This is a genomic window from Anaerobium acetethylicum, assembly GCF_900096945.1.
GTDB lineage: Bacteria > Bacillota > Clostridia > Lachnospirales > Lachnospiraceae > Anaerobium > Anaerobium acetethylicum.
In genome coordinates, this window is sequence record NZ_FMKA01000019.1 from 1 (window position 1) to 57,250 (window position 57,250).

General features: G+C 45.0%; 63 protein-coding genes (1 of these 63 cut by a window edge). 5 read left to right on the forward strand and 58 right to left on the reverse strand.

Annotated features, from left to right (window positions below; genetic code table 11):
- Positions 1–106: 106 nt before the first annotated feature.
- The 22 genes from BJR36_RS13355 to BJR36_RS13455 all read right to left on the reverse strand — a co-directional run bounded on the left by BJR36_RS13355 (position 107) and on the right by BJR36_RS13455 (position 20,998).
- Positions 107–1,606 carry a polysaccharide deacetylase family protein gene (locus tag BJR36_RS13355; protein ID WP_091235217.1) on the reverse strand — a complete coding sequence of 500 codons (1,500 nt, stop codon included), beginning with the start codon at positions 1,604–1,606 and terminating at the stop codon, positions 107–109.
- 250 nt (positions 1,607–1,856) lie between these two features.
- Positions 1,857–3,284, reverse strand: a complete 1,428-nt coding sequence (gene gatB, locus BJR36_RS13360; protein ID WP_091235219.1) for an Asp-tRNA(Asn)/Glu-tRNA(Gln) amidotransferase subunit GatB — start codon at positions 3,282–3,284, stop codon at positions 1,857–1,859.
- Positions 3,285–3,286: 2 nt separating this feature from the next.
- Positions 3,287–4,759 carry an Asp-tRNA(Asn)/Glu-tRNA(Gln) amidotransferase subunit GatA gene (gene gatA, locus BJR36_RS13365; protein ID WP_091235221.1) on the reverse strand — a complete coding sequence of 491 codons (1,473 nt, stop codon included), beginning with the start codon at positions 4,757–4,759 and terminating at the stop codon, positions 3,287–3,289.
- Between the two features lie 12 nt (positions 4,760–4,771).
- A complete protein-coding gene (gene gatC / locus BJR36_RS13370; RefSeq protein ID WP_091235223.1) occupies positions 4,772–5,059 on the reverse strand; it encodes an Asp-tRNA(Asn)/Glu-tRNA(Gln) amidotransferase subunit GatC in 288 nt (95 codons plus the stop codon).
- Positions 5,060–5,194: 135 nt separating this feature from the next.
- Positions 5,195–6,526, reverse strand: coding sequence for an aspartate--tRNA(Asn) ligase (aspS, locus tag BJR36_RS13375; protein WP_091235225.1), 1,332 nt, complete (start codon positions 6,524–6,526; stop codon positions 5,195–5,197).
- A gap of 283 nt (positions 6,527–6,809) precedes the next feature.
- Complete coding sequence (locus BJR36_RS20910; RefSeq protein WP_278276590.1) at positions 6,810–6,944, reverse strand: hypothetical protein; 135 nt, start codon at positions 6,942–6,944, stop codon at positions 6,810–6,812.
- Positions 6,945–7,106: 162 nt separating this feature from the next.
- Positions 7,107–8,321 carry an LL-diaminopimelate aminotransferase gene (locus BJR36_RS13380; RefSeq protein ID WP_091235227.1) on the reverse strand — a complete coding sequence of 405 codons (1,215 nt, stop codon included), beginning with the start codon at positions 8,319–8,321 and terminating at the stop codon, positions 7,107–7,109.
- Between the two features lie 128 nt (positions 8,322–8,449).
- Positions 8,450–9,301, reverse strand: coding sequence for a diaminopimelate epimerase (gene dapF, locus BJR36_RS13385; protein ID WP_091235229.1), 852 nt, complete (start codon positions 9,299–9,301; stop codon positions 8,450–8,452).
- Positions 9,302–9,400: 99 nt separating this feature from the next.
- Positions 9,401–9,940, reverse strand: coding sequence for an ANTAR domain-containing response regulator (locus tag BJR36_RS13390; RefSeq protein WP_330387934.1), 540 nt, complete (start codon positions 9,938–9,940; stop codon positions 9,401–9,403).
- A 66-nt stretch (positions 9,941–10,006) separates the two neighbouring features.
- A complete protein-coding gene (glnA, locus tag BJR36_RS13395) occupies positions 10,007–11,338 on the reverse strand; it encodes a type I glutamate--ammonia ligase (protein WP_091235332.1) in 1,332 nt (443 codons plus the stop codon).
- 259 nt (positions 11,339–11,597) lie between these two features.
- On the reverse strand, positions 11,598–12,251 hold the full coding sequence (locus tag BJR36_RS13400) for a SanA/YdcF family protein (RefSeq protein WP_091235233.1): 654 nt from the start codon (positions 12,249–12,251) through the stop codon (positions 11,598–11,600).
- Between the two features lie 38 nt (positions 12,252–12,289).
- Positions 12,290–12,466: a hypothetical protein gene (locus BJR36_RS20350; protein WP_169823700.1), complete on the reverse strand. Its 177-nt coding sequence runs from the start codon at positions 12,464–12,466 to the stop codon at positions 12,290–12,292.
- A gap of 197 nt (positions 12,467–12,663) precedes the next feature.
- Complete coding sequence (locus BJR36_RS13405) at positions 12,664–13,161, reverse strand: hypothetical protein (RefSeq protein WP_169823701.1); 498 nt, start codon at positions 13,159–13,161, stop codon at positions 12,664–12,666.
- Positions 13,162–14,050: 889 nt separating this feature from the next.
- The gene (locus tag BJR36_RS13415) at positions 14,051–14,377 is read right to left on the reverse strand and encodes a hypothetical protein (protein WP_169823702.1); all 327 of its coding nucleotides are present in this window, start codon (positions 14,375–14,377) and stop codon (positions 14,051–14,053) included.
- Positions 14,378–14,444: 67 nt separating this feature from the next.
- The gene (locus BJR36_RS13420; protein WP_091235241.1) at positions 14,445–14,972 is read right to left on the reverse strand and encodes a transglutaminase-like domain-containing protein; all 528 of its coding nucleotides are present in this window, start codon (positions 14,970–14,972) and stop codon (positions 14,445–14,447) included.
- Positions 14,972–15,316 carry a hypothetical protein gene (locus tag BJR36_RS13425; protein ID WP_139133556.1) on the reverse strand — a complete coding sequence of 115 codons (345 nt, stop codon included), beginning with the start codon at positions 15,314–15,316 and terminating at the stop codon, positions 14,972–14,974. The genes BJR36_RS13420 and BJR36_RS13425 overlap by 1 nt, the downstream gene beginning before the upstream one ends.
- A 180-nt stretch (positions 15,317–15,496) precedes the next feature.
- Positions 15,497–15,703, reverse strand: a complete 207-nt coding sequence (locus BJR36_RS13430) for a hypothetical protein (protein WP_091235245.1) — start codon at positions 15,701–15,703, stop codon at positions 15,497–15,499.
- Positions 15,704–16,289: 586 nt separating this feature from the next.
- Positions 16,290–16,595: a hypothetical protein gene (locus tag BJR36_RS13435; RefSeq protein ID WP_207648872.1), complete on the reverse strand. Its 306-nt coding sequence runs from the start codon at positions 16,593–16,595 to the stop codon at positions 16,290–16,292.
- A gap of 103 nt (positions 16,596–16,698) precedes the next feature.
- Positions 16,699–17,103: a hypothetical protein gene (locus tag BJR36_RS13440; RefSeq protein ID WP_139133557.1), complete on the reverse strand. Its 405-nt coding sequence runs from the start codon at positions 17,101–17,103 to the stop codon at positions 16,699–16,701.
- A gap of 204 nt (positions 17,104–17,307) precedes the next feature.
- A complete protein-coding gene (locus BJR36_RS13445; RefSeq protein WP_091235251.1) occupies positions 17,308–19,218 on the reverse strand; it encodes an NAD(+) synthase in 1,911 nt (636 codons plus the stop codon).
- A gap of 81 nt (positions 19,219–19,299) precedes the next feature.
- On the reverse strand, positions 19,300–20,181 hold the full coding sequence (gene hslO, locus BJR36_RS13450; protein ID WP_091235252.1) for an Hsp33 family molecular chaperone HslO: 882 nt from the start codon (positions 20,179–20,181) through the stop codon (positions 19,300–19,302).
- Between the two features lie 67 nt (positions 20,182–20,248).
- Positions 20,249–20,998 (reverse strand): class I SAM-dependent DNA methyltransferase, encoded by a 750-nt coding sequence (locus tag BJR36_RS13455; protein WP_091235255.1) that lies wholly within the window; start codon positions 20,996–20,998, stop codon positions 20,249–20,251.
- A 203-nt stretch (positions 20,999–21,201) separates the two neighbouring features.
- On the opposite strand from BJR36_RS13455, the gene BJR36_RS13465 reads away from it, so the two are divergent.
- Positions 21,202–22,203: a hypothetical protein gene (locus BJR36_RS13465; RefSeq protein WP_091235261.1), complete on the forward strand. Its 1,002-nt coding sequence runs from the start codon at positions 21,202–21,204 to the stop codon at positions 22,201–22,203.
- A 75-nt stretch (positions 22,204–22,278) separates the two neighbouring features.
- Here the strand turns inward: BJR36_RS13465 and BJR36_RS13470 are convergent, their stop codons facing one another.
- From BJR36_RS13470 to BJR36_RS13490, 5 genes are all read right to left on the reverse strand, one after another.
- Positions 22,279–23,085, reverse strand: a complete 807-nt coding sequence (locus BJR36_RS13470; protein ID WP_091235335.1) for a DUF368 domain-containing protein — start codon at positions 23,083–23,085, stop codon at positions 22,279–22,281.
- A gap of 83 nt (positions 23,086–23,168) precedes the next feature.
- Positions 23,169–24,224, reverse strand: coding sequence for a histidinol-phosphate transaminase (gene hisC, locus BJR36_RS13475; protein WP_091235263.1), 1,056 nt, complete (start codon positions 24,222–24,224; stop codon positions 23,169–23,171).
- A gap of 4 nt (positions 24,225–24,228) precedes the next feature.
- Complete coding sequence (locus tag BJR36_RS13480; protein WP_091235266.1) at positions 24,229–25,419, reverse strand: pyridoxal phosphate-dependent aminotransferase; 1,191 nt, start codon at positions 25,417–25,419, stop codon at positions 24,229–24,231.
- Between the two features lie 69 nt (positions 25,420–25,488).
- Positions 25,489–26,394: a DUF2156 domain-containing protein gene (locus BJR36_RS13485; protein WP_091235269.1), complete on the reverse strand. Its 906-nt coding sequence runs from the start codon at positions 26,392–26,394 to the stop codon at positions 25,489–25,491.
- 57 nt (positions 26,395–26,451) lie between these two features.
- Positions 26,452–26,874 (reverse strand): hypothetical protein, encoded by a 423-nt coding sequence (locus BJR36_RS13490; RefSeq protein ID WP_091235271.1) that lies wholly within the window; start codon positions 26,872–26,874, stop codon positions 26,452–26,454.
- Positions 26,875–27,107: 233 nt separating this feature from the next.
- Between BJR36_RS13490 and BJR36_RS13495 the strand changes: the two genes are divergently transcribed.
- The gene (locus tag BJR36_RS13495) at positions 27,108–28,472 is read left to right on the forward strand and encodes an MATE family efflux transporter (RefSeq protein ID WP_091235338.1); all 1,365 of its coding nucleotides are present in this window, start codon (positions 27,108–27,110) and stop codon (positions 28,470–28,472) included.
- 94 nt (positions 28,473–28,566) lie between these two features.
- Here the strand turns inward: BJR36_RS13495 and BJR36_RS13500 are convergent, their stop codons facing one another.
- Together BJR36_RS13500 and clpB are read right to left on the reverse strand one after the other, a co-directional pair.
- Complete coding sequence (locus BJR36_RS13500; protein WP_330387931.1) at positions 28,567–28,743, reverse strand: DUF4250 domain-containing protein; 177 nt, start codon at positions 28,741–28,743, stop codon at positions 28,567–28,569.
- A 78-nt stretch (positions 28,744–28,821) separates the two neighbouring features.
- On the reverse strand, positions 28,822–31,419 hold the full coding sequence (gene clpB, locus BJR36_RS13505; RefSeq protein WP_091235273.1) for an ATP-dependent chaperone ClpB: 2,598 nt from the start codon (positions 31,417–31,419) through the stop codon (positions 28,822–28,824).
- A 332-nt stretch (positions 31,420–31,751) separates the two neighbouring features.
- Here clpB and rpiB point away from each other — a divergent pair, with 332 nt between their 5' ends.
- Complete coding sequence (gene rpiB, locus BJR36_RS13510; protein WP_091235275.1) at positions 31,752–32,222, forward strand: ribose 5-phosphate isomerase B; 471 nt, start codon at positions 31,752–31,754, stop codon at positions 32,220–32,222.
- Positions 32,223–32,316: 94 nt separating this feature from the next.
- Here rpiB and BJR36_RS13515 read toward each other — a convergent pair whose 3' ends face one another.
- The 17 genes from BJR36_RS13515 to BJR36_RS13595 all read right to left on the reverse strand — a co-directional run bounded on the left by BJR36_RS13515 (position 32,317) and on the right by BJR36_RS13595 (position 45,656).
- The gene (locus BJR36_RS13515; RefSeq protein ID WP_207648873.1) at positions 32,317–34,239 is read right to left on the reverse strand and encodes a heavy metal translocating P-type ATPase; all 1,923 of its coding nucleotides are present in this window, start codon (positions 34,237–34,239) and stop codon (positions 32,317–32,319) included.
- Positions 34,240–34,242: 3 nt separating this feature from the next.
- Entirely contained in the window at positions 34,243–34,470 is a 228-nt protein-coding gene (locus BJR36_RS13520) for a cation transporter (protein WP_091235277.1), read from the reverse strand.
- A gap of 83 nt (positions 34,471–34,553) precedes the next feature.
- A complete protein-coding gene (locus BJR36_RS13525) occupies positions 34,554–34,919 on the reverse strand; it encodes an ArsR/SmtB family transcription factor (RefSeq protein ID WP_091235343.1) in 366 nt (121 codons plus the stop codon).
- Positions 34,920–35,371: 452 nt separating this feature from the next.
- The gene (gene arsB / locus BJR36_RS13530; RefSeq protein ID WP_091235281.1) at positions 35,372–36,445 is read right to left on the reverse strand and encodes an ACR3 family arsenite efflux transporter; all 1,074 of its coding nucleotides are present in this window, start codon (positions 36,443–36,445) and stop codon (positions 35,372–35,374) included.
- 61 nt (positions 36,446–36,506) lie between these two features.
- Positions 36,507–38,144, reverse strand: coding sequence for an FAD-dependent oxidoreductase (locus BJR36_RS13535; RefSeq protein WP_091235283.1), 1,638 nt, complete (start codon positions 38,142–38,144; stop codon positions 36,507–36,509).
- Entirely contained in the window at positions 38,135–38,458 is a 324-nt protein-coding gene (locus tag BJR36_RS13540; RefSeq protein WP_091235284.1) for an ArsR/SmtB family transcription factor, read from the reverse strand. The genes BJR36_RS13535 and BJR36_RS13540 overlap by 10 nt, the downstream gene beginning before the upstream one ends.
- 231 nt (positions 38,459–38,689) lie before the next feature.
- Positions 38,690–38,998: a ferritin family protein gene (locus BJR36_RS13545; protein WP_091235286.1), complete on the reverse strand. Its 309-nt coding sequence runs from the start codon at positions 38,996–38,998 to the stop codon at positions 38,690–38,692.
- Positions 38,999–39,108: 110 nt separating this feature from the next.
- A complete protein-coding gene (locus BJR36_RS20755; protein WP_242875577.1) occupies positions 39,109–40,113 on the reverse strand; it encodes a ferritin family protein in 1,005 nt (334 codons plus the stop codon).
- A 5-nt stretch (positions 40,114–40,118) separates the two neighbouring features.
- Positions 40,119–40,787 (reverse strand): rubredoxin, encoded by a 669-nt coding sequence (locus BJR36_RS13560; RefSeq protein ID WP_091235288.1) that lies wholly within the window; start codon positions 40,785–40,787, stop codon positions 40,119–40,121.
- Positions 40,788–40,801: 14 nt separating this feature from the next.
- Complete coding sequence (locus tag BJR36_RS13565) at positions 40,802–41,248, reverse strand: YbaN family protein (RefSeq protein ID WP_091235290.1); 447 nt, start codon at positions 41,246–41,248, stop codon at positions 40,802–40,804.
- 173 nt (positions 41,249–41,421) lie between these two features.
- Entirely contained in the window at positions 41,422–42,258 is an 837-nt protein-coding gene (locus BJR36_RS13570) for a ZIP family metal transporter (protein WP_207648874.1), read from the reverse strand.
- A complete protein-coding gene (locus tag BJR36_RS13575; RefSeq protein ID WP_242875578.1) occupies positions 42,228–42,656 on the reverse strand; it encodes a Fur family transcriptional regulator in 429 nt (142 codons plus the stop codon). The genes BJR36_RS13570 and BJR36_RS13575 overlap by 31 nt, the downstream gene beginning before the upstream one ends.
- A gap of 316 nt (positions 42,657–42,972) precedes the next feature.
- Positions 42,973–43,836, reverse strand: a complete 864-nt coding sequence (locus tag BJR36_RS13580) for an Mrp/NBP35 family ATP-binding protein (protein WP_091235294.1) — start codon at positions 43,834–43,836, stop codon at positions 42,973–42,975.
- Between the two features lie 95 nt (positions 43,837–43,931).
- Positions 43,932–44,324, reverse strand: a complete 393-nt coding sequence (locus tag BJR36_RS13585) for an iron-sulfur cluster assembly scaffold protein (RefSeq protein WP_091235296.1) — start codon at positions 44,322–44,324, stop codon at positions 43,932–43,934.
- Positions 44,325–44,448: 124 nt separating this feature from the next.
- Positions 44,449–45,282 (reverse strand): MBL fold metallo-hydrolase, encoded by an 834-nt coding sequence (locus BJR36_RS13590; protein ID WP_091235298.1) that lies wholly within the window; start codon positions 45,280–45,282, stop codon positions 44,449–44,451.
- Between the two features lie 85 nt (positions 45,283–45,367).
- Positions 45,368–45,466 (reverse strand): peptide deformylase, encoded by a 99-nt coding sequence (locus BJR36_RS21170; protein WP_408605722.1) that lies wholly within the window; start codon positions 45,464–45,466, stop codon positions 45,368–45,370.
- Positions 45,441–45,656: a peptide deformylase gene (locus BJR36_RS13595; protein ID WP_330387932.1), complete on the reverse strand. Its 216-nt coding sequence runs from the start codon at positions 45,654–45,656 to the stop codon at positions 45,441–45,443. The genes BJR36_RS21170 and BJR36_RS13595 overlap by 26 nt, the downstream gene beginning before the upstream one ends.
- Before the next feature lie 259 nt (positions 45,657–45,915).
- Here BJR36_RS13595 and BJR36_RS13600 point away from each other — a divergent pair, with 259 nt between their 5' ends.
- Positions 45,916–47,028 (forward strand): YibE/F family protein, encoded by a 1,113-nt coding sequence (locus BJR36_RS13600; RefSeq protein WP_091235300.1) that lies wholly within the window; start codon positions 45,916–45,918, stop codon positions 47,026–47,028.
- Positions 47,013–47,786, forward strand: coding sequence for a YibE/F family protein (locus tag BJR36_RS13605; protein WP_091235302.1), 774 nt, complete (start codon positions 47,013–47,015; stop codon positions 47,784–47,786). Before BJR36_RS13600 ends, BJR36_RS13605 begins: the two co-directional genes overlap by 16 nt.
- 121 nt (positions 47,787–47,907) lie before the next feature.
- On the opposite strand, the gene BJR36_RS13610 is transcribed toward BJR36_RS13605, so the two are convergent.
- The 12 genes from BJR36_RS13610 to BJR36_RS13665 form a co-directional block, all read right to left on the reverse strand.
- A complete protein-coding gene (locus tag BJR36_RS13610) occupies positions 47,908–48,423 on the reverse strand; it encodes a C-GCAxxG-C-C family protein (protein WP_091235304.1) in 516 nt (171 codons plus the stop codon).
- Between the two features lie 33 nt (positions 48,424–48,456).
- Positions 48,457–49,677, reverse strand: a complete 1,221-nt coding sequence (locus tag BJR36_RS13615; protein ID WP_091235306.1) for a cation diffusion facilitator family transporter — start codon at positions 49,675–49,677, stop codon at positions 48,457–48,459.
- A gap of 40 nt (positions 49,678–49,717) precedes the next feature.
- The gene (locus BJR36_RS13620) at positions 49,718–50,644 is read right to left on the reverse strand and encodes a radical SAM protein (RefSeq protein ID WP_091235308.1); all 927 of its coding nucleotides are present in this window, start codon (positions 50,642–50,644) and stop codon (positions 49,718–49,720) included.
- A gap of 160 nt (positions 50,645–50,804) precedes the next feature.
- Positions 50,805–50,975, reverse strand: a complete 171-nt coding sequence (locus tag BJR36_RS20915) for a 4Fe-4S binding protein (RefSeq protein WP_091235310.1) — start codon at positions 50,973–50,975, stop codon at positions 50,805–50,807.
- Between the two features lie 21 nt (positions 50,976–50,996).
- Positions 50,997–51,353: a NifB/NifX family molybdenum-iron cluster-binding protein gene (locus BJR36_RS13630; RefSeq protein ID WP_091235312.1), complete on the reverse strand. Its 357-nt coding sequence runs from the start codon at positions 51,351–51,353 to the stop codon at positions 50,997–50,999.
- Positions 51,354–51,494: 141 nt separating this feature from the next.
- Entirely contained in the window at positions 51,495–52,370 is an 876-nt protein-coding gene (locus BJR36_RS13635) for an ATP-binding protein (RefSeq protein WP_091235314.1), read from the reverse strand.
- Positions 52,348–53,208, reverse strand: a complete 861-nt coding sequence (locus BJR36_RS13640; protein WP_091235316.1) for a nucleotide-binding protein — start codon at positions 53,206–53,208, stop codon at positions 52,348–52,350. Before BJR36_RS13640 ends, BJR36_RS13635 begins: the two co-directional genes overlap by 23 nt.
- Before the next feature lies 1 nt (position 53,209).
- Complete coding sequence (locus BJR36_RS13645; RefSeq protein WP_091235318.1) at positions 53,210–53,578, reverse strand: NifB/NifX family molybdenum-iron cluster-binding protein; 369 nt, start codon at positions 53,576–53,578, stop codon at positions 53,210–53,212.
- Between the two features lie 129 nt (positions 53,579–53,707).
- Positions 53,708–54,286, reverse strand: coding sequence for a zinc transporter ZupT (gene zupT, locus BJR36_RS13650; RefSeq protein ID WP_091235320.1), 579 nt, complete (start codon positions 54,284–54,286; stop codon positions 53,708–53,710).
- 108 nt (positions 54,287–54,394) lie between these two features.
- The gene (locus BJR36_RS13655) at positions 54,395–56,065 is read right to left on the reverse strand and encodes a recombinase family protein (RefSeq protein ID WP_091235322.1); all 1,671 of its coding nucleotides are present in this window, start codon (positions 56,063–56,065) and stop codon (positions 54,395–54,397) included.
- Between the two features lie 76 nt (positions 56,066–56,141).
- Positions 56,142–56,303, reverse strand: coding sequence for a transposon-encoded TnpW family protein (locus tag BJR36_RS13660; RefSeq protein ID WP_021655359.1), 162 nt, complete (start codon positions 56,301–56,303; stop codon positions 56,142–56,144).
- A 275-nt stretch (positions 56,304–56,578) separates the two neighbouring features.
- Positions 56,579–57,250: the 3' portion of a phage major capsid protein gene (locus tag BJR36_RS13665; protein ID WP_091235324.1), read on the reverse strand. It continues 279 nt past the right edge of the window; only the last 672 of its 951 coding nucleotides appear in the window; the start codon falls outside the window, past its right edge; its stop codon occupies positions 56,579–56,581.

A 57,250-nucleotide genomic window follows, 5' to 3' on the forward strand; every position in this document is an offset into this window, starting at 1 on the left:
TGGTACTTAGGCCGCGTACTTTGCGGCCTTACGTACCACTACGTCTTCATCTAAGCGAGAGCGCGCTGCGAATGAACATGTTTTGCATCACGTCCCGATTGTCAAATCAGTCCGGCCTTTTGGGATCGATTACATCCTTCAGGCTGAAGAATTCCGCCAGTCTGGAATTTTTCGCTGTCAGACCGGTTCCGTTCAACAGGATTCTGGTCTGCCTGATATAGTCGGTTCCGATGCTCAGTATATTCTTTTCATCCGTTCCGCAGAAGATGCTGTAACCCTCGCTTTTCAGATAGTCCAGCTTTTCCCCCGGATACTCTACTTCCTTCCCATCGGGATATACATAGATCTCCGTTGTTCCGACAAGACTTCCGACTTCCGCTTCCCATCTCGCATTATCAAGTTCAAGGGTTTCCATGGAGATATCTGCGGTATTCTGGTGCCAGTAGCCATGGGATGCGAACCTCCATCCCGTTTTCAGAAGGCGCGCGGCTATGTTGCTGACCGTGGCTGCATCCTGGGAATATATTCCTGAATCAGTCTTATTGGTGGCATACCCGAATACTCCCTCAAACCCTGTGAGTGCAATTATCCCTTTAGCCCCTCTGTAGGAGAAATCAGGATGCTCTGCCACGAAGGCATCCAGGATTGGAATCACATCATAATCGCCCACAGTTTCTGTTCCGCCATTGTTATAAATGCACTTTACGCTGCCGCCGGCATCCAGTACAAGCCTGTCCGCAAATCCATCCTGCTCTGTATATGCATAATAGTTCACGTCATCTACAGAAAGGATAAAAGGAATCTTTCCTTCCGGAACCATTGGCTTTTCAGGCGAATAGACGACATCCCCGCTGCTGTCCTCCGACATGGACATCAGATCATGAATATCGATCAGGATATATCCCTTTGCATACATCTCCTCAAGTATATTCCTGAACTCTGTGACCGTCACCGCTGTTTTCTCATAAGCATCGGCCATCTCATCCCCATCAAATGCCTTGTCCGGATCGACGATCAGAGACTGCATGGATATATGGGCTACGACCCCCGCATATGCAGCCAGTTCAGACTGCGCCATCTGGTATTTCTCTTTTGCCTCCCGAAGGTTCCCATCCTCAGGATAATGGGCGATTGCCGCCTCAAGCAGGCTCACAGCCTCAGCATAAAAATAGCCTGCCGCCAGAGACTCCGCCTCCTGCAGGTAGGAAGATGCCGTCCTGCCATCATCCTGCATCTCTTCCGTGGATGCGGCTCCGTTGTCTCCCTCATCCGTAGAGTCCAGAACTCCCGCTTCAAGGGTAATCTGCCCCGAAAGGCCCACAAACTTCTCACCGAAAGCTTCCGCTATCCAGCCCCTCATCTCTCCTGCCGATTCCCATGCTGTTTTCAGCACGGTTTTCATGGATACTTCTGTCCCTGCCTCTGCTTCAGCCGATTCTGCCCTGTTCCCGTCAACCTTTGTTTCGGTTTCGCTGACTGCAGCAGGGTCTCCGGTCTGCATTTTATCTTTGAATGCGTCTGAATTTTTCAGGGCATAAATTCCAAAAACAACTGCTGCCATGAGCAGCATACTTCCCGCAAATGAAGCGATATCCTTCAACTTCACTTTCCGATGCACCGCCTTTCTAAACACTACTACTATTATAGATAAAATTCACAGTCAGCACAACCACGCATTTCTATTTTATCAATAAAATATAATGATACCAGGGTCATAAGGTCATGTGTTTCATGCTTGCATGAAAAAACATGACTTTGAGACCCGCAAAACATGAAAAATCCGCCCGAATAGGGCGGATCTCTCCTGTTTTTAGAATTGGTGGAACACAAACTGCATAACAATCCGGTCAGGTATCCTAAAGCAGTTCCTTTAACAGGCTGTTTATCATTCCGGGATCCGCCTTCCCTTTCATGGCTTTCATGGTCTGTCCCACAAGGAAACCGATGGCTTTGTCCTTACCGCCCCTGTAGTCTTCTACTGACTGCGGATTCGCAGCTATGATATCTTCAACTGCCTTGCGGAGTGCCGATTCATCGTTTACGATTCCAAGTCCCTTTTCCTTTACATAAGCTTCCGGGTCTGCATTCTCGTTGAAAACCGCTTCAAATACCGTCTTGGCTACTGTTCTGTTGATTGCATTGGATGCAACCATTTCAATCAGCCTGGCCAGATTTTCAGGCGCAAACGTGATTTCTTCCGGCTCCATGACTTTTTCCTTGAGAAGCCTCATGGTCTCGACCATCAGCCAGTTGGACACTTCCTTTGGCTTGTGGCAGATAGCGGCTGCCGCTTCGAATATGTCGGCCAGTTTTTTCGAGGCGGTTATGATGTCCGCGTCATATTCCGGTATTTCAAATTCCTCGGTATACCTTGCTTTTTTAGCATCCCTGAGTTCCGGCTCTCTTGCCTTTATTTCGGCAAGCCATTCTTCGCTGATCTCTATGGGTGCAAGGTCAGGTTCCGGGAAATACCTGTAATCCTGGGCATCCTCCTTGGAACGCATTGCAAAGCTGGTATCCTTGTTGTCGTCCCACCTTCTGGTTTCCTGGATGACTTTTCCGCCATCTTCCAGCACTTCGATCTGACGCTTTGTCTCTCCTTCGATTGCTCTCGCTATGGCCTTGAAGGAGTTCATGTTTTTCATTTCCGTCCTTGTTCCGAATTCAGGCGCCCCTGCTTCCCTGATGGAAAGGTTGATATCTGCCCTCAGGGATCCTTCCTGCATCTTGCAGTCCGACACCCCCAGATACTGGAGGATGAGCTTCAGCTTTTCAAGATAGGCGATTACCTCCTCGGCAGAGCGCATGTCCGGATCGCTTACGATTTCGATCAGCGGGACTCCGCAGCGGTTATAGTCCACCAGGGTGCAGTCATCCCAGTCGTCATGGATGAGCTTTCCTGCATCCTCTTCCATATGGATCTCATGGATTCCGATTCTCTTCTTCCCTGATGATGTCTCGATTTCGATTCCTCCGTCCCTGCAGATAGGGAGGTAGAGCTGGGACACCTGATATGCCTTTGGAAGATCCGGATAAAGGTAGTTCTTCCTGTCGAATTTGCAGCTGCGGGTTATGCTGCAGCCTGTCGCAAGGCCTGCTGCCATAGCAAATTCCACCACTTTCTTATTCAGTACCGGAAGGGTTCCCGGCATGCCTGTACACACGGGGCAGCAGTGGGTATTGGGATCGCCGCCGAATTCAGTTGTGCAGCCGCAGAAGATTTTCGATTTTGTTGCAAGCTCTACATGGACTTCAAGTCCAATGACAGTTTCGTATGTCTTCATGTCTATTTCCCCTCCTTTTCTTTTATCGGGCTTTCATATTTCCTGGTCTGCTCAAAGGAATATGCCGCCCTTATGATGTCTTTTTCGCCGAACAGCTTTCCTGTCAGCTGAAGTCCGATTGGAAGCTTCCTGCTGTCGAAACCGCATGGCAGGCTTACTGCAGGCAGTCCTGCAAGGTTTGCGGATACCGTGTAGATATCGCCCAGGTATCTTTTCAGCGGGTCGTCCGCATTGGCGCCAATCTCGAGGGCTGTAGTCGGTGCCGTAGGCCCCAGGATTACATCATATTTTTCAAATGCCCTGTCGAAGCTTTCCTTGATAAGCGCCTTTACCTGAAGCGCCTTTTTGTAGTAGGCGTCGTAGTAGCCTGAGCTTAAAACGAAGGCTCCTATCATCATCCTGCGTTTTACCTCGGCTCCGAATCCCTCGCTCCTTGTCTTCTTGTACACGTCCTGGAGTCCTTCGAAATCCGGTGTCCTGTAGCCGTATTTGATTCCGTCATAGCGGGAAAGGTTGGAGCTGGCTTCCGCTGAGGCGATTATGTAGTAGGCAGGAATCGCATATTTCGTCATGTCCATATGGAATTCCTCTACCAATGCGCCTTTTTCCCTGAGTACCTCTGCTGCCGCAAGTATGCTCTGCTTCACTTCTTCATCGATGCCTTCTCCCAGGTAGCTGTCCGGGATGCCGATTTTCATGCCTTTTACGTCGTCAACGAGGGCTTCCGTGAATTTGTAGTCCCCGGCATCCATGCTCGTGCTGTCCTTCGCATCATGTCCCGCGATTACCTCCAGCACTGCCGCGCAGTCCGAGACATCCCTTCCCATAGGCCCGATCTGGTCCAGTGAAGAAGCGAAGGCAATGAGCCCGTAGCGTGAAACCATTCCATATGTTGGCTTGATCCCTGTGATTCCGCAGAATGAGGCCGGCTGTCTGATGGATCCGCCTGTATCGGAGCCGAGGGCAAAAAATGCTTCCTCTGCTGCAACCGCTGCCGCCGAACCGCCGCTGGATCCTCCGGGTACGGTGTTTACATTCCATGGGTTCCTGGTAGGACCATAGAAGGAGGTTTCGGTGGAACCGCCCATTGCGAATTCATCCATGTTGAGCTTTCCGATGATCACGACGCCTGCCGCCTCAAGCTTCTCAACTGCTTCCGCGCTGTATGGCGGCTTGAAATTGCCAAGCATCTTTGAGGAGCATGTAGTCAGCACTCCCTTTGTGCAGATGTTGTCCTTGATTGCAGCCGGAACTCCTGCAAGGGGCGAGTCAGCAAATTCGCCGGCATCTATCTTCTTCTGCACTTCCTCTGCCCTTTGCAGGGCTTCCTGTTCCATTATGGTAACGTAGCAGTTATATGCTCCATCTGCTTCCTTTATCCTGTCAAGCTGGGCCTGAACCGCCTCTTTGACGGTTATCTCCCCTGCCTTTATCTTTTTCCCTAATTCCAGGGCTGTAAGCTTTGTTATTTCCATCCTGCTCTCCCCCTATTCAACAGTCTTCGGCACTTTGAAGCACCCATCTTTGGTTTCCGGCGCATTTGAAAGGATGTTCTCCCTGTCCGGTCCGTTTACGACTACGTCATCCCTGAACACGTTCTTCACAGGGAAGACGTGGGACAGGGGCTCCACCTGATCGGTATCCAGTTCGTTTATGATCTCCATGTAGCTGATGATGCTGCCAAGATCCTTTTTCGCTTTTTCTTTTTCCTCTTCCGTCAGCTCAAGCTTCGCAAGGGCTGAAACATATTTTATGGTTTCATCGGTTATAATCATGCTGTTGACCTCCTTCGATATTGTCAGATTGTATCTGGCCTTGCAGCCATTGAAATTATTCTGTCTTCTGCTTTTTTATTATAGCTGTCCACATGCTGGGATTTTCTGATGCTGTTTGTCCACAGCTGATGGCTCCTATGGCTCGAGTCTGTGCATATCTCTTGGGAAGAGTGTTGTTTCCCTTACATTCAGCTCGTCAAGAAGCTTCATGGTGAGACGTTCAAGACCAATTCCAAGTCCTCCGTGAGGCGGCATGCCATATTTGAATATCATCAGATACGCCTCCATGCCCTCAATTTCCATGCCTCTGTCTTCGATTTTCGAAATCAGCTGGCTGTAGTCATGAATCCTCTGGCCTCCTGTCGTGATTTCCATTCCCTTGAACAGAAGATCGAAACTGAGTGTGAATTTCTGATCTGCAGGATCGTCCATGGCATAGAACGGGCGCTTTTTGGACGGATAATGGGTTACGAAAACGAAGTCCGCGTCATGCTCCTCTTTGAAATACCTGCTGATCAGGACCTCTTCCTCCGGCTCCAGATCATATGGGTTCTTTATCTTCCTGTTATACTTTTCAGATACGAGCTTCTTCGCCTCGTCGAACCTTACTGCCGGAATCGTATCTGTTTTCGGAAGTGTCACGCCCAGCATTTTCAGTTCTTTTCCGTAGTCTTTCTGAAGAAGCTCCATTGCATACTGTAAAAATCCTGCCTCCATGGCCATAATGTCTTCGAACCCGTCGATGAATCCCATTTCAAGATCCAGGCTTGTGTATTCATTCAGATGCCTTGTGGTATTGTGCTTTTCTGCCCTGAATACCGGTGCTGCCTCAAATACCCTGTCGAAAACGCCTACCATGGTCTGCTTGTAGAACTGCGGGCTTTGAGCGAGAACTGCCTTCTGTCCGAAGTAATCAAGTTTGAAGATATTTGAACCGCCTTCAGCGCCTTTCGCAGTAATTTTCGGAGTCCTCACCTCTGTAAAACCTTCTTTATATAAAAACTCCCCGAATCCTCTTACAAGGCCTTCCTGTATTTTGAATTTCGCCCTTTCCCTGGGATTTCTAAGGGATATCGGTCTCAGGTCAAGCTTTGTTTCCAGGGACGTATTCATCTTCCATTTGTTGATAGAGATCGGCATGATTTCTGCTGGCTGCGAAAGCACCCTTAAGGTCTGAATGCGTATCTCAAAGCCGTTCGGAGCCCTGTCTTCCTTTACCGCCGTGCCTTCCACCTCTATTGCGGAGTCCTCCTTGAGCTTCTTGAAATCGAAATCAGTAACTCCCTTTTCAAATACGCACTGTACAAGGCCTTCGCTTTTACGCAGGACGACGAATGCCACATCTCCCATGTCCCTGATGATATGGACGGTGCCGTTGATTTTTATTGTCCTGTCTGTCAGCTCTTCCGCCAGAATGTCACGGATCTCCATTGTTTCTTTCTGTTTGATTCCCTGAATAAATTCCATATTGTACTCTCCTTTTCTTTTCAGGCGGCTTCTCCTGCCTGTTCACTTTTCAAAGCGGATATTCGCAATCCGCTTATGTGGCTATGAAGGACTTAGTCCTGAATAGTTACACATGGACAATTCCTTCCGGGAGATCTTTTTTTTGATATAAAAAAACCCGCCCCTGGAATATTGTCTCATATTCCGGGACGGGATCATTTTTGTTCCCGCGGTACCACCCGCATTGAGGATATGACATTTTAGGAACAGGAATCATTCCTGTCATTTCCTCCACTTTATATACTTAACGCGTACCACGTACACACCTACTGTCATGATTCATATTTTCCGGATATCTTACCAGATAGACCATCTGATATTCCGGCAGAATCATGATTTCAACATGTCTGCTCCAGAGTGTTCCCTTGCTTCGTTCCATCTGACAGCGCTCTCAGTCGGTGGCGCCGTCTTCCTGTCGAGTTCCATAAGTTCGAGTCTCTTTCATTGCATTTTCAATTTGAATTTATTGGATGCCTGGCATCCCGTATATAAAACGCCGTTCTTGCGCGGCAGATTTACCATATTGATACCCTTTATTCTACTAGAGTGCCTTGATTCGTTCGATTGCGGCAAGTGTGTTTTCATAGCTGCCGAAAGCTGTAAGTCTGAAATAGCCTTCTCCGCTTGGTCCGAATCCTGAACCCGGAGTTCCGACTACATTTGCCTTCTCTAAGAGATAATCGAAGAATTCCCATGAAGTCATCTTGTCCGGCGTTTTCAGCCAGATGTACGGTGCATTTACGCCGCCTGATACTTTGTATCCAGCTGACTTGAGTCCCTCTGAAATCACCTTTGCATTATTCATGTAATAGGCAACCTGGTCCTTCAGCTGAGCCTTTCCGGCTTCTGAATAAACAGCTTCTCCAGCTCTCTGGATGATGTAAGGTGCTCCATTGTATTTTGTTCCGTGGCGTCTCGCCCAGAGTGAATTCAAGGAAACGCCGTCGCATTTCAGGTCATGAGGTATTACAGTATATCCAAGACGTACGCCTGTGAATCCTGCATTTTTTGAAAAGCTTTTGAGCTCGATTGCGCATGTCCTCGCGCCTTCGCATTCATAAATGGTATGTGGCACGTTATCTTCTGAAATGTAAGCCTCATATGCCGCATCATAGATGATGACTGCGCCTACCCTGTTTGCATAGTCAACCCATTCCTGGAGCTGGTCCTTGGTAATGGTCGAACCTGTAGGGTTATTCGGGAAGCAGAGGTAGATCAGGTCCGGCGTTTCTTCCGGAATCTCAGGTGCAAAATTGTTTTCTGCGGTACATGGCATATAGATGACGTTGCTCCACTTTTCAGTGATTGAATCGTAAGTACCGGTCCTTCCTGCCATTACATTCGTATCGACGTAAACAGGATACACTGGATCGCAGACAGCAATCTTATTGTCGAGGCTGAATATTTCCTGAATATTTCCCGAATCGCATTTTGCTCCGTCGCTCACAAAGATTTCGCCTATAGAAATATCAGCTCCTCGTGATGCGTAGTCGCCCTTCACGATTGCGCTTCTTAAGAATTCATATCCCAGATCCGGCGCATATCCCCTGAACGTCTCTGCGGCTCCCATTTCATCAACAGCCTTGTGCAGAGAGTCTATAATAGCCGGTGCAAGCGGCTGGGTAACATCGCCGATTCCGAGGCGGATAATTGACGCTTCTGGATTGGCCTCCGAAAACTCCCTTACCTTCTTTGCGATTCCTGAAAACAGATAGCTTCCAGGCAATTTTAAATAATTATCATTAATTTTGTACATGATATCCTCCTTGTTAATAAACCTTAAGGCTGAAACTTTTTCGATTATCCAGTCTCTCAAGGCTGAAACTTTTATTAAACATACACTACTATCAGAGTCAAGTCAACTCTCAGTTGTCTCATCTTTCATTATTCAACTAAAAATTTCTCCAGGTCGATCTCACCGTCGAATACGGTGGTAGCCGGTCCTGTCATATAGACCTTATTTTCTTTCCTGTCCCAGAAAATCTTCAGGTCGCCGCCAAGCAGCTTCACTGTCACTTCATCTTCAGCAAGGCCGTTCAGAACTGCTGCAACAGCTGTCGCGCAGGCTCCTGTTCCACATGCCAGGGTCTCATCCGAGCCCCTCTCCCATACGCGCATTTCCAGCGTATTGCGGTCGATTACCTTTACGAATTCCGTATTGGTCCTCTTTTGGAAAACCTGATGTTTTTCAAAGTAAGGCCCTGTCTTTTCGATTTCCAGCCCCTTCACATCCTCCATAAATACCACTGCATGGGGATTTCCCATTGAAACGCAGGTCATATGGTAAATCGTTCCATTTACCTCTATCGGTTCGTTAATGAGCTGTTCCTTGTCCGATACGACAGGTATGAATGCAGGTCTCAATTCCGGAGCGCCCATATTAACCTTCACGGTATCAACTTTTCCGTCTTTCAGGTACAGATCCAGGTATTTGATGCCGGCAAGGGTCTCGATACTTACTGTGGTCTTGTCCGTCAGGCCGTAATCGTAGACATATTTCGCGACACATCTGATTCCGTTCCCGCACATCTCTCCCTGGGAGCCATCCGCATTATACATATCCATCTTAAAATCCGCCACATCAGATTCTTTTATAAGAATAAGTCCGTCAGAACCGATCCCAAAATTCCTGTTGCTTACAAAAATCGCTGTCTTATTCGGATCCTCTACCTTTTCCTTAAGGCAGTTGACATAGACATAATCATTTCCCAGCCCGTTCATCTTTGTGAATTTCATAATCAAACACATCCTTTCTGATAGATTTCATTCTACCAAAAAACCAATTCTTTGAAAAGCACAGGATAACGGGTTTTTGAGTTTTGATGCTGCTTCTTTTTAATCTCTCATTATACTGAGGATCGATTTCGCCATATCGACCATATTCGACTTGCTGTCCATGCTGCGCTTCTGGATGTACCTGTGGGCATCTTCCTCGGTCATGTTGTTTCGCTCCATAAGCAGGGCTTTTGCCTCCAGGATCAGTTTTTTCTCATCCTCGCTTCGCTCCCTGGGAACCAGTTTCCTCTGTTTGCGCTTCCTGGCCATGGAATTTTCCATCATCTCAAGGGTATCTGTCAGTTCATTGACCTTGAGGGGCATTCCCAGACATATGACGTTCTCAGTGCTGCATTCGCTCCACAGGTGGTGGGATGCGACCAGAAGCATTTCGAATTCGTCCCTCAGATATTCCCTCAACTGTCTGTAGATCATGTCGGAATATTTGTATCCGCAGACTATGATTCCATCGCTCAGACGTTCCGCCGCCTGAATCGCCTGGGCCCCGGTGGTACATACAGCGACCACCGAGAAGCCCTGTCTGACAAGGAGATTCCTTATCTTAACCGCATCATCATGATTTGAAAACACTACAACCATTTTGGTCACTTCATGCACCCCCTTCCTCGTTTTAAACAGTTAGCGTCTGTTTCGATTCAGGCGGGGCTATATCTTATGAAGATATTCCTCTATTTCCCAGCTGGTTACCTGTGCCTTATATGCGTCCCATTCGCCTTTCTTTGCGCCAATATATTTTTCGCATATATGCTTTCCAAGCACGCCCTGTATAAACTCGTCCTCTTCCAGTTCCCTTATGGCCTCTATCAGATTTCCCGGAAGACTTTCAATTCCTGCCTCTTTCTTTTCCTTTTCGGTCATCTTGTAGATATTCACACCGATCGGTTCAGGCGGGGTGATTTTATTTTTTATCCCGTCAAGGCCGGCTGCAAGGCATAATGCAAGGGTAAGGTAAGGGTTTGCCGACGGGTCCGGAGACCGCAGTTCTATCCTTGTGCCCCTTTTGGTAGCCGCCGGAATCCTTATTAACGGGCTTCTGTTCGTTCCCGACCATGCAATGTAGATTGGTGCTTCATAACCCGAAACCAGCCTCTTGTAGGAATTGACAAGGGGGTTGGTCACCGGCATCATTCCCTTTACATGTTTCATGATTCCACCAACGAAATAGCGGCCTTCATCACTCAGCCCCATAGGCTTCGTGGGATCGTCGAAAACATTTACCCCGTCTTTTACAAGCGACATATTGATATGCATTCCTGATCCGTTCACGCCGTGTTTCGGTTTCGGCATGAAGGTTGCATGGAGCCCATGGCGCTTTGCAATCGTCTTCACTACCATTTTGAATGTCATGATATTGTCAGCCGCTATCAGCGCTTCATCATATCTGAAATCTATCTCATGCTGTGCCGGTGCATCTTCATGATGGGAAGCCTCGATCACAAAATCCATGTCCTCGAGAGTCAGGACCATATCTCTCCTTGCGTTTTCGCCAAGGTCTACCGGACCAAGATCAAAATATCCGGCCTTTTCATGTGTAATCGTCGTAGGCTGGCCGTTATCATCTGTATGGAACAGGAAAAATTCGCATTCCGGGCCGACGTCGAAACGGTATCCCATGTCTTCCGCCTCTTTCAGGACTTTCTTCAGCACATATCTCGGATCCCCTTCAAAAGGATTCCTGTCGGTGCCGTAGACGTCGCAGATCAGCCTTGCTACTTTTCCCTGCTGCGGCCTCCACGGGAAAATCACGAAGGTATCAAGATTCGGATACAGGAACATATCTGATTCCTCAATTCTTACAAAACCTTCAATGGAAGAACCGTCGAACATGCACTGGTTATCAAGTGCCATAATCAGCTGGCTCGAAGTAATCGCTATATTTTTAAATGTCCCGAAAATATCTGTAAACTGGAGCCTTATGAACCTTACGTCCTCTTCCTCAACCAGCCTGATGATATCCTGCTTTGTGTATCTGCCCATATCCATCTCTCCTTTTCTTCTTGCTGAATCTATTTTTTCACTGTAATTTATGTAGTTTTCTGTATGCATATCTATTGATACTTCCTATTGTATAGCATAAAGTGGCCTCTTATGTCATTGAACGAGATTTCTTATGACATAAAAAAAGAGGCGCTCTCGTTAAGAGAACGCCTTTGTCCTAACAAGAATGATAACAACGTATTTTTCATTTGTCAATAGGTTTTCATTTTTGCTGATTAATCGTTTTTATTTTTACTTGCTAATCGTTTGTCCTGTCGCCGTCGCCGCTTATAGGGATCTCCTCTCCAAGATAAGTCGGCTCAGGCTCGAACATCACATAAAAAAAGTCCTTCACCCTTGCCAGAATCTCACGGGCTTCACGATAAGTTTCACCCTTGTAGGATTTCGTATCGAAAGCCACGCCGAACGCGTCTATCCCCAGACTTTCCGCGATATACAGGGCGCGGTATAAATGATATTGCTGGGTAACGACAATGATCTTTTCGGCCTTAAATATGTCTCGGGCACGATACATGCTTTCATAGGTAGAAAAGCCCGCGTGATCCATAAAAATATTGCCTGAGGGAATTCCCTTGTCAATGGCATATTTCTTCATGACGTTTACTTCATCATAATCGGCTCTGCCATGATCTCCGCTCATCAGAAGCCTGTCGGATGCGCCCGCTTTCCAGAGTGCGACCCCTTCGTTCAGACGTTCCTCCAGCATCAGGCTGGGCGTCCCATCATCCCTTACGCCTGCTCCCAGTACCAGGATGCAGTCGGCACCTGTTTCCGCTGCCGTCTCTTCCGATATAATCCTGTCCTTTACAGACAGCTTCACATATCCGTTAATACCCAGTAATGCACCGATGCCGGCTGTTGCCGCAATCAGCACAAACATGATTTTTTTCATAAGAATTTCCTCTCCGGTAGCCCCTGATCATAAAATACTTATGAGTTGCTCTCGCTTTCAGACATCAGCTTCAGAATCCTGTTCTCGCACATTTCGCCTTTTGAAAAATCCGGGTGTTCATGTTCCATTTCCGGTTCCGGGCTGAATGACACCCAGTAAGCCGGCACCTGGTGCGCATAACCGCATACGGGGCATTTATAAATATAAGTTTCCATTATTAACCTCCTGAAATTGCAGATAACGCCAGGGGACAGGGCTCCTGACCACTGAGGGATTACCTGCCTGATATAAGCTAAGTATATCATTTAATAGCTATTCAGTCACCATCTTCTGTCAGCTGATTTTTCATACTTCTTTTCCATTGATACATCTCCTTCCTTTCCTGTGTGCCAGCATAATCGTCAGCAGACCCCTATATGCTGATTAATTGAATCCATTTACAGAAAATACCAAACAACAAAAAGCTTATGGCTAACATCAAAGAAATCAGAATCACTATTTTTTTCATTATTGAAACCGGTTTTCTCAGAATCAAGTTTCCAAATTCTGCAACTGTCCCGGCAACGATAATATTCATTCCAAAATCAACACGCCCAGGCATTAACATTTCTGTTCTGATTGATTCCAGGAAACATATGATCAATGTTACTGAAAAGATTATCCTCCCCACAAGGATACATGATTTTCGAAGTTTTATTTCATCATATTTTTTATACACTTTAGAAATATCCAGAAAATTAAGGACCAAAATGAAACTGAAACTGAAATCCGCAATAACTCTGAAAACAACAAATTCTTTATCCAGCCAATTCAAATGAAAAATACTGGATACCACTAAATTCATAAATATTGATAGCACAATGATCATGACTGCTGTTATATATAAATGTTTTTTTTTGATTTGTTTCAACATAATACTCCTTCACTAGTGTGCTGACACATTGGCTCATGAATTAGTCCTCATTTCTTCTATTTTGTCAAATATTATACAGAACACATTACTCTTTTTATCAATCTCTGTCTCATCTACGTTTTCTGAATATAAAAGATACTGGTAACTATTCAGGACTACGTCCTTCATAGTTACAAATGATGCACACAAATTGCAAAATCAGCAATTTGGCGCACACATGTCTCGGGTTTTTATGCAAACTCAGCATAAAAACACCTCGCAAGACAGGGGTTCTGAACAGTTACAATAATGCTTCTTTTTCCCATTCTTGAAATAGTATATTGATAACACGATAAAACTAAAATCATGGATCGTCCTGAAATAACATTCCACACTTTGTATACCATCTGAAGATAATTCCAAGATTTTCTTATGATCCCCTTTGCGAAAGACAACGCCATTTTCACAAAATCCGAATACGCCACTAGATTCGAATTTTTTCCCATATGAATAAATACAAGTCTTTTACATAATAAAAACCATAATGGAATAAAACACCTCATTTACAAATTGTTATATATCTCAATTTTCTATGGCAGTGAATAATTCAAGCTTGTTGATCTTTTTTATTAAGCTCAGACGAAGCATCTAATCATTTTACTTTTTGCTCTTGAATTTATATTTTGATTGTATCAGCGACGAAACGCTACATATAAACAAGCCAAAATTAAATAAAGTCATCACAATCCCTGGCACCTTCTCTTTTGCCATGAATAATATACACATTATCATAAACATTAGTAGAGATAACCCTAATCCTGCATAACTGAATCTTTTCATATAATTCTGTTCCATAATCGTCTCCTCCTGAATAAGTTGATTTTTAATCTGGATGGACCCCGTCGGATCAAATATACATCACATACCCTATTACAAACATACATGCCAACACTATCCCTAAAAGAAGAGAAATTTTAACTATTTTAAATTTTTTCATTTCTGCAAAACTGCTTTTAGAACAAAAAAAGGACATTATCATAAATACCAATGACAAGACTGATGAAATCATCGCTAAAATCAATTTTATTACATCTATGAATTCTAATTGATTTGGATTTGGAAATTTATTTATCAGAAATGTAGCAACCACCATTATTACTGCTAAAATAAAACTGTTTTTTTTCATTCTTCTCTCTCCCACAATAGCTTTTTCAATTTTTCTATATTTCATCACACAATTGCAGACTTTACACAGGCACTATATTTTCAAAAAACCAAGTGTGTTAGCATTGATGCCTGTTTTAATAGTCATAATACGCAAGCGGTTCATATTTAACTCCCTCTCGAGAATAGAACTGTTCCTTGGTATAAAATGTATTTCGTGTCTTTAGAGATACATCCCTTGTTGGATCTATGTAAAAAATCATCTGATTTATTTTAACTGCTACCCATTGGTGCAGTCCAGCTGCGCCCTGGTTCATAGATAGCATTCCCTTAACCGAGTAAGCCTCAATACCAACTTCATTACATAAATCTACAAGCAGATCGGAAAGACCTCCACAAATTCCTTCTCTATTAAGGATGCACGCACTGGAAGTATTCTGTATATTGCCTATTGCCTGTGATGTCTCTAGTCCGCTGTCATTCTTTTCTAAAACTTTATAGTTATACTCCATATTTTGAATAATCCAGTCTTCGAATAATTCAACAGTTTCTTTTTCAGTCATGCCACGCTTCACCAGGCTTACTACTTTTTCTTTTTCTTTTGTAATCTGCTCATTTATCTGCTTATAATCATTATGTTTCAGATCCGACTCTAAAAATTTCATTAGGTGAAAATAAAATTCCAGTAATTATCTCTTTGTGATTCCCGTACCGCATCAGCTATACGTGATATATTGTATACACTGACAGGATTCTCCAAAGTAATTTCTACCTTATCCAAATCAGAATACAAACTAATGATCTGTTCAAATACAATCCGTTCATCCTCTGTTAATTGGTTATAATAAAAATCCTGAGTATTCTTCTGGAAACTCGTTAAACTTTCTTCATTTACTTTTGACTCATAACGGGTTGCATGATTTTTACTCGCTCTAACTTGCCATCCAATACTTGTTCCTATAACTACACACAATGCAATACATGCAACCCATCTTTTTCTATTTTTCATATTTTCCCCTTTCTTAAGCCCGAGTACTATAGACAGTATCATAAGTCAACCACATAACTGGTATTCCTTCTCAAATGGTTTTTTTAGTAGTTGTCATCCCGGGATCTCCCTTCCGTCGATTATACTGCTGCTTTAGGCAACTGCAAGCCTGTCTTTTCTGCTTTTACAAATAAACGATGCTTAATATAACCAACGAAATAATACATGTACAAAAAATGCAAACCAAAAAACAATTTTTTTCACTAATTTGTTTATATTTCTTTCTATCGTTTCATCTTTACCCCAATATTTCCCTGTAATCAAAGGAAATATAATGAATACTAATAAAGAGAGATAAAACACACCAATTAAAACTTTTCCATATAGAGCAAATACTAAATTCTCCATTCATATCATCCTTTCTTGATTTCGGGCAACAAAAAAAGTTGTGGGAGATTTCTCGACACAACTTAAAAATGCAAAATTATAGAACAAGCCAAAAACTCTTGTACAATCCCCTCTATAATCCCCGAATTTTCGTATCATGGCTCCCCATTTCCAGTTTTAACAAAAAATTCCTTTTTACAATATCACACGTCGACATATTTTGTCAACTTGTGCCATTATCAACACAATGTTTAATATTTTACATTTTCAAACACAATCAACCATTCTTCCGTTGGTTATACTGCTGCTTTCGGTAACTGTAAGATATGCCCAGCTTTTTTCAGATACCTCCCGGGTGCCAGAGCGCACCTAAAAGCTTCATAGCGTTTATGTGTACACCAAATGAATGTCTATGCGTATCCGGGGATATAAAACCAAACAGGGCCGCTGCTCAATGACTTAATTCCAGTCATTGAGCAGCGGCCCATCGGTAATTGTTACCTTTCAACTATTTCCACATCCATACTATATCTCTCATTTGCTAACAAGCAATTTCCTTTTTCACACAAAAGCAATCTATGATTACCACCTCTTATACCGGAATGCATTATTTCACAGGAATGTATCCATAGCATTTGTGGGAGTCCTCATCAATAACAACAACTATAAAATTATGAGTATTCATACTGTCCCCAATTATAGCTATTTTAAATTTTTCTAATTGCTCATCACTCGGAACATTATTCCTATTATCCCAAAACACATTGTCTTTTTGAGATAAATCAAAATCGTCAATTTGTATGGTGGCAGTATCAATATCATCCAGGCAGGTAACATTGCTTCTGGCTTTCATGTACTCAAAAGCATTATAAACCAGTTTTTCTTCTCCTGTTAATGTTGGCTTATCAGACAAACTTCTGATTGACAGTAACAAGAACATTAATATTAGTGAAACACACAAAATAATGATGTATTTCTTTTTGAGTAAATTATCGGTATTCTTTATCATCTCCGCATCATACCTTCAATTCAAGCAGCTCCTTCATCTCCATCGCCAGATTGTCGCCCTCTTTGTTGTAACGGAAAAGATGCCTCTTATCCTCTTTGTGCTTCTTTTGTATCGTAAGGTCGATATACTCCTTTTCTCCTTCGCTCCTTACTTCAAATGATCTTATTGCATCCCTGTCGAATTCCTCCGTATACAGTAATTCCGCCAGTCCTCCGTATGTACAATAATTGTATACATCGATATACAGCTTCTCATTTGTAAGGCTCAGTACAAAATTGTCATTCACCTGCCCTACCATTGCGTTGTTCAGAAACAGGTTTGCTGCAAGGTTTCCCGCTACAGTTGCATTTTTGATTTCTTTGTGGCATTTGATCATGCATAATGTGAATCCTCTTTGTTGACTACTTCCCATAAAAATTCCCCCTTGAATTCATGATTATAATCTTACCTGGATCATAAAACCTTTTGTTAAAAACATAATCTGTTAATCATTATGTTTAATGGTAATGATATCCTTTTGATATTTTTTTGTCAACAGTGAATCTGCTAATCTTTTTTCTCCCACGCAAAAGGGCTATACCGCATGCACGGCATAGCCCTTTTTCCATTCGAATCCCTATAGCCCCTCCAGGGCCTCGCTCCATATCCTTCCGCAAGCATCGCTCGGCATCCTCAGGTCTCCCCTCGGGGAAACCGCTACGGATCCGACCTTTGGCCCGTCCGGCAGGCAGGAACGTTTGAACTGCTGGGAGAAGAACCTTCTGTAGAAGACCTTCATCCATTTAAGGATCAAGTCCTCTTCATATACCCCATCGAATGCGATTTTCGCGATTCGGTATATCTTGTCCGGCTCAAAGCCGAAACGCAGGATGTAATACATGAAGAAATCATGAAGCTCATAAGGGCCCACGATATCCTCTGTCTTCTGGGCGATGTCGCCGTCCTTTGGCGGCAGAAGCTCAGGGCTTACAGGCGTGTCCAGAATGTCGATCAGCACTGATTTCAGCTTCTCGTCGGTGCTTGTGTCGGCAAAGTAGCCCACCAGATGCCTGACGAGAGTCTTCGGCACTGAAACATTCACGCCGTACATGGACATATGGTCTCCGTTGTAGGTCGCCCATCCCAGGGCAAGTTCGGACATATCGCCGGTTCCGACAACCATTCCGCCTGTCTGGTTTGCTATGTTCATCAGGATCTGCGTCCTTTCCCTTGCCTGGGAGTTCTCATAGGTCACGTCGTGGACAGAGCAGTCATGTCCGATATCCCTGAAATGGAGCATGACCGCTTCCCTTAGGTTGATTTCCCTGAGGGTAGCGCCCAGCTTCCGGGTCAGATCTACGGCATTCTGGTAGGTCCTGTCAGTCGTGCCGAAACACGGCATGGTCACTGCCGTTATCATTTCTCTTGGAAGCCCAAGCATATCGTATGTCCTTGCAATTACCAGAAGCGCAAGGGTCGAATCAAGTCCTCCGGAAATGCCGATTACCGCGCTCTTGCAGTTCGTATGTTCAAAACGCTTCTTCAATCCCATTGCCTGGATGGAAATGATTTCTTCACATCTTTTATCTCTGTCAAACTTTACGCCTGGCACGAAGGGCGCGGGATCGAATTTTCTCGTAAGCTTCGTCTCTTCCATCCGGAAGCTGAAATCTATGATTTCGTAGCCTTCCTTCCGGCTGACAGGGAAGGTCGTCATCCTTCGTCTCTCGCCCCTGAGCTTTTTGATGTCAAGGTCTGCATAGATGGTTTCATTTTGAAAACGCTTCGCCTCTGCGAGGGTGGAACCATTTTCCGAAATCACGTTGTGTCCGCCGAACACCAGATCCGTGGTGGATTCCCCCTCGCCAGCGCTTGCGTATATGTATCCGCAGATAAGCCTTGCGGACTGCCCGTTGATCAGGCCTTTCCTGTACACGTCCTTGCCCGTGGTCTCATCGCTTGCCGAAAGGTTGACCATTACCGTCGCTCCGGCCAGGGCATGGCCCACGCTTGGAGGCAGCGGCACCCAGAGGTCCTCGCAGATCTCAGCGCCGATGATCAGCCCCTCCATCTCCCTGCATCTGAACAGTATGTCGGTTCCAAACGGGACTTCCCTGCCGCCGATGTCGATCAGAAACGGGCGGCTGTTTCCCGGCGTGAAATGCCTTGCCTCGTAGAATTCCGCGTAGTTCGGAAGGTTCACCTTAGGCACGATGCCGAGTATTTCCCCGTTCTTCACTGCTGCCGCAACATTATACAGCTTTTCGTCCACTTCCATGGGAAGGCCTACGAAAGCAAGGATATCCATCCCCTCTGTAAAAGCCGCTATTTCCAGCAGCTCTTTTTTTGCCCTTTCCAGCATGATTTCCTGCCAGAAAAGGTCGCTGCAGGTATATCCGGTTATGCAGAGTTCAGGAAGCACCAGGATTTTTGTCCCGCAGCTTTCTGCCTCCCCGATCTTCCGGCATATGAGTTCCCTGTTATATTGACAGTCGGCCACTTTGATTTTTGGCGTCGCAGCACCGACTTTTACAAATCCGTGTTTCATTCCCTTGCTCTCCTTAACATCCTGTCAGGCTTATGCCCGGCTGGTTCTGTATGCTTTGGCCCTGTGTAATACCCGGCTGGCCTACTTGCTTCTTTTTTCTGCAATCTCCCTCAGATCATCGATGGAAAATGTATAGTTTTTATTACAGAAATGGCAATTGACCGTGATGTCCTCTCCGTCATTGATCATTTCCGTGATATCCTCTTTTCCTATGCTGATGATTGCCTTTTCCACGCGTTTTTTGGAACAGTCGCAGTGGAATTTTACAGGGTAGGTTTCAAGAATATCAACCCCGAATTCGCCCAGTACTTCTTCCAGCACCATTTCCGGCGTGAATCCCTGATCCAGAAGGGCCGTGATGGATGTGAAGCTGCCAAGCTTCGCTTCCAGCTTCGAGATGACTGCCTCATCTGCAAAGGGCATGAGCTGGATGATGAATCCTCCGGCCTGCTTAACTGTATTGTTCTTTTCCATCAGGACGCCGAGGGCTACTGATGAAGGCACCTGTTCGGAAGTCGCAAAATAATAGGTAAGGTCTTCTGCGATTTCGCTTGTCTGAAGTGCCGTCTGGCTTACGTAAGGTTCCTTCAGCCCCATGTCCCTGATGATGTTCATGAAGCCAACGCCCACAGCCGCTCCGACGTCCAGTTTTCCCTGGGCATTCGCAGGTATGATAACCTCCGGATTGTTGACGTAACCCTTTACATTTCCCTTTGAATCTGCCGTTACTGTGATTCCGCCGATCGGACCGCCGCTCTGGATCTGCAGGGTGAGGACGTCGTCGTCTCCCTTCATCATGCTTCCCATGATGCTTCCTGCTGTAAGCAGCCTTCCGAGGGCCGCTGTTGCAACCGGGCTTGTATTATGGACGCTCCTTGCATATTCAACAAGTTCTTTTGTTGATGCGGCGAACGCCCTGATCTGGCCGTTACCGGCAGTTGCTCTTACTATATAATCTGACATATTTTTTCTCCTTAATCGTGTTTATTTGTTTTTCCATTGCAACTATTCAAGACCAGGTCCTGAACCTTTACTTTCCTTTTTCCCTGGCAACTACGTATATCCTCTCGCTGTCAGGCCTTGGCGCATTCCTTGTAAATGCATCGTAGGCAGTTATGAATTCCATTCCCGCTTCTTCGATGAGCCGCCTGATTTCTTCAAGCTCATAGGCCCTCTGATAATGCATTTCCTCGTATTTCCTATATAGTTCGCCCTCCCTGATGAAAAGCGAAAGGTTATATTCATTGATGCATTCATCCTCGTAATAATAATTCTCCCAGATGAAGCTGCTCTCTTCCCTGTTTTCGGCGATTGTGGAATCCCCAAGAATTTTTGAGTATTTGTATACCGTATTCAGGTCAAAGATGAAGACGCCGCCTGGATCCAGATAATTATTGACCAGCCTGAATACCTCTTTCAGGTCATCGCTTTCAAGAATATAATTCATGGAGTCGCAGATGCTGATTACCGCCTTCACGGTTCCATAAAGTTCAAACTCCCTCATGTCCTGCAGCAGATACAGGATATCCTGCCCCGTCTCTTCCCTTTTTTCCATGGCGATTCCGAGCATATCCTCGGAATTGTCGATTCCTATCATATCATAGCCTTTGTCAGCGAGGATCTGCGTCAGGCTCCCTGTCCCACAGCCAAGATCCAGGACGAGGCCTTCTTCAACGCCGTATTCCTTAAGCAGGCCTGCCACATATTCCGCCCACTCTGTATAAGGTATATTGTCCATAAACATATCATATACTTTGGCAAAACTTGTATACGCTTCCATCTCAAAATTCCTCCTAAAGCCGTCTTATGCGGGCTTCCTTCTATGCTATACTAACAAGTTTCTCTCTGCTTTGCAAATTTTATTTTTCCCCCTGCGCTCTTCAATATACAGGTCCGTCAGCTTGATTATTTCAAAATAATCCCTTATACTGAATAAAGCATGGACTTTTATCCTCACAAATCCAAACAGTGGAGGTTCCTTCAATGAAAAAAAATATACTGGCAAAATCTATCCGCCGTTTTTATCTGATAAAGCTGTTCCCAGCAACATTGTTTCTCGTTTTTGTAATTCTGATCTGGCTGAACTATCCGTTCAAGGAAATCTTTTTTCCTGATACAGTCAACTCAATCAATGATATCAATGAGCACTACTATTCAAAGAAGGAGTTCATCCGCATCGATCCGCCCACCCTCTATTACACCGGCTATGACTACAAACGTCATGGGGATGTTGAAGGTTCCTACTACTACACGTTCATTGATGAAAAATGTGTATTCTTCCTCCTCTCCCCCGACACGAATAAGACGGAAAGCCCTGAGCTGACAGACCTTTCCATAAAGGGGCGGCTCATACGGGGCAGCTCCTCCTACAAGGAGCTTGTGGAGCATGTTGCCGAAGACCTTTCCTGGACGGTAAAAGGCCTGAAGAGTGTGACTTCTCCCATCGTAATCAGTGAAATCGATTATTTTATTCCTGAAAGCATACTGTTCCTGATTCTTCTCTCCGTATCCTCTGTCCCCGCCTTCTACTACTTTGTATCGCGGGCCATTTTTGTGATTGCGCCACAGTTTTCTCCATCATGCATGCACATGCGCCGCATGGGCAGACGATCTGCCCTGCTGAAGCAGGCTGATCATGAATTCCTCAGCGAAAGCGTCTTCTCAACGGATACGCTGTTCCTGACAAGCAACTATCTGATAGAAATTTCAGCCAGGGGCATCGCAGCGGTACCCCTTCGCAGCATTCTCTGGATCTACAAGCACAGCGTAATGACACGCTTTTTATGGTTTCCTCCAAAGCTAACCTATACGATCCGCATTGTTTCTCTATACGGAATTTCAGACCATGCAAAGCTTGAAAAGACTCATGCCGACGAAATCCTCTCAAAGATAGAGGCAGCCTGCCCGGATGTCATATCCGGCTTCTCCGAGGAAAAACGGAAGCTGATAAAAGAAAAACGCAAGGCACTGAAAAGGAAGCATTAAATGTATGCATCATTCCTGAACAGCCGCATAAGGTCCATGATTCACGGCATCCCGTGAATCATGGACCTTTTTATGTTATGCCAGTTCCTTCTTAGACAGCCAGCGTATGATCAGAAATCCGATTACGAGGGCAGCCACTGATGCAACAGCGGAATAGCCTTTGGGAATCCCCGGGAATACCGGCTTCAGGGAACCCAGGACGAATCCCAGGATCAGCATATAGGACTGTGCTGCATATTTTTGAAGCAGCATTTCGATTGCCTTTGTAGTCGCAAGTGTTCCCAGCCCGACCCCTATTGCCAGAGGCACCAGAAACGGTATATTCCTTGTGTTGATGGCGTTCAGCGTGACGCTGTACAGTCCCATCACATAGAGCATGAAGGATGCGCTGATGCCAGGGAGTACAAGTGCGACCGCTATGACGAGCCCCGCAACAAAAAGGAATAGCACACTCTTGAATCCCTCCATGGTTGCCAGCGTCGTCGTAGCTTCCGGTTCAGCAGAAAGCAGAAGCACGATCGCGAATCCGATAATCAGAAAAATCAGATTCCTGATATCCGACTTGCCCTCCGTGGACTTTTTATAAAGAACCGGAACACCGCCCAATATGACACCGATGAAGAAAAATCCCATTACAAATGGATACCTTCCTATAACATCCTCCAGCAGCCTGCTCAGCAGCAGAACGCCCAGGAGTCCGCCGATACCAAGCTGTGCCAGAAAAATCGTATGCTTTTTCCAGTCCTTAAAGAAGGATCCGACTGCATGGAGCAGATCGTCGTAAATGCCCAGGACTATGGCCATGGTTCCTCCGCTTACTCCCGGCACAAGGGTTGCAACGCCGATGGCAAGGCCTTTAAATATATTAACCAAGTATTTCATTGTGTCTCCTTTTGCAGAATGCATCCTTTATCCATGATATTCTGTATTTTCTCCTTCAGATGCACTCCAGTCTTATTTTTTATCTATTTCATATACTCTTTGAAGAATCCAATCAGCTGGTCCATTTCCTCATCCGTACCGATGGTAATCCTGAGATAGTTGTCGATTCTCGGAGCTGTGAAATATCTGACATAGATGTCCTTTTCCCGCAGGGCTTCAAAAAGTTCTTTTGCGGGGTATTTCTCATGTGTCGCGAATATGAAGTTCGCCATAGGTTCCGGAAACATGAATCCGAGAGCCGCCATTTCCTTTTTTGTTCTTTCCCTGGTTGCCATGATTTTTGCAAGGGTATCCCTGAAATATTCCTCATCCCTGATTGCCTCGATTCCGAACGCAATGGACGTCTGGTTCATCGTATAGGAATTGAAGGAATGCTTCGCATCATTGAGATATTTGATCAGCACAGGATTTCCCACTGCATATCCGATCCTCATTCCTGCCATGGAGCGGGATTTCGAATACGTCTGCACGACCATCAGGTTGTCATATCTATCGATCAGCTCGATTGCCGATCTGCCGCCGAAGTCTATGTACGCTTCATCAACAATGACGATGACGTCCCTGTTGTGCTCGAGTATATCTTCCACGAGTTCCAGATCTTCATATACGGATGTAGGCGCATTCGGGTTCGGAAAGATGATTCCGCCGTTCTCCCTGTAATAGTCTTCCTTAATGATGCGGAAGTTATCGTCCAGTGCCGGCCTTTCAAACGGAATGCCGAACAGGTTTGCCCACACGCTGTAGAATGAATAGGATATATCCGGGAAGAGGATCGGCTTGTCGGAATTGAAGAAAGTCAGAAACATCATGGCAATGACATCATCCGATCCGACTCCAACAAAGACCTGGTCCGCATCCACATTGTGGTGCTCTGCGATTGCCTTTGTAAGCTTTCCGACTGTCGGATCCGGATAGAGCTTCAGGCGTTCGTAGTCGAATTCTTCTACTGCCCTTTTTACGCCCGGTGCGGGCGGATAGGGATTTTCATTGGTATTCAGTTTTACCATTTTTACCTTGTCAGGCTGCTCCCCGGGTACATAAGGGACCACTTTTCTGATATTTTTTTCCCATGCCTTCATAATGCTACCTCTTTACGAATTCATCTGCAAGGGCTTTGAATCCCGGCAGAGAATTCTGAATCGTTTCGTAGGATACGCAGTAGGCGATACGCACGAATCCCGGACATGCAAAGGAACTTCCTGGAACGATCAGAATATTATGCTTTTTGGCTGCTTCACAGAATTCTTTCTCATTTTCCACAGGGGATTTGACAAACAGATAGAAGGCGCCTTCCGGCTTGATGCATGCGAAGCCGAATTCAGTCATGCTGTTATATAGGAGTTCCCTGTTTCTGTCATAATATGCAACGTCAACTTTCTCATCAAGGCATTTCGCAATGACTTTCTGGAAAAGCGAAGGAGCATTTACATATCCCAAAATACGGTTGGCAACATTTGCTCCGGCGAGTACCATTTCAGAATCCTTCACTTCATCAGGAATTACCAGGTATCCGATTCGCTCGCCAGGAAGGGAAAGGGATTTGCTGTAGGAATATCCGACGATCGTGTTGTCATAGTATTTTGTAAGATATGGGATCTCAACTCCGTCATATGCAAGCTCTCTGTAAGGTTCATCGGAAATCAGGTAGATGTCTGTTCCGAATTCCTGCTGCTTTCTGTTCATGATTTCTGCAAGCTTCTTGATCGTCTCTTCCGAATATACGACTCCAGTCGGGTTGTTAGGAGAATTCACGATAACCGCCTTGGTTTTCGCTGTGATCTTCTCTTCGAATTCTGCGAGGTTTGGCTGGAATGTCTTCGTGTCCGGCGAAACGACAACAAGGTTTCCGTCATAGTTTGCCACGTAGCTCCTGTATTCGCCGAAGTATGGAGCAAATGCAACGACTTCATCCCCTGGGTTCAGAAGGGTCTTGAAGATTACGTTTAGTCCACCCGCAGCACCCACAGTCATGATGATATTCCTTAATCCGAAGGCTGTTCCGAATTTTTTATTGATTGACTGGGCAATTGCTTCCCTGACGTCTTCGTATCCGGAATTGTTCATATATCCATGTACGGCTGTCTGGTTTTCTTCATTTATTATTTCAATGATCGCCTTATTTACGCCTTCAGGCGCTGCCACGTTCGGATTTCCAAGGCTGAAATCATATACATTTTCTGCGCCGTAAATACCTGCTAATCGTTTTCCCTCTTCAAACATTGCACGGATGGCTGAGCTGTTCTGCACATAGCCAATCATTTTTTCTGAAATCATATCCATTCTCCTCTATCTTCTATATTAGAATTTCTAAAACTGTTATGAACCACTGTCCCGCAAGGCAGATCATCCGCTTATCGGGTGCTTTACTTTCACTACGCCCTTCTGCACAAGAAAGACCGGCTGGTACGACAGCTTTGCCTTCCTCAGGCCTTCGGAACCCATATCCTCTTCCCTGTTCACATATTTGTAATTCATGCATGCATGCTGCAGGAACTGCTGATTGATCATAGGGTATGCGCCCTGTATCTTTGAAAACGCTTTTTCTATATGGATTACAAATGTATCGTCCGAAAGGGGTTCACCTATGGTGAATGCGATTACCTCTCCGTCCACGCGGATCAGGCCGCCCATAAAATCCAGCTCCTCAAAAAGCCTCAGGGCATTCAGTGTAACGCAAAGCTCCGCCGTCTTTCCCTCGTCATCATCGCACAGATTCTCTTTTCTCCACATCAGCGCCATCTGAAAGCAGTCCTCCAGATTATGTCTTGTTATGGCCTCGTAGCTCCAGTTGTTGTTTTCTATAAATCTATTTATGTGGTTTCTTTTTCCATGATACTTCTTGCCTGCAAGGGAAACCAGTTTTTCCAATTCATAAACGTAGTCTGCGCTGTCCCTCATATATTCGATTTCGTATTTGCCAGGATACAGACTGTCGAGTTCTGCAAACTGCTCTTCGCTGACACTATGAAAATGAAGCTTGCAGCCCAGTTCAGCGCAGTACTGTTCTAAAGTATCGATGACTGCTTTCACATCGCCTTTGCCTACCGGATATACAAAGGAAGGATTTTTTCCCCAGGATGATTTGAACACAAGCATATCATTTATGACTGCAAAGGTAACCCCGTAATGCCTTGACCACAGATAGATATTGCCAAAGGTCATCTCGCATCCCATCATCTTTTTCATATGCAGGTACTGTTCAATCAGCTGCTTATCTTCCAGTTCCGGTCTTCTAAATTCAATATCCATATCTCATTCAACCTCTCAACGCAGGCGGGCCTGCGGTTTTATAGATCGCTTCCTGTGTTAATTCTGCTCATCTCTGCTTTCGAACTCCGTGAACTCAGTCTTCAGCTTCCTTCTGTACCTGCTCAGCACAAAATAGCCAAGGGCCGCATAAAGTCCGGTATTGTTGGTCGTTTCCATGCCCATTGTAAGAACAAAATAACCAAGACAGGCAACGCTCAAAATATCAATACCAAGATATTTTAAATAAGCTGTCTTTTTCTCAGGCGTGATATTCTCAAACTGCTTTAACAGAAACGGCTCAACCACATCTGTCAGTATGATCATTGTGAACAGCGCGACTCCGACAAGTATCTGGAAAACCATGATATTTCTTGATCCTGAAGCAATCGTGTAGATCAGATATGCCGCAATGGGAACCAGCGTCAGAACTGTGGCGATCGTGGTATTCCTTCTTATTTTCTTAACTCTTTGTTCGTCCATTTCAATCTCCTTTGATTTTAATCATTTTAGCCTGTATTTTCCTATTATAACGTATGCATGCCGATACTTCAACTCAAAAACCACCTCCATCCTTGACTTTTCAGTTCCAGGGGGATACACTGAACTGTATGCATGACTTAAAAGACTCGTGATTTTAAGCGGCAAAAACACTTTGTAATTTTATTTAAAGGAGAAAAACATTGACATCAGCTGTTGAAAAAAAAGAAAACAAGATGGGTACCATGCCCATTAACAAACTGCTCTTAACCATGTCGCTGCCGATCATGATTTCCATGCTCGTTCAGGCAATGTACAACATCGTTGACAGTATATTCGTTGCCCAGATAGGTGAAAATGCCCTTGCTGCGCTTTCCCTTGCTTTTCCCATACAGAATCTTATGATTTCCGTCGGCGCCGGTACCTGTATCGGCATAAATGCCCTGCTCTCACGCAGCCTCGGTGAAAAGAATTTCGAGGATGCCAACAAGACTGCCCTTAACGGCGTATTGCTTGCATTTTTGAGCTATCTCGCTTTTGCACTCTTCGGACTGTTCTTTGCCAGATCCTTTTTTGCTGCCCAGACTTCCAATCCTGAAATCATAGAATATGGAACCCAGTACCTTTCGATCTGTACTGTATTTTCCCTTGGCGTATTCATGCAGATAACCTTCGAAAGAATCCTGCAGTCTACGGGGAATACCTTCTACAACATGATTACCCAGGGGCTCGGTGCCATCATCAACATCATCCTGGATCCGATTCTGATTTTCGGCCTTTTCGGCTTTCCAAAGATGGGGGTTCCAGGCTCTGCCATCGCGACCGTGATCGGACAGTTCGCAGCCATGTTCCTGTCAATCTATTTTAACCACAGCCGGAATCATGAAGTAGACCTTAGTTTCAAACATTTCAGGCCTGACCTGCGGATCATCAAAACTATTTATTCCGTTGGCGTACCTTCCATCATCATGATGTCGATTGGGTCCGTCATGACTTATTTCTTCAATAAAATACTGCTCCTGTTCTCATCTACGGCTGTCTCCGTTTTTGGCGTTTACTTTAAGCTTCAGAGTTTTGTGTTCATGCCGGTATTCGGGCTGAACAACGGCATGGTTCCCATCATCGCCTATAACTATGGTGCAAGGAACAAAAAACGCATTATGGACACCATGTGGCTCTCCATACTTATGTCGGTAAGCATCATGGCTGTCGGGGCCCTTTCCTTTCAGCTTTTTGCGCCGCAGTTCCTGGGATTCTTCAATGCTTCTGAGGAAATGCTGGCAATCGGCGTGCCTGCATTAAAGATCATCAGCATCAGCTTCCTGTTCGCTGGCTACTGCATCATCGTCGGCTCCGTATTCCAGGCCCTTGGCAACGGCATGCTGAGTCTGATCAACTCCATTGCAAGGCAGCTTGTGGTGATACTTCCGGCCGCATATATCTTTGCCGTGAACTTTGGGCTCTCCTACGTATGGTGGTCCTTCCCCATTGCTGAAATAGCATCCGTGACACTGAGCACCCTGTTCCTGAAGCATACCTTTGATAAGAAGATCAAGCCTCTGGACCAGCCGGATGTGGAGTTCGAAACTGTCAGCGAATAGATAGTATAAAACAAGCCGGAAAATCACTTTGGATTTCCGGCTTGTTTTTTTAATTCTTTTATGTCGGGCAGGGTCCTGAACAGTTACCCCGGATCTATACAAACCTGTTCTGGCCTTCATGATATTCATAGTCGATTGTTTCAAGTTTTGAAACGATATCATCTTTCTCCACACACATACATTTGCACATCTCATCCAGGTTCTGGTAGCTGTCTCTGAGCTGGGTATTTACATAGCTCAGAAGCATGACCGGTTCTTTCGGCATCATCATCTTTTCCCTCCGTCGATTTTGTAGTGATTTTTTGATTTCTGCTCTGTCACTTTTCTATACTTTTACTATTCTGTCATATTACTTTTCTGTACTTCTCCTGACGCTGGCAGTGAGTTCTCCTTCAGCCACATCAATCAGGATGGTATCCTCTTCGCCTACGCCTTCCGATAAGATCAGCCTTGCCGCAAGCGTCTCCACATGCTTCTGCAGGTATCTCTTCAGCGGCCTTGCTCCGTATACGGGATCGTATCCTCGTTCCACAATCAGTGCCTTGGCATCCTCCGTCAGCTCAACGGTGATTCCCTTTTCTTCAAGCCTTACATTGAGCTCATCTATCAGCAGATTTATTATCATGCCGATATTGGCTTTTGTCAATGGCTTAAATAAAATTATTTCATCAAGCCTGTTCAGGAATTCCGGCCGGAAGTGGTTTCTAAGGTCGTACATGACAAGTTTCTCAGCTTCAGGGTCGATTTCGCCGGCCTCGTTGATTCCATCCAGCAGGTAGTTAGAGCCTATGTTTGAGGTCATGATCAGGATGGTGTTCTTGAAATCTACCGTACGCCCCTGGGAATCGGTAATCCTGCCGTCATCCAGCACCTGGAGCAGCACGTTGAATACATCAGGATGGGCTTTTTCGATTTCATCAAAGAGCACTACGGAATAAGGTTTCCTGCGGACTGCCTCTGTGAGCTGGCCGCCCTCTTCATATCCCACATATCCCGGAGGCGCTCCGATGAGCCTTGAAACGGAGAATTTCTCCATGTATTCGCTCATGTCGATGCGGACAATATTCTGCTCGTCATCAAACAGGCTGGCCGCCAGGGCTTTTCCAAGTTCCGTCTTTCCGACCCCTGTAGGTCCGAGGAACAGGAAGGAACCGATGGGCTTGTCGGGATCCTTGATGCCGGCCTTTGAACGAATAATAGCATCCGTTACCTTGTTGACGCCCTCGTCCTGGCCGACGACCCTCTTATGGAGCTCCTCATCCAGATGCAGCGTCTTGTTTCGTTCGCTTTCCGTCAGTTTTGTAACAGGGATTCCTGTCCATCTGGAAATGATTTTCGCTATCTCGTCCTCTGTCACGCTTTCGCGCACCAGGGAAAGGTCTTTCTTCTTTACATTTTCTTCTTCTATGGCCAGCTGCTTCTCAAGCTGCGGGAGCTTCCCGTACTGGAGCTCTGCCGCCTTGTTCAGGTCATACTCCCTCTGGGCTATCTGGATCTGGTTATGAAGATCTTCGATTTCTTCCCTCAGTTTCTGAAGCTTTTCGACGGAATTCTTTTCATTTTCCCACTGTATCTTTTTTGAAGTGAACTGTTCCCTGAGCTCTGCCAGCTCCTTTTGAAGGTCTGTGAGCCTTTCGATACTGAGCCTGTCTGTCTCTTTTTTCAGGGCAGCCTCTTCGATTTCCATCTGCATGACCCTTCTCGAAAGTTCGTCAAGCTCTGTCGGCATAGAATCCATCTCCGTCTTGATCAGGGCACAAGCCTCATCCACAAGGTCAATTGCCTTGTCCGGAAGGAACCTGTCTGTGATATAGCGGTGGGAAAGGGTGGCTGCCGAAACCAGTGCCGAGTCGGTGATCTTCACCCCATGAAACACCTCGTACCTGTCTTTGATCCCCCTGAGTATGGAAATCGTATCCTCTACGGTCGGCTCGTCCACCAGGACAGGCTGGAATCTCCTCTCCAGGGCGGCATCCTTTTCAATGTATTTTCTGTATTCATCCAGGGTTGTAGCACCGATGCAGTGGAGTTCTCCTCTTGCAAGCATTGGCTTGAGCATGTTTCCGGCATCCATGGCGCCTTCCGTCTTGCCCGCCCCTACTATGGTATGGAGCTCATCGATGAAAAGTATGATCTGGCCATCGCTCTTTTTGACTTCCTCGAGTACAGCCTTCAGACGTTCCTCGAACTCGCCCCTGTATTTTGCACCGGCCACAAGGGCGCCCATATCCAGGGCGAAAATCCGCTTGTCCTTGAGCCCTTCGGGGACGTCGCCCCGGACGATCCTCTGCGCGAGGCCTTCCACTGCCGCAGTCTTTCCGACACCTGGTTCGCCGATGAGAACCGGATTGTTCTTCGTCTTTCTCGAAAGGATGCGGATCACATTCCTGATTTCCGCATCACGTCCGATGACCGGGTCGAGCTTCTGATCCCTGGCTCTTTCCACAAGGTCATAGCCGTATTTATTCAGAGTGTCATAGGTGGCTTCGGGATTATCGCTGGTAACCCTCTGGTTTCCCCTGACTCCGGAAAGTGCCTGGAGGAAGCGTTCCCTCGTTATGCCATATTCCTTCCAGATGGCTTTCATTGCAGCATTCGGATGCCTGAGCAGCGAAAGGAAAAGATGCTCTACAGAGACATACTCATCCCCCATCTGCTTCGCCTCATCCTCTGCGCTTACGAGAACCTTGTTCAGATTCTGGCCGATGTATACCTGCCCGCCTGAAACCTTTACCCTTTTTTTCAGATATTCCTCTGCCTTGTTTACGAAATGCTCCTGGTTGATCTCCATCTTTGCAATCAGCTTCAATATAAGGCTGTCTTCCTGGGTCAGCAGGCTGTACAATAAATGTTCCTGTTCGATTTCCTGGTTGCCGTAGTCGTATGCTAATTTCTCACAATCATTTACAGCCTGAAGTGATTTCTGGGTGAATTTACTGATATTCATAAAATCTCCTCCTATATGTTTCGCCTGCTCTGCGGTTACTATTCGCTCCTGCCCCGTAAATGTCCGCAAATCATCTCAACTATTCATGTTTTCTTTTTTGTTTGTTCTATAACCAATATAACACATATTTAAAAAAATGCAAGATATTTTTACTGTACTGATTGCCCAATATCAATTATAATTTTTACATCAGATCATTTAACCTTATCAAAGAAATCCCCCGCTTCATTAAGCGGGGGAAGGACTCTGTTGAACTACCACGAAGTGGTAATAAGGTTATGAGCAACTATCGCAAGCGGATTATGAATATCCGCTTTTATGGAGGGATTACCATGAAAATAGCCGTTTCCAGTGATCACGCAGGTTTTGCATTGAAAGAAGAAATCAAAACCTTGCTCGCTACAGAAGGCCATGAAATCATCGACTTTGGACCTTATAACGAGGAACCCTGCGACTTGCCGGATTATGTGTATCCAGCTTCACTTGCTGTTGCCGAAGGAAAGGCGGACAGGGGTATCTTTGTAGATGGCGTCGGATACGGCAGCGCCATGATTGCCAACAAAATATATGGCGTCTATGCGGCCGTCTGCCAGGATCCATTTTGCGCCAAACTGGCACGCTCCCACTCCAACACGAATGTTCTCTGCCTTGGCGGAAAGATTATCGGTTCCGGAATTGCTCTTGAAATTGTAACGGTCTGGCTTACGACTGATTACCTGAGCCATATTGAGAAGTACACAAACCGGGTGAACAAGGTTATGCAGATTTCAGAAAAGCATCTGAAAAAGCTGAGCGGAGTATAGGCTTCCGGTAGTCTCCAGCTATGCATCAGTAAGGCAGCCCGCTGGCATAGGCAAAGGCCTCTGCATGGGCTTCTGGCCAGAAGCCCTGTCTGCCTTATCTGCTCCTGCCGCCGATCAGCCTTATGGCATTCAGGATTGCCAGAACCGACACGCCTACATCGGCGAACACTGCAGCCCACATGGACGCCGCACCAAAAGCCGCAAGCAGCAGTACGAAAAGCTTGATGCCGAGGGCGAATACGATGTTCTGCTTCACGATCCGCAATGTCTTTTTTGAAATTTTGATGGCTTCCGCAACTTTTGACGGTTCGTCTGTCATGATCACTATGTCGGCTGCTTCGATTGCCGCATCGGACCCGAGTCCGCCCATTGCAATCCCTATGTCGGCACCTGCCAGAACCGGGGCATCGTTGATTCCGTCCCCAACAAATATCAGCTTCCCTTTCGGGGATTTCTGTTTCATAAGTCCGACCATCTTTTCGACCTTGTCTGCCGGCAGAAGTTCCGTGTAGATTTCTGTTATCCCGAGCTTCTTCCCAACGCTTTCGCCTATGTTCTTCCTGTCTCCAGTCAGCATGACGATCTTCTTTATTCCCATGGCCATCAGCTCTTTTACGGCCCTTTGGGAATCATACTTGATCTCATCCTCCACCAGAATATAGCCGGCATATTTTCCATCCTCAGCTATATGGACAAGGGTGCCTGCTGCCGCTTCGTTTTCAATCCTGATTCCCAGATCATTCATGAGCTTTCGGCTTCCCGCATATACTGTCTTTCCGTCTATCAACGCCTTCACGCCATAGCCGGACAGCTCTTCTATCTCATCCATGCCTTCAGCATCTATGGCTTTTCCATATGCGTCCCTGATGGAAGCCGCTATGGGATGGCTCGAATGGATTTCCGCATGGGCCGCCATCCTGATCAGGCGTTCTTCTGCTTCTGCTTTCATTTCCCCTGAAACGCTCTCTTTTAGCTCTGCATTTCCAGTGATTACTGATTCTGCCGGAAAAATACCGCTGACCTTGAAGTTTCCCTTTGTAAGGGTGCCGGTCTTGTCAAAGACTGCGATTTCCACGTTGGCAAGCGCTTCCAGATAATTGCTTCCTTTTACAAGTATCCCTCTTCGCGATGCGCCTCCGAGTCCGCCAAAGAAACTGAGCGGTATGGAAATCACCAACGCGCAGGGGCATGAAATTACCAGGAATGTAAGTGCACGGTAGACCCAGTCCGCCCAGGAAGCCCCCGGTATAATAAGCGGCGGAATCAGAGCAAGAAGGGCAGCGGAAATGACGACAACCGGCGTGTAATACCTTGCAAACTTTGTGATGAAGTTCTCCGCCTCAGCCTTATGGCTGCTGGCATTCTCCACAAGCTCAAGGATTTTTGACACTGTGGATTCACCGAATTCCCTGCTGACCTTCACCTCGATGACGCCGTTCAGATTAATGCATCCGCTTACGACAGCTTCACCGGGGAACACTTCCCTGGGCTGGGTCTCCCCTGTAAGTGCTCTGGTATCCAGGTTCGAAGTTCCCTTGATCACTTCTCCGTCCAGCGGAACCCTCTCTCCCGGCCTGATGAGAATCACTTCCCCAACATTCACTTCTTCCGGATCGACAGTTTCCAGTTTTCCTGCCCTTACCACGTTGGCATACTCCGGATAAATGTCCATCAGGTCTGAAATGGATTTGCGCGAGCGGTTTACAGCATATTTCTCAAACAGCTCCCCGATCTGGTAAAAAAGCATGACAGCTACTGCCTCCGGATATTCGCCGACCAGGAACGCGCCGACTGTTGCAATGGCCATCAGGAAATTCTCATCAAACACCTGTCCGCCTATGATGTTCCTGACTGCTCTTTTCAGTACCTGAGCGCCTACAATCAGATATGCCGCAAGGTAAAGAGCCAGTTCAAGGTTGCCTTCTATATAGTTCAGTTTTACCAACACTGCCGTTGCAATATAGATTGCAATGGATATGATTACTTTTATGAGGTTCTTCTTCATTTTTTCTGTCATTGCTTATCTCCTGTATGGTCTGAGTTCCGCATCCGGCTCGATTTTTTTGATAATCCGGCCTGCCTGTTTAATGATTTCGTCAAACTGTCCGTCCTCTGCGTCAATCACAAGCTTTTTCGTCATGAAGGTGATCGCCACCTTATTCACGCCCTCCAGCTTTCCGATTGCATCTTCCATCTTAGATGCGCAGCTGGCACATCCCAGATCTTCTATTGTGTATATTTTTTTCATGATGATTCCTCCATTCCTATTCTTTATATCCGCTGTATAGTGTCCCGTTTATGTTACTGGTCACGGAGTGAACAGTAACCCTTTTATTCCTTTATGTGCTCCATCCCCTGGTTGATGATGGACTCTATATGTCCGTCTGACAGGGAATAGAAAATGGTCTTGCCATCCCTTCTGTTCTTGACCAGCTGCATCTGCTTGAGGATCCGCAGCTGGTGGGAAATAGCAGACTGGGTCATGTTGAGAAGCTCCGCTATGTCGCACACGCACATCTCCGACTCGAACAGAACATACAAAATCCTGATCCTTGTCGAATCACCGAACACCTTGAAGAATTCAGCCAGGTCGTAAAGCGTCTCCTCGTCGGGCATATTGTCATTCACCTTCTGTATAATGTCGGCATGGGTGCAGAATGCGTCGCAGCCTTCAAACTGAGTCGTGCATTTCTTCATCCTGCCCGCTGTGCAGGACTTCTCTGATACTGCCTGGGAGTCTTCACATCTGCAGGTTGTTTTGGCTGTTAAGCCTGTCCTGACTATATCTTTGTCTTGTGATTTTTTATCAGCCATTACTTTCTTCCTTTCATATGAATACTTGTTCATATGTTTATATTATCAACTTTCATTTCTGTTGTCAATGTTTTTCAGGATAAGTAAAATCGTCGAATACTGAACTTACTAAAGAACAAAAAGTTTTGCCTGCGAAACTCTCGCGCTGATGCGCAGTCGCTTCTGCGGCATATTCTTCTTGCGCGTCATGCGCCTCCTCACGAAGCGTTTTTAATATATGGGAAATTCGAGGAATTTCTTATATATTAAAAAAATGCCTGAATACCCATTATTATGGATCTTCAAGCATCTTTTAAATTATTATGACTGATAATCAAACAGGAAGTGACTGATTATTAATGGACCATTCTTTTCTCAGAAGTTCCCTGCGGAAACCAGTGGGGCGTTTTATTTGCAATCTTGACCAGGATGAGCATAATCGGCACCTCGGTCAAAACACCAACAACCGTGGCAAGGGCAGCCGGCGACTCCATGCCAAATAATGCAATGGCAACAGCAACCGACAATTCAAAAAAGTTGGAGGCACCAATCATTCCAGCAGGAGCGGCTATATCGTGAGGAAGTTTCTGCACTCTGGCTGTCAGATATGCTATAAAAAAGATCAGGAATGTCTGGATTGTCAGCGGCACCGCTATGAGCAGGATATGCAGCGGATTGTTTAAGATGACCTCTCCCTGGAAGGAGAACAAAAGTACCAGCATAAGCAGCAATCCGGCTATCGTAGCATTGTCGAACTTTGGAAGGAACTGTTTTTCAAAATATGCTGTTCCTTTTGTGTTTGTCACATGCATTCTTGTCAGAACACCGGCCGCCAAAGGTATCACTACAAAAAGCACGACGGATATGATCAGCGTATCCCAGGGTACGGAGACATTGCTCACGCCAAGGAGAAATTTTACGATCGGCACAAATGCTATCAGGATGATCAGGTCATTGGTTGCCACCTGGACAACCGTATAGGCCGGATTTCCTTTTGTCAGCTGGCTCCATACGAATACCATGGCTGTACATGGCGCCGCCCCCAGCAGTACGGCACCCGCCAGATACTCTTTTCCCAGATCTGCAGGAATGAATCCTTTGAATACGACATAGAAAAAGAAGGAGGCGATGCCGAACATGGTAAATGGCTTGATCAGCCAGTTCACCACCCAGGTCACGTACAATCCCTTCGGATTTTTTCCGACGTTCTTCACACTTTCAAAATCGACCTTCATCATCATCGGGTAGATCATGACCCAGATCAGGATTGCTGTAGGGATGGATACGTTTGCATATTCAAACCTGCCAAAAAACTGTGGAATCCCAGGCAGGAATTTTCCAATCAGCACCCCGGCGCCCATGCAGAGCGCCACCCATACCGTTAAATATTTTTGGAAAAAATTGATTTCTGCTGCTTTCACTTTACTCATTTACTGTCTCTCCTCTATTCTGATTTTGTGGCTGTTCAAGACTATGTCCTGAACAGTCACCTTATTTTCTTACTTTCCGGAACTGCTTATGGCCGCCGGAAATATTATATACCTCCTGAAAACCGTGATTCAGAAGTATGTTCTGAGCAGCATTCCCAGTCACTCCCTTATTGCAGTAAGTAATGGTTACCGCTTCCGGATTCAGATCCTTCAGCTGCTCTCTCAGCTCTCCATGCGGAAGATTCACCGCCGTCTCAATATGGTCCTTCTCATACTGGGCTGATACCCTGGCGTCTATCAGCTGATAGCCTTCGCCTGACTCTATTAGGGCTGCCAGTTTATCTGCAGTGATCAATTTTCTGCCCTGGCTCATTGCATTATCCAGGATCATGCCGGTATACATGACGGGATCCTTTGTCGTTGAGAAAGGTGGCGCATAGGCCAGATCCAGATGGAATAAATCTTCTGCCTTTGCCTTGAAAGTGATGGCGGTTACAAAGACATCTATCCTTTTGTCAACGCCTTCAAATCCGACAATCTGCACACCTAACATCCTTCCGGTTGCCCTGTCTGCGATTCCCTTGATGACCATTTCCTGGCCACCCATGTATTCAGGCTTGTTTGGCTTGATGTTATGGCAGACTTCCACCTCATACCCTTCCTTCTGAGCTTCCCGTTCAGACAGGCCGGTCAGCGCCACTGTCATGCCGAATATCTGGAAGATGCCGGTTCCAAGAATCCCCCTGAATGCCAGGTCCCCTCCCGTGACCACGTCACCTGCAATCCTTCCCGTTTTATTTGCGGTAGAGCCCATCGGGCGGTAGACCGGCTTCCCGGTCACAACATGATACTGTTCGGCACAGTCGCCGCAGGCATAGATATCCTCTATATTTGTCATCATTTTTTCATTTACTTGAATCGCTTTTGTAATACCCAGCTCGATTCCAGCCCTGACAGCCAGATCTGTGTTCGGCTTTACCCCTGTCGAAACCAGCACAAAGTCTGCTTCGATTTCTCTTTCGTCCTCCAGGATAACCCTGTTGCCTTCTATTCTTGTCACGGAAGCGCCTGTCAAAACTGGAATGCCATTCTTTCTCAGATGGTCCTCCACATAGACTGCCATGTCAGAATCAAGCCCTGGCGTAACCTGTGGAAGACGCTCAACCAGCGTCACATCGATGCCAAGCCCCTTCAGGTTCTCGCACACTTCAAGACCTATAAATCCCGTTCCGATGATGACTGCTTTCTTTGGAGCATGTTCATTCAGATACGCCTTGATTCTGTTCATATCACCAATGTTTCGCAGGGTGAATACATTGTCTGCCTCCACCCCCTGAATCGGGGGCAGGACTGCTGATGCGCCGGTTGCAATCACCAGCTTATCATAACTGTCTTTCAGGATTTCTCCGGTTGAAAGATTTCTAATTTCCAAAATTTTGTTTTTCGCATCTATGGACAGTACTTCATGTCCCGTCAGAATATCAACATTGTATTTGCTCTTGAAAAATGCAGAATTTCGGGGAGTCAGCTCCCTGGCATTCTCTACTTCTCCGCCTATATAATACGGCATACCGCATCCCGAGTAGGAGATATAGCTGTCCCTCTCATAAATTACGATTTCCGCCGTTTCGTCATTCCTTCTTGCCTTTGCTGCCGCTGATGTCCCGGCAGCCACTGCACCAATAATTACTATTCGCATGCATTGACCTCCTTCTGATCCTTACAGATACAATCTTCCCGTTCTGTTGTTATGGTATTCCAGAATTTTTTAACTTCCTCAATCAGTTCCTTATTGTTGCCGTATCTGATCCACGAGCCTTCTTTATGGCTTGTCACTAGTCCGCATTCCGTCAGTATCTTCATATGATAGGAAAGCGTAGGCTGGGTGATTTCAAAACAGGCCAGAATATCACACGCACAAAGTTCCCCGCATGACAGCATTTCGATTATTTTTAATCTTGTCTCATCACCCAGTGCTTTAAAAACAGGTGCATAAGCTTTTTGCAGCTCCATAGTCATATCCCCTTTTCAAAATCCATTGCTTATTTTCCACATATAGACATTTATCTATGTCATGATTATAGCCAAACGCATAGATGTTTGTCAATGTGTTTTGTGTTATATTTATGTAAAGCAATGAACTGATTTTCAGCCGGCATTTTCCTGACGAGTACCGCAAATCCGAAAAAAGACGGGCCGTAAACCTTTGCAAATGTTTACGGCCTGTCTTTTCAGCTGCATTATCTATCTTTTTTTCATCTTTTCTATCTCTTCTTCTACTTCTTCTGCACCTTCCGCATAAAACTTTTCTTCCTCCGGGTCAAGCTCTTTCAGCAATCTTAAAAACTCCCCGGCATGCACTTTTTCCTCATCAGCAATATCCTTAAGCACCTCGATTGCCAGCTTGTTGTCTGTCGATTCAGCCAACTGCATATAAAGCTGGATTGCTTCATATTCTGCAGCAATCATAAACCGGATTGCTCTGATCAGCTCCTGGTCGCTAATCTTATGGTCTTTCTTTAATCCGGAAAACGGATTTCCAAAATCAGGCATATTCATTACCTCCTTATATTGTTTTTTCACTCACGCTTATTGAACTGGCTTAACTGTACTAAACCCCTGTCCCGCTCTGATGAGCGAAGTCCTGAATCCGTACCAGAATATTAGTACTGGATAAACCTGTCTCCAGGCACTCCGCAGATACTGCATTTATCCGGACGCACCTTTTCGATATTGCCGCATACAGGACACAGATAATAGAAGACCTCTTCCGTCTGATCAATGTTTTCCAAAGCATCCCGATAAAGCTTCGCATGGACTTCTTCCGCTCTCATGGCATATGTGAATGAAGTGAGTGCTGCCTTGTTCCCTTCTGCTTCTGCAGTTTTCACAAAATCCGGGTACATGTCCTGATACTCGTGGGTCTCGCCTGCAATGCCATCCTTCAGGTTATCAGCTGTTGAACTAACCTTACCCGCAACTTCAAAATGCTTCAGTGCATGGATAGTCTCGGCATCTGATGCAGCCTTAAACAGCTTTGCAGCGTTAAGCTTTCCATCTTTTTCTGCCTTCTTTGAATAAGCCAGGTACTTCCTGTTTGCCTGGGATTCTCCGGCGAATGCCTCCATCAGGTTATCAAGTGTTTTGTTTTCATCCATTTTCTTGTCCTCCTTATTTTTATCCTTTTTAAGAATTTCCAATAATCTTTCTGCCGCCTCTTTCGGAAAACCTTCCGGCTGATCTGTATCCAGCAACGACTGAAGGAAGTCCTGCACATTCTGGCTCTGAGGAAGCATGTAGCCAGATTCCCTAATCAGGTCTTCTGCCATAAGCCTGTTAGATATGCTTATGGCTTTTGCCAGTTGGCGCAAACCCGGGTTATCTGATTTCATTTCTATAGCTGCCGCCATCTTTTCCTGCTTTATTTTGCTTTCAGCTAATGATAGCAGAGATTTCCTGACGGCTTCCGTCTTCTCCTGCTGAGCCGGAAACTCCTCAGGAACAAGTGAAATCGCATGGGATGGACAAGCATCAACACATATACGGCATCCATCCAGGCACTTTGACGCATCAATCTGGCCTGTTTCTGTATCTGTCGCTCCTGTAGGGCAAACATATAAGCAGAGACAATCTTTCGTACATAAACTTATATTTCTAACTGCATGCATTCTCCCTACCCCCTCATGACCTCGATGATTTTTTTGTTTGGGACTTTGCAAACCGGACATATATCCGGAAGTTCGTCCCCAATGTAAATGAATCCGCAAATATCGCATACATAAATATGAGTGCCTTCCAATAGGGAGTCCTGCTGCTTATCATATCTGCTCAGGATAGAATTCAAAATTCTCGTTACTTTTTCTCCCCACACCAGCGCTCTGAGGGCGCCTCTGTCGGATACATCCGCTGCAATCGGATTCGCCGCCGGATACCCGGAAGCAAGATCCTGCTCAACAAGCAGGCTGATGTCCTTTAACCCGCCTTCCCCTGCATTACTGCTTATCGTTTTGTAAAATTCGGCTAATTGACTGAACAGCTCACCTTCTTCAGAACGATATTGCTTCGTGCACCCCTTAGAAAGGTTGGAACATAATGCGCTGACTTCTCCAAATGACATTTCCCTCATGCTGTCCGCTTCATTTTCTACAACATTCACATCTTTCTTAACAGGCTCTTTATTCCGTTTCTCTTCCACAAAGTCAGCTTTCACTGCACCGCATAATGGACAGGTCCAGTCCTCCGGAACGTCTTCCCATTTTGTACCTGGTGCAATTCCTCTGTCAGGATCGCCGGCTACTTCATCGTAAACATAACCGCAAATAGAACATGTGTATTTTGCCAAAATATATCCCTCCTTTAATCCTCATTTGATAGTTCCTGTTCTTTGGGCTTTTTATCATACAAATCATTTAGTGCCTTCATATCCTCGCGGCTTAGCGTTTTTAAAGTCATAAGGTGGATCGTCACGCTTATTCCAACTGCAACCAGAAAAATCCTGATATGCGGTGATGGCAAAAGGAGCATGGAAACAGACAATGTTGCCCATAGGAAGATTATTGTTCCAATTCTTGTTTTTCCGGGGATTGCCTTATAAGTCAGATAGCAATATAGATACGCCCCAAAAATTTTATGATTGATCAGCCATTGATACATCCGTTCGGAGCTTCGCAGATAACAGAAGGAAGCAAGCAGCAGAAAGGGGGTGGTCGGAAGTACCGGGATAAAAACACCAGTTATGCCAAAAACCAAAGATAGAGATCCAAGAAACAGATAGGAATATTTTTTGACTGCATACAGTTTCAACTATACCACCTTCTATCCCACAGGGTAACAAGAGGGCACCAACTGCCCCTCATCACTGCTATGATCGTTTTAATTTCAGATAAATCCATCGTTTTTTATATGTAATCTAATTATACTAACCAAGGCCATTTAATACAACATTAATTTTCCCTAACTCCATATCTTCCATCTATTTATTTTTTTACAGCTGCCATAAAAATCGACAACGCCACACCCAGAACAAAAGCAGCATAGGCATGTCCACGTTCATTCTCACGAACCTCGGGCAGCAGGTGCGCTGCTGATATGTAAATCAGAACCCCCACCACAAAACCCAATGCAAGTCCCAGAACCGTGTCGTTCAGGCTCTTAACGAAAGGATATGCCACAAAAGCACCTACCGGTGTAGTCAGGGCTGCCACCAGAAAGGCATAGAATGCCGCCTTCCTGCTGGAGTATCCACCTTTGATCAGAACCGTAAAGCTAATGACTCCTTCGGCAAATTCATGTACAACCAGTCCGATTCCAGATAACACACCGACAACAATGCTTGCGCTGAATGTGACAGAATATATAATTCCGTCTATTACCGAATGTATTCCAATTCCCTCCAGTGCAGTGATTCCAAAAGCCAGTTCCGGTTGCTTCGTCCTGTGTTTTATGATCTGATTGCTGAAAAACATAAAGACAAACCCTGCCAGTGCTGCATATCCTGCATCCGCATTCTTCTCAAGAGCCTGAGGAAAAGCAATAATGAGTGGGGACGTAATCAGAACCCCTGCTGCAAAACACATGAAATATTCTTTCGATTTTTCTGCCCAGCTTCTATTCTTATAGACAAAGAAAATCCCTACGCTGTTGACAGCCATTGCGCTCACGGCAAATAAAGCAATCCAAATGAATGTATTGGATTCTCTCATTCTATTATCCTCCGTCCCTAAAATATTCTGAATGGGAAAGGTCGCAATGCTCCATTTCCCATCTCTTCCCGGCAAAATATTCATCCCCTTTTCTCTCTGCATTTTGAACATAATCCAAGCAGCATAATATTAGCATCCGTCACTTCAAGGTTTTTCTTTTCTTCTATCTTCTGATTCAATTTGATGTATTCCATGCTGATTTCAATTTCATCAATGTCCATAAGGGCATTGCATTTCGTACATTTAAAATGAATATGAAGAGGCTTTTTGCTGTATATTTTCAATTCATAATAATTCACACCGTTCATCGGGATCTCTTTGACAATATTCAGGCTTTTAAACAGCTTCAAATTCCTGTATATAGTCGCAATGCCAATTTTCTGCTGTTCAAGGTGCTGATAGATTTCATCCGCTGTCAGATGTGTACCGGAACGAATCAGCTCAAGCAGAATACATTCCTTCTGTCTGGTATTTTTTATCCCGTTTTTTGATAATATTGTTTTGTACAATCGAAGTTTCTGTTCAGAACTGTTCTCCACAAAATCCACCCTTCATTTACAACCCTTGCTACTATCTGAAAAATGATGCCTTGTCTGTTGAATTCCACTTTCTTTCTGTCAGACCCGATTCATCACACATTTCGTTACATTCTAATTTCATTTTACTCCTTAAGATAATTATTGTCAAATGCCAATAATTATCTTTATTGTTCAAAAAAAAGGCCACAGACATACTCTTTAGAGAGCTGCCTGCAGCCTTTATCCTGATACTTATTTACGATTGTTAGCATGATGATTTTATAACATCAATCTGAATGACTTAACCTTATTTTACTGCAGCTTCTTCGTTCATCATTCTGGCATCCATCTCATCTGCTGCCTCTGTCAGATATTTCGCCTTAAACCTGCCAAACAGTCCTCTGTCTGCAAGTTTTGCAATATCAGGATCGATTGGAATCCTTCCTAAAACATCGATCCCTATTTCTTTTGCAACTGAAGAAAGCTTGCTTTCTCCAAATATGTTGATTTCCTTTCCACAGTCAGGACATTTCACATAACTCATGTTCTCAACAAGTCCAAGTACAGGTATATTCATCATTTTTGCCATGTTGTAGGCTTTTTTGACGATCATGGATACAAGATCCTGAGGAGAGGATACGATTACGATTCCATCAAGAGGAATAGACTGGAATACCGTAAGGGGCACATCTCCTGTTCCAGGCGGCATATCAATGAACATGTAATCAAGGTCTTCCCATAACACATCTGTCCAGAACTGTTTTACAACATTTCCCAGGATTGGGCCTCTCCATAGAACCGGATCCTCTTCATTTTCAAGAAGCAGGTTGACGGACATGACTTTGATTCCTTCATCCGTCTCTTCCGGGAATATGACATGCTCTGTTCCTCCGGCAACTTTATTGATTCCAAACATTTTCGGTATGGAAGGACCTGTAATATCAGCATCCAGAATTCCGACCCTGTAGCCTTTCCTTCTCATAAGAACTGCAAGCATTGCAGTCACGAATGATTTTCCAACGCCGCCTTTTCCACTGACTACACCGATTACTTTTTTAACGGAACTATCGCTGTTGAATTCCTCCAGCAAACTCTTTGGATTCTTATCGCATCCTTCACATGATGATGCTGTGCAGCTGCTGTCTGAGCAGCTTCTTGTGTTTTCTGACATTTTTCTAATCTCCTATCTTTCCTGTTTTTCTATTTTTCAAACAGAATGGATATGATCCATTCCGGCTTAAAGCCGCTTTCCATAGCTCGCCCCGATTATTCTGATACCTGCGAAGTCCTTCTGTAGTAATCATCAATTGCATTTTTCAAGGCATTTGCCCCCAGCACCGAACAATGGAGCTTGTTTTCAGGGAGTCCGTCGAGTGCATCTGCAATATCATGATTTGTAATCTTGAGAGCCTCTTCCAGGGTTTTTCCTTTTGCAAGCACTGTGGTCATGCTGCTCGTCGCTACCGCCGCAACACATCCAAATACCAGAAAACTGATTTCTTCTATAACATTGTCTTTTACCTTAATATAAATATCCAGGGAATCCCCACATCCGGGCTCCCCGAATCTGCCGACTCCGTCTGGATTAATCATACTGCCCACATTACGCGGACACATGAAGTGGTCAATTACCTTATCTGTAAATTCATCATAATTCATTGTTATACCATCCTGCTATATAATTTTTTAACTATCCAGGGCTCCATCCTTTATAGTACTGTTTTACTGATTATATCCTTTATATTTGAAGACATAATCATTAAGGGCTACCTGAAGCCTTCCTTTAAATCGTAAAAACGTTCCCCGCGTTGTTATATATGAAATTTTCCTTGAATTCCTGCCTCATCGCAGCTATACCTTCGCTTCCGGTGCAGTGCGAAACAGCAACCCGGCTGATACCCAGTTTCCTGAATGCCGCCATGGTCTTTGCAATCCTGTCGGCATCCGCGTCTACCAGATGTGTTCCTCCAAGCACGGCATAAATCGGAAGACCTGTACGTTCCTTAATTGTCTCCAATATATTCAAAACTCCCACATGAGAACATCCTACCACTACTACAAGACCTTTATCCGTCACTATTCCCAGAGAAATTTCATCTGAAAAATCATCTGTCAAACGGGAACCGCCCTGATCGATAAAAAACTTCTCATTCAGCTTTTCAAATTCATTGGACCGTCTGAAATTATGAAATAGCATCACATTTTCAGTAATCCTGAAAATATCTTCTTCAACTTCTTTAATAAGAATCTGTCTGTCTTCTACATACTGCCTGTTAAAAGAGTTTCCTATAAAACTGGTCTCTCCATCTTCACAGTACTTATGCTTAGCTTCAAAAAAGCCCTTTCCGACAATCAGCTGCGGAACTGACGGCACTGACCCCACCAGCTTCCTGAATCCTCCGCTATGGTCATAATGTCCATGGCTGATGATCGCACAATCAATCTCACTCAAATCTTTGCCCAGTTTCTCGGCATTCTGAACAAATGCCCCACTCTGTCCCGTATCAAACAATATTTTTTTTCCGTCAGCTTCGATATAAAGGGACAAACCATGCTCGTTTACGAGTTTGTTTTTATCATCTGCATTATTTTCAATCAATGTCGTTATTCTCAACATCGCAAATCCCTCCTCCTGATGATTCCTTTACTTGCATATGCTAATATCAATAATACCCTCATGTTACATTGTTGTCAAATGCCAATTACCACGACAACTCCTTTTCCACTTCTTCCATCATTTTATCGATGAACAGAATACCATCCAGATGATCGATCTCATGGCAGAATGCCCGTGCCCACATCAATTACCACAAGCCTTTTTATGATTCCAATTTGTGGAGCTGCAAGTCCGACTCCACTCTCCTTATACATGGTTTCCGCCATATCATCAAGCAATTCCCTGATTTTATCATCTATAACTGCAACTGGCTTAGACCGTTTACGCAATATGCTGCACTCTTCACTGTTCTCCCTGATTTTTCTATATGCCATATAATCCACCTTTACTGATTAAAACAAATTTTCGTTGTTTATTCTTTCCTCTGACTTATCGTTACTTCTGAAGCAGTTTGAATATATTCTTCAAATATACTGCTCACAATATGCAAACATTATATCCCTATAATAATAACTTCATTATTGGCATATGTCAATAACTCAGCAATTCTATTACGCTCTCTTAATTGACAATACTATAAAACAGTGATAGGCTTTTTAATAAATTCTAATTGTACACAAAGGGGAACGCACAATGCAGATAATAAAAAAAAATCTGATTCTCTATGTATCCGTATTTGTTTTACTTCTGGGCGCCAATATATTCACCTTCCACAACCATAGCTTCTATAACAATCCGATTGTCAGAATAGACTCTGCCGATACCGCACCTTCCAATTCAGCCTCAAAAAGCTCCAACAGTGAAGAAAGCCTGTACGACCAGGTTCTGGAAGGCAGGATTATGAACAGCGTTTACAAAGGACAGACCATTATATTAAAAAACTCTTTTTTCTCATCGGAACTGTATCAGGATTCCTTTTCAAAAGGAGATGAGGTTTTCATAACCTTAAATTCACAGGGCAGTACCTCCCTTTCCGGAACCATCACCGGGTTAAAAAGAGATAAGTATGTGGTCCTGCTTCTTTCCGCGCTGTTGATGCTCCTTGTCTTTCTTGAAAAACGAAAAGGACTGCTCACCATGATTTCGCTGTTCCTGAATATCACCGTGTTTTATAGTCTCCTGACATGGTATCAGGATGGGACCGATATCCTGACGGTATGTATACTGGCCTCCCTTTTCTTCACCCTGTTCTCCCTGACTTTTCTCAATGGATTCAGCCGGAAAACCCTCGCTGCAGTTCTCTCCACAATATTGTCAGTCACAACGACAATGGCGATTTTCATGGTCGTCATGAATAACAGCAGGGAAATAGATTTTGCATATATGGAGTACCTGATTATGCCTGGGGATGCCCGCGCCATCTTCCTCTCCGGAATACTGATCGGCGGGCTGGGCTCTATTATGGACATTGCCATTACGATGTCCTCTGCCATAAATGAAATCCAGCGCAAGAATCCATCTGTCACGGTAAAAGCCCTGTTTTCATCAGGCCGCACCATTGGCGATGACATAATGGGAACGATGATCAACGTCCTGCTATTTACCTACGTATGCGGCGGCATTCCGATGACCATTCTGCTACTGAAGAACGATATCCCGCCTGCAAACATCATTTCCGTGTACATGCCTTACGAAATCTACCGGTTTCTGATTGGAAGCATCGGCATACTCCTTGCAATTCCGGTTTCACTGGTAATATCCATACTCTTTACGAAAGGGGGGAAACATCTATGCTTCTGGCATTAGTACTGATACTTGTCCTGCTCATACTTCTTATTGGCGGGGACAAAGGCGCAACATCCCTTATCACCCTCACAGCAAACTGCATCTTGCTGTCAGGAATCATATTCCTGATTTATGCCGGCTATCCCCCGCTTCCAACAACTGTTGCAGGCTGTATCATCATCAGCGCCGTTACGCTTTTCTATCCGGAAGGAATCAGCAAAAAATCGATGGCTTCCTTTCTTTCCGTTCTGATCGTAATCGTCCTGATGATGGCCTCTTCCTACATAATGGGAGGCGAAGCAAATATCGCCGGTTTCAGCGAAGAAGCTCAGCTCGAGGACGAAATGGCAGGGCTTTCCACCAATATCAGAACTGATATGCTCGACGTCGCTGCCGCAATGATCATTATGAGCCTGATCGGAGCTGTACTTGACGCTTCCGTTTCCATCTCGTCCTCCCTGTATGAAGTCCATCAGAATCATCCCGTAATGGGATTGGCTGAGCTGTTCCACTCCGGAATACGAATTGGAAGGGATATTATCGGTACCACGACGAACACCCTGTTTTTTGCCTATCTCGGCGAATCCCTGATGCTGATCATCCGATTTAAAATCGAAGGCTACTCACTTGCCAGAATCATCAATTCGAAGGTCTTCTTTCAGGAATTCATTCGTATACTTTTCAGCGGTGCAAGCTGCATACTTGCCATACCTGCCACTGCATATATTCTGTCCGTATTCCTGACCCATCCGCGGTTTATACAAAGAGAATCCAGATAACTACTGTGGCCGCAAAAAAAGCAGAACTGAATAATAATCAATTCCGAACAAAATCCTCCCGCCTTAAAGTCTTACGACCTATAGCGGGAGGATTTCTATATAAAAATTATTTCATCAAAATTTATTTCGGATTGGATTCAATATATTTCTCCATAATATCCGCAGCCATTCCTACGAGCTCCACGCATGGCCTCTTTTTATAATATTCATCTGTACGGATCTGGGGTATAGGACTATCTTTGCCGCTGCCAAGCCCTAAAAGCTCCCTGCATATAATCGAACGGTTCTCCGTCTCGAATTTACCCGCAAGCAGCTGTATTCTCTTATAATGCTCCGTCTTCGAAGCATTGTCCTTTGGATCTGCATACCCATACAGCATACCGGCCACCATAAACATACCGGTCACTGCACCGCAGACTTCCCTAAGCCTTCCCATTCCCGCTCCGAAGGATGAGCTTATTTTCAAAGCCATATCGGCATCCATATCATATTTATCGGCAAAAGCCAGGAAAACAGACTGCGAACAGTTATAGCCCTCCTTAAAGAGTTCCTTTGCCATTTCTGAACGCGTCTTATTTTCCAGAACCTGAAACAGGTCTCTGTTATCTTTCTCCTGACAATTTGTTGCATTATTCATCTTTGTTTCCTCATACTTTCTAAATTCTATAAATTATATATTTGACTCTTCATTTTCAGCGGCTGAAATCCGCCCCTCAAACTGCAGCCCCAGCTTTTCAAAGGCTGCCTGAGGTGTCTGTGCATCTGTTATGATCACTTCTATATTAGAATCAGCAAAAACATATGCTGGTCCTTTATTCGTAAAACCGTTCTTCACAATTATAAAGTCCACCATCTTCTGAACGAGATATTCCGCTGCGTAAATCCCTTTCCCTTTCTCAATGCTGCTGAATGGATTTTTTAAAACCTCTGTCCTGACTGCCTGTTTCTGCTTCGCCTTAAATACAACCAGAAGGAAATGAGAAGCTTCTCCAAAATGAGAGCTGATAGAAACCCCATCTTCCGCAAGCGGAAGGGCATATATCACCTCGTCCTTCTGAAGCGGTTCATAATGTATCAGAATCCGATCGACATTTTTGATTTCTTTTTTTACATTCTTTTCGATGGTATCAGCAATATAATGCGCCTTATCTAAATTATGGGTTTTCAATATAATGTCGGCTTCTATAAATTTAAACCGTCCCGAATTGCGCCCTGTCAGGCTCTTCAGCTCGACCACCTGTGGAATGTCCATGATATACTTCTCGACTTTGCTGAGCGTATCATAACCTACCGAAGCATCCAGCAGAACCCTGGCGCCGTCTGCCAACATCTGGATTCCCGTCCTGGCTATAAATCCAACGACAACAAATGCTGCTATCCTGTCCAGCTGGAATCCGACAAAACCGGAAAGAACGGCCAACAGGACGATAACATTGCTGAATACGTCCATTCGCCCATGCATTGCTTCGGCCACAAGAATGGGGGAATTTATCCTTTCTCCTATTTTCTTTTCGTATATGGTAAACCACAGTGCAATTATAATCGAAAGCAGCATCAGAATGGCTGCAGCTGTCATATTTCTCAGTTCAATCGTTTTATTTTCCATTATCTCGGAAATGATTTCATATCCTGTATATAAAATCACAAGTGCTATAATGATCGATATAAGATTTTCAATCTTATAAAGCCCATAGGGAAATGTCTTTGTCTTTCGTTTTGCAATCTTCAATCCGATAAAAACGGTTAGCGCAGCTATCAGGTCGGCAAGAGTATGGAATGCTTCTGCCTTCAGCGCTATACTGTCCGATATGACAGCAGCCGTGTATTTAATCCCGAACAGCAAAAAAGTAACGATAATGGCAATCAGTGCCGTTCTTTCACTTTCCTCCATGCCCCCACCCCTTTCGGAAAATCCACTCTGGTTTCACGGTTCATTTCAACCGATAGGTATCATATCCTTTATAATGAATGACATTCACCCCATTGTCCTGTCTTAATTTTTTTAAAAGCTCTTCCGGATTTGCGGAACCTCGAGCCTTTAAAAATCCCTCCAATTCGAACTGATTCATCGGGTGCCTTTTTATGATGCTCAGAACCGCGGGATAATCCTCATCTATGTCGCTGTGAAATCCTGCAGATTCAAGGAGATCAATCGGAATTCCTCCAAGAAGTTCAGCCGCATGCTCCATCGTTTCATGTCCTGCTGCCTCCACTCCGGCTTCAGCTGGAGGACGTACCGGCGTATTCAGATAAAGTTTATCATACCTGATTTCTTTCAGCATTTCAGAATACTTTCTCAGACTCTCTCCATCATCATTGATACCCTTCACCAGCATTATCTCAATCCAGAGCTGCCCTTCGTATGTTTTCGAAAACTCTTCAAGCCCTCTTTTTACATCTGCAAACTTCAGACTCTTATGTGGCCTGTTGATTCTTCTGAAAGAGTCTTCATCATATGCATCCATAGTCGGAAGAACGATATCTGCTTTTCCTATTTCATGCTGAAGCTGCAAGTCATATAAAAGCGCCCCGTTGGTTATGACCGCTACCGGCTTCTCAGTTCTCTTTTTGATTTCTCCGATCAGTTCTCCCAGGCCGGCATACAGGGTGGGCTCCCCCTCCCCGACTATCGTGACTGCGTCGAAGAAAACTCCCTTTTTCATGACTGCTTCAAATTCTTCGATAATTTTATCTACCGAAAAGAAATAGGACCTTGTATTTGTCATATGATCGGTCCTGCCCAGCTGACAGTAGATGCAGGAATAATTACAGGTCTTTTTCGGAATCGGGCTTATTCCAAGGGATATCCCCAATCTTCTGGAGGGCACCGGACCGTAGACATACTTTAGCTCCTTCATAACAAATCCTCCTCAATTGTTTCAGTTAATATAACAAAGGGGCATTCTTTTATTTGATAATTCATTCCGTGATGCATAAAAAGGGGCAGTCACTCCGCCCCTTTTTATGCATCACTCAAACGCTTGCATATTCCTCTACCAGTCTTAGGTTACGCAAGTCTTATTCCATTGAAATCGCACTTACCGGACACTCGCCCTCACAAGCTCCACATCCGATGCATGCTTCTCCAATGACAGCCTTGTCCTCTTTGAGTTCAATTGCACTTACCGGACACACGTCAACGCATGCTCCGCAGCCTACACATTTTTCCTCATCAACTACTGCTCTCATACTGTTTTTCCTCCTTTTGCTTTATTCACCACATTCGTCGTGATGCTGATGTTCATGGCACACGGAACCTGTCGATTCTAGCATTCCCATCAGATACTGCTCTGCCGCAGTTCTCGCATGGCCTGTTGCACCTGTTATTACCTCGATAGACTTTTCATTGAAAATATCAATGGCTCCACCGCCCATTCCACCTGAAATAACGACGTTTACACCTATATCATTCAGGAAATTCGGAAGGAATCCAGGCCTGTGTCCAGGGTTAGGGATTGATTCGCTTTTTACAATCTGTTTTTCCTCTGCATCGTAAATATTGAAGTTGATGCAATGTCCAAAGTGTCCTGTCACCATTTCGTTTTCGCTCGCTACTGCAATTCTCATTTTTATTTCCTCCATCATTTTATTATTCCTGTTCAATCTTTAATTTCTGCATTGTTATACATATTCAATTTCTTATTTACAATTTCTTTCTCCACATATGACTGTACAGTCCTGTGTTATTTATCATGATATAACAGGACTTCATGCCTGCGTATCACTGAACAGCAGTTTCATGGTTTCCTCATATATTTTCCGTACTGCACGTCCCGATTCACAATCCCGGTCGACAATATTCTGTCCCTCATTGATTGCTTTTACTGCTTCCGTATCATAAGGAATCCTTCCAACTGAAGCCAGATTCATCCTTCGGCAGAATTCCTCTATCTTTTCATTATTTGCGATGTTCGTATCGTACTTGTTGACGCATACTGCAATCTTTGTCTGGAACCGCTCAGCCGTTTTTATGATTCTTTCCATATCGCTGATTCCGGATATGGATGGCTCCGTTACGATGAGCACCATGTCTACTCCGCTGAGGGATGCAATAACCGGACAGCCGATTCCCGGCGACCCGTCAATAATGGAAAATTCCGTGCCTTCTTTTGCTGCCTGAATCATCTGCTTCTTTACTTCCGTGACCAGCATTCCAGACGTTCCGCTTCCCATCTTCAGCTGGGCGGTTGAAAAGATCCTGTCCTCTTCATATAGTTTCATCTCTCCCGCAATGGCGGGCTTTAATGTAACTGCTCCAACTGGACAGACAAACTCACACACTCCGCAGCCTTCGCATGCAAAAGCATCTACCTTATAGCCGTCTTCCCTGTATATGGCATCAAACCTGCAGTTCTGCATACATAAGCCACATTCTATACAAAGATCTTTATCAATCTCTGCTTTCGGAAGACCATAATAGTTGGTTTTTTTAGGTTCTGAATCCATGTGCATGACCAGATGAAGATTCGGAGCATCAACGTCACAATCCGCATAGGCCTTTGCTTCTGAAAGTTTGATGAAAGCACCCGCAACCGTAGTTTTTCCTGTCCCGCCTTTTCCGCTAAGGATTAACAACTGTTTCATGCTGCACCTCCTCCTTCAGATTCTGAAGCAGTTCCATAAACATCTGCCTGTATTTTGCACTCTCCCTGACAGAAATCAAGGCATTGGAATTCAGGATTCCTAGTTCTTTATCGAAGGGTATCCTTCCCAAAATCTTCATTCCCTTTTCAAGACATAACGTTTCCGAAGGATTCTCACCTTCCATACATTTGTTCAATACCACCCCGTATGGCTTATCAAATAGTTCCACCAACTCATGAACCATATTCAGGTTATGCGCTCCGAACAAGGTCGGTTCTGCAACAAGTATGCAGTAATCTGCTTCTTTTATGCTTTCCATGACGATGCAGGCGCTCCCCGGCGGACAATCTATGAAAGTCAGTTCACTTTCCTCCCTGTCACCCGCTTCCAGAAGCCTCTTTATGATTGGAATCCCAGAAGCCTCACCCGTATTCAGGATTCCGGTTATCACCGTCACCTTCTCCGAACGTCCCCTTTGTACCTCTCCGATAAGCTTATCCCTCTCATAGATTGCCTTTTCAGGGCAGACCAGCATGCATCCTCCACAGGAATGGCAGACCTCGTCAAATACGATCAGCCTATTGCCGACATAAGCCAGCGCATTAAACTTGCAGAATTCAACGCACTTGCGGCAGCCGTTACAGCGATCCTCATAGACAGCCGGAAGCCTGATTGAAATCTTCTCCGTTTCTACACCTTCCGGTTTGAAGAAGAGATAGCCGTTCGGTTCTTCCACATCGCAGTCTATGTAAAGCGCTTTATCTGCTGCTGCAGCAAGATTAACAGATACCAGGGTCTTTCCGGTACCGCCCTTTCCGCTCAGTACAGCTATTTTCATCTCAGTTTCCTCCATGTCCGTGAAATCCCGAATGGATTTCATCAAGTACAGACAATTTACCTTCCACAAAAGCATTAATATTATCACTGACTGAATCATTCATTGTTTTATATATCTTCATTCCTGCAGCTGTTAAAACCTGTGCCGCATTTTCTCCGCATCTTGGAGTCAGGAGAGCCTTCGCTCCACTGTCGACAAGCGCCTGTGCTGCTGCTATGCCTGCGCCTCCCTGGCTTGTTGCTGCAACATTCTCCAGAAACTGGCTTTCTTTTGTTTCCGTATCATATATCATGAAATATGGCGTCCTTCCAAAAGAAATGCATATACTTGTATCCATTGACTTTTCATTTACCGGAATTGCTATTTTCATCTCGTATCCTCCTATAGTTTATTGGCATATGCTATTTACACTATTATTATATCTCTTTTTTGGCATATGTCAATAATTTCTCGTAACTATTCAGGACTATGTCCTTTATAGTCGCAAATATCCCAGGCATCATATAAGCACAATAAGACTGACGGCCATTATGATCATTCCGGCTATAAGCCCATATATAGACAGATGATGTTCCCCATATTCCCTTGCCGTCGGCAATAGTTCATCCAGCGAGATGAATACCATAATACCGGCAACGGCAGCAAACAACAGGCCGAACACCTTATCATCCAAAATCCGGTAAAACATGGAATAAGCAATCATTGCCCCCAGGGGCTCCGCCAAACCGGAGGCCACTGACCATGCCATCGCCTTTTTCCGGCTTCCGGTTGCACAATAGACCGGAATGGCAACCGCAATCCCCTCCGGAATATTATGAATGGCAATCGCAAGTGCAATCGCAATCCCCAGCTTTGGCTGCTGCATCGCTGACACGAAGGTCGCCATTCCTTCGGGAAAATTATGAATTGCAATCACAATCGCCGTGAACAGCCCTACCCTGAGCAGCTTCAGATTACTTTCTCTGTCACAGTAGTTCTTTATCTCTTCCATGTTATGGGATTCATGTGGGTTCTTATAAGGCGGCACCAGCTTATCAATAATCGCAATCAAAAGCATACCGCCGAAGAACGAAAGCATATGCTTGCCGTTACCATAACCTTTGAGAGGAAAAGCCGCTCCTTAGAGGGTACTTCTTAGGGATTTTTAATCCCGGAAAAATATCGGCATAGTTTGGTAGTGTTACGGCTATGCCGATTTTTCTTGCTTTGTGGTGGATGTAAAACCGGGGGGGTCAAATTCGCCAATACAGTTATAAACAATTTTGATACGCTGTACTCGTCTGCCATCAGTGCGCTCTGCCTTGTAAACATAGATTTTTTCAACGAACTCCCGGATAATTTCCGCTGTGAGTTCCTTTATGTCTGTGTACTTTCTTACCAAGGCGAGGAAGTGGTCTACTCCCAGTGAGCTTTCCTTTTCTGATGTCATGGCAGATTTCAGTTCTGCCACTCGACTTTCAAGGGTATGCTGCTCGGCTTCGTAATTGGTGGTCATCTTGGCGAATCGCTCATCGGAAATCTTACCTTCGATATTGTCCTCATAAAGCCTTTGGATTATTTCATCCAGCTTGCTGATACGAGCCTGTGACTGCTCTAACTCCCGTTTGCCTTCGCGCATACTTTTGTCAAGCTCTATCCTTGTTTTCTTAGTGACCATCTCCACAAATTCATCCTCATGGTCTCTGGCAAAAGCGGTTACCCGTCGGATACCGTCAAGGAGCAATTCCTCAACGACCACATTGCGTATCTGGTGAGAACTGCACCCACCTTTTATCTTGCGGTAGGTAGCACACACGAAATGCTCCTTATCATGCTCCCAACCTCGATGGCGTACTTGGTATAGCTTAGCTCCACAATCAGCACAGAAGAGCATACCGGAAAGGATTGGCATTTCGCCCATTGGTGTGAGCCTGCGTCTGCCATCGCGGATTTTCTGAACTACCTCGAACACAGGCTTCTCAATAATCGCTTCGTGGGTATTCTCGAAAATCATCCATTCTGATGGGTCATTCTTTAATTGCTTCTTGTTTTTATAGGACTTGCGATAAGTTTTAAAGTTGACCGTATGCCCTAAATACTCTTGCCTTGAAAGCATATGAACGATTGTACTGCCTCGCCAGATATAATCATCGTTATGACCTCTGTTGTCAGGGATATTGACTCCGCTTGCCTTAGCATGAGCCGTTGGATTCATTATCCTGCGTTTGCTAAACTCTTTAGCTATCTGAGTAGGACCATAACCTTGCATACATAGGTGAAACGCCTCTTTTACCACTTTAGCAGCTTCTTCATCAACTATCCAGTGTGTCTTATCTTCCGGGTCTTTAGTGTAGCCATAAGGTGGATTGGTGCAGAGCGGCTTGCCGGACTGACCTTTTGACTTAAAGACGGAGCGGATTTTCTTGCTCGTATCCTTGGCATACCATTCGTTGATGATATTTAGGAACGGTGTAAAATCGCTGTCTTGCTGATTGGCAGTATCCACATTGTTGTTTATTGCTATGAAACGGATATCAGAGCTGGGAAACAAAACCTCGGTGTAATAGCCAACTTTTAGGTAGTCTCTCCCAAGGCGGCTCATGTCCTTTACAATAACGGTGCTGATGTTGCCTTCTTCCACTTGGGATAAAAGACGCTGCCAATCGGGGCGGTCAAAGTTCGTGCCGCTATAGCCATCGTCTACAAAGAATTCTGTGTTAGAAAAGCCGTTATCATCTGCGTACTTCTGTAAAATAGTCTTCTGGTTTTTAATGCTGTTTGAATCTCCCTGCAACTCATCATCTCGTGAGAGACGGCAGTACAGAGCGGTTATTTTATCGTTGTTCTTCACAGCAGTATTAGACTGTCTGTTATTCATATTTACCTCCTTTCCGACAGTCTTCAAGCGGTACTCTATATTCCCGTACTACTGTGAAGAAGTCAAGTTATTTAGGTTAAGAAGCCTTTTTTGTTTCAAGGCTTACGGTGTCATTAAGTATCATGCGTTTCAGCTTGTCATAAGCGGTTTCTTTGGCAGTGCTACTGACTGCCGATTCTATAATATAGAGCGTATCACCGATTACTTTTTCGGTAACGCTAATGGTTTTTTCTCCCATAGAAGTTCCTCCTCTCGATATGGCGTAACGAATTGTTACTCCCTTTATATTGTTTATTGACCGGTAGGGGGTGGTCTGATCTCTACACCTTTTTGATTGGACAACGGGCGTGGGGTAACGCGCAAAAAAACGCGAATTCAAACGGGGTATTAAAGGCACAATAAAGATAAACTACATATAAAAGTGATAAATCCAGTGCGAATCTCACCATAAAAAAGCACATTTTCAGAGTAAAAGGCACAGCAGAATATCCACTGTGCCTATCCCCGTATGTCTTATCCGATGGCCTCGGTATTTATCTGAATTACCTTCACTGCCTCATGACGGATAAGTTTACCGTCAAGGAACTCAAAGGCAAGATATCCAATCTGGTCATGTAGAGCAAACTTCTCTGAGAGCGCCTTGACACTGACAGGACTTCTGCCAATAACCCAGTAGTAGCTGAAGTCACCAAAGGCGATAGGCTTGCTGTCTGATTCAGTATTTGGCATATATTCGGAGATGATGACTCTTTTTCCGAGAATGGTATCATCGCTATTGCGCCAGAGGTAATTCCCTGCGCTGTCTTTAAGAGTGCGCAAAGCAAGTGCAGTTTCATCGTTCATCAGCCATACTGCATTTCTGCGGTATTCCGGCTTTACGGAGAAGTACAGGCTGATAACATCATCGTAGGTAATTTCAGCAGTGGCAATGCCCACATCTGCTCCATTGGTTGCGTCCAGAATCCCTGTGGGCATTTGAATACCAGTGCCGTTTATAAAGGCATTGTCCTCGGCTCTGCCAAAGTTCTTAGCAAAGCGGTTAATAAGGTAGTTTTCAATATCAAAACCAGCATCACGAACGAAAGCCTCGTCCATTTTTACGAAAGCAGCCAGTTTCCAGCTATCCACAGTGCTGATGGTGAAATCATCTATACCCTCGTAAATTGGGATGACATCACTTTCCGG

Bases quoted from the DNA above. Each gene is read 5' to 3' on its own strand.
- clpB (WP_091235273.1), bottom strand. From the start codon at position 31,419: ATGAATATCAGTAAATTCACCCAGAAATCACTTCAGGCTGTAAATGAT.
- BJR36_RS13585 (WP_091235296.1), bottom strand. From the start codon at position 44,324: ATGAATTATGATGAATTTACAGATAAGGTAATTGACCACTTCATGTGT.
- BJR36_RS13400 (WP_091235233.1), bottom strand. From the start codon at position 12,251: ATGAAAAAAATCATGTTTGTGCTGATTGCGGCAACAGCCGGCATCGGT.
- BJR36_RS13635 (WP_091235314.1), bottom strand. From the start codon at position 52,370: ATGAAACAGTTGTTAATCCTTAGCGGAAAAGGCGGGACAGGAAAAACT.
- zupT (WP_091235320.1), bottom strand. From the start codon at position 54,286: ATGCTTTCGTTCTTCGGCGGTATGCTTTTGATTGCGATTATTGATAAG.
- BJR36_RS13640 (WP_091235316.1), bottom strand. From the start codon at position 53,208: ATGAAAATAGCTGTACTGAGCGGAAAGGGCGGTACCGGAAAGACCCTG.
- aspS (WP_091235225.1), bottom strand. From the start codon at position 6,526: ATGGAATTTATTCAGGGAATCAAACAGAAAGAAACAATGGAGATCCGT.
- BJR36_RS13420 (WP_091235241.1), bottom strand. From the start codon at position 14,972: ATGAAATTTTTAGAGTCGGATCTGAAACATAATGATTATAAGCAGATA.
- BJR36_RS13430 (WP_091235245.1), bottom strand. From the start codon at position 15,703: ATGGAGAATTTAGTATTTGCTCTATATGGAAAAGTTTTAATTGGTGTG.
- BJR36_RS13470 (WP_091235335.1), bottom strand. From the start codon at position 23,085: ATGAAATACTTGGTTAATATATTTAAAGGCCTTGCCATCGGCGTTGCA.
- BJR36_RS13595 (WP_330387932.1), bottom strand. From the start codon at position 45,656: ATGGCATATAGAAAAATCAGGGAGAACAGTGAAGAGTGCAGCATATTG.
- dapF (WP_091235229.1), bottom strand. From the start codon at position 9,301: ATGAAATTCACAAAGATGAACGGGCTGGGAAATGATTATGTCTATGTC.
- BJR36_RS20755 (WP_242875577.1), bottom strand. From the start codon at position 40,113: ATGCATGCAGTTAGAAATATAAGTTTATGTACGAAAGATTGTCTCTGC.
- BJR36_RS13380 (WP_091235227.1), bottom strand. From the start codon at position 8,321: ATGTACAAAATTAATGATAATTATTTAAAATTGCCTGGAAGCTATCTG.
- BJR36_RS13495 (WP_091235338.1), top strand. From the start codon at position 27,108: ATGGGTACCATGCCCATTAACAAACTGCTCTTAACCATGTCGCTGCCG.
- BJR36_RS13515 (WP_207648873.1), bottom strand. From the start codon at position 34,239: ATGACAGAAAAAATGAAGAAGAACCTCATAAAAGTAATCATATCCATT.
- BJR36_RS13535 (WP_091235283.1), bottom strand. From the start codon at position 38,144: ATGCGAATAGTAATTATTGGTGCAGTGGCTGCCGGGACATCAGCGGCA.
- gatC (WP_091235223.1), bottom strand. From the start codon at position 5,059: ATGATTATAACCGATGAAACCATAAAATATGTTTCAGCCCTTGCGAAG.
- BJR36_RS13590 (WP_091235298.1), bottom strand. From the start codon at position 45,282: ATGTTGAGAATAACGACATTGATTGAAAATAATGCAGATGATAAAAAC.
- BJR36_RS13540 (WP_091235284.1), bottom strand. From the start codon at position 38,458: ATGGAGCTGCAAAAAGCTTATGCACCTGTTTTTAAAGCACTGGGTGAT.
- BJR36_RS13445 (WP_091235251.1), bottom strand. From the start codon at position 19,218: ATGAAACACGGATTTGTAAAAGTCGGTGCTGCGACGCCAAAAATCAAA.
- BJR36_RS20915 (WP_091235310.1), bottom strand. From the start codon at position 50,975: ATGAGAGCAGTAGTTGATGAGGAAAAATGTGTAGGCTGCGGAGCATGC.
- BJR36_RS13620 (WP_091235308.1), bottom strand. From the start codon at position 50,644: ATGAAGGAGCTAAAGTATGTCTACGGTCCGGTGCCCTCCAGAAGATTG.
- BJR36_RS13480 (WP_091235266.1), bottom strand. From the start codon at position 25,419: ATGATTTCAGAAAAAATGATTGGCTATGTGCAGAACAGCTCAGCCATC.
- BJR36_RS13485 (WP_091235269.1), bottom strand. From the start codon at position 26,394: ATGGATATTGAATTTAGAAGACCGGAACTGGAAGATAAGCAGCTGATT.
- BJR36_RS21170 (WP_408605722.1), bottom strand. From the start codon at position 45,466: ATGTGGGCACGGGCATTCTGCCATGAGATCGATCATCTGGATGGTATT.
- BJR36_RS13655 (WP_091235322.1), bottom strand. From the start codon at position 56,065: ATGAATAACAGACAGTCTAATACTGCTGTGAAGAACAACGATAAAATA.
- BJR36_RS13425 (WP_139133556.1), bottom strand. From the start codon at position 15,316: ATGAAAAATAGAAAAAGATGGGTTGCATGTATTGCATTGTGTGTAGTT.
- BJR36_RS13490 (WP_091235271.1), bottom strand. From the start codon at position 26,874: ATGGACGAACAAAGAGTTAAGAAAATAAGAAGGAATACCACGATCGCC.
- BJR36_RS13520 (WP_091235277.1), bottom strand. From the start codon at position 34,470: ATGAAAAAAATATACACAATAGAAGATCTGGGATGTGCCAGCTGCGCA.
- BJR36_RS13440 (WP_139133557.1), bottom strand. From the start codon at position 17,103: ATGGGAAGTAGTCAACAAAGAGGATTCACATTATGCATGATCAAATGC.
- rpiB (WP_091235275.1), top strand. From the start codon at position 31,752: ATGAAAATAGCCGTTTCCAGTGATCACGCAGGTTTTGCATTGAAAGAA.
- BJR36_RS20910 (WP_278276590.1), bottom strand. From the start codon at position 6,944: ATGGAACGAAGCAAGGGAACACTCTGGAGCAGACATGTTGAAATCATG.
- BJR36_RS13500 (WP_330387931.1), bottom strand. From the start codon at position 28,743: ATGATGATGCCGAAAGAACCGGTCATGCTTCTGAGCTATGTAAATACC.
- glnA (WP_091235332.1), bottom strand. From the start codon at position 11,338: ATGGGCAGATACACAAAGCAGGATATCATCAGGCTGGTTGAGGAAGAG.
- BJR36_RS13645 (WP_091235318.1), bottom strand. From the start codon at position 53,578: ATGAAAATAGCAATTCCGGTAAATGAAAAGTCAATGGATACAAGTATA.
- gatB (WP_091235219.1), bottom strand. From the start codon at position 3,284: ATGAAGACATACGAAACTGTCATTGGACTTGAAGTCCATGTAGAGCTT.
- BJR36_RS13605 (WP_091235302.1), top strand. From the start codon at position 47,013: ATGCTTCTGGCATTAGTACTGATACTTGTCCTGCTCATACTTCTTATT.
- BJR36_RS13390 (WP_330387934.1), bottom strand. From the start codon at position 9,940: ATGGTTGTAGTGTTTTCAAATCATGATGATGCGGTTAAGATAAGGAAT.
- BJR36_RS13630 (WP_091235312.1), bottom strand. From the start codon at position 51,353: ATGAGAATTGCAGTAGCGAGCGAAAACGAAATGGTGACAGGACACTTT.
- arsB (WP_091235281.1), bottom strand. From the start codon at position 36,445: ATGAGTAAAGTGAAAGCAGCAGAAATCAATTTTTTCCAAAAATATTTA.
- hslO (WP_091235252.1), bottom strand. From the start codon at position 20,181: ATGTCAGATTATATAGTAAGAGCAACTGCCGGTAACGGCCAGATCAGG.
- gatA (WP_091235221.1), bottom strand. From the start codon at position 4,759: ATGGAAATAACAAAGCTTACAGCCCTGGAATTAGGGAAAAAGATAAAG.
- BJR36_RS13570 (WP_207648874.1), bottom strand. From the start codon at position 42,258: ATGTTCAAAATGCAGAGAGAAAAGGGGATGAATATTTTGCCGGGAAGA.
- BJR36_RS13615 (WP_091235306.1), bottom strand. From the start codon at position 49,677: ATGGAGGAAAGTGAAAGAACGGCACTGATTGCCATTATCGTTACTTTT.
- BJR36_RS13580 (WP_091235294.1), bottom strand. From the start codon at position 43,836: ATGTCAGAAAACACAAGAAGCTGCTCAGACAGCAGCTGCACAGCATCA.
- BJR36_RS13600 (WP_091235300.1), top strand. From the start codon at position 45,916: ATGCAGATAATAAAAAAAAATCTGATTCTCTATGTATCCGTATTTGTT.
- BJR36_RS13610 (WP_091235304.1), bottom strand. From the start codon at position 48,423: ATGAATAATGCAACAAATTGTCAGGAGAAAGATAACAGAGACCTGTTT.
- BJR36_RS13465 (WP_091235261.1), top strand. From the start codon at position 21,202: ATGAAAAAAAATATACTGGCAAAATCTATCCGCCGTTTTTATCTGATA.
- BJR36_RS13525 (WP_091235343.1), bottom strand. From the start codon at position 34,919: ATGAAGAAATGCACGACTCAGTTTGAAGGCTGCGACGCATTCTGCACC.
- hisC (WP_091235263.1), bottom strand. From the start codon at position 24,224: ATGAAGGCATGGGAAAAAAATATCAGAAAAGTGGTCCCTTATGTACCC.
- BJR36_RS20350 (WP_169823700.1), bottom strand. From the start codon at position 12,466: ATGGAAACTTATATTTATAAATGCCCCGTATGCGGTTATGCGCACCAG.
- BJR36_RS13660 (WP_021655359.1), bottom strand. From the start codon at position 56,303: ATGGGAGAAAAAACCATTAGCGTTACCGAAAAAGTAATCGGTGATACG.
- BJR36_RS13455 (WP_091235255.1), bottom strand. From the start codon at position 20,998: ATGGAAGCGTATACAAGTTTTGCCAAAGTATATGATATGTTTATGGAC.
- BJR36_RS13545 (WP_091235286.1), bottom strand. From the start codon at position 38,998: ATGCCTGATTTTGGAAATCCGTTTTCCGGATTAAAGAAAGACCATAAG.